Annotated in this window: 51 protein-coding genes, 1 tRNA gene and 7 pseudogenes (1 of these 59 cut by a window edge); 33 read left to right on the top strand and 26 right to left on the bottom strand. The window is 63.8% G+C overall.

The annotated features are described in order from the left end of the window. The 5 genes from IE126_RS01795 to IE126_RS01775 form a co-directional block, all read left to right on the top strand. Positions 1-878, top strand: part of the annotated coding region (locus tag IE126_RS01795) for a GcvT family protein (protein WP_189380026.1) (this coding region is incomplete at its 5' end). 1,524 nt of the annotated region lie to the left of the window's left edge; 878 of its 2,402 annotated nt are in view. Positions 879-956: 78 nt separating this feature from the next. After that, positions 957-3,407: a GcvT family protein gene (locus IE126_RS01790; RefSeq protein WP_189380025.1), complete on the top strand. Its 2,451-nt coding sequence runs from the start codon at positions 957-959 to the stop codon at positions 3,405-3,407. A 119-nt stretch (positions 3,408-3,526) separates the two neighbouring features. Then, the gene (locus tag IE126_RS01785) at positions 3,527-5,080 is read left to right on the top strand and encodes a trimethylamine methyltransferase family protein (protein WP_189380024.1); all 1,554 of its coding nucleotides are present in this window, start codon (positions 3,527-3,529) and stop codon (positions 5,078-5,080) included. A gap of 4 nt (positions 5,081-5,084) precedes the next feature. After that, positions 5,085-6,518, top strand: coding sequence for an aldehyde dehydrogenase family protein (locus tag IE126_RS01780; protein ID WP_189380023.1), 1,434 nt, complete (start codon positions 5,085-5,087; stop codon positions 6,516-6,518). Further along, positions 6,515-7,417 (top strand): NAD(P)-dependent oxidoreductase, encoded by a 903-nt coding sequence (locus tag IE126_RS01775; RefSeq protein ID WP_229825172.1) that lies wholly within the window; start codon positions 6,515-6,517, stop codon positions 7,415-7,417. The genes IE126_RS01780 and IE126_RS01775 overlap by 4 nt, the downstream gene beginning before the upstream one ends. A gap of 90 nt (positions 7,418-7,507) precedes the next feature. Here the strand turns inward: IE126_RS01775 and IE126_RS01770 are convergent, their stop codons facing one another. The 13 genes from IE126_RS01770 to pyrC form a co-directional block, all read right to left on the bottom strand. Then, positions 7,508-8,167 carry an SDR family NAD(P)-dependent oxidoreductase gene (locus IE126_RS01770; protein WP_229825171.1) on the bottom strand — a complete coding sequence of 220 codons (660 nt, stop codon included), beginning with the start codon at positions 8,165-8,167 and terminating at the stop codon, positions 7,508-7,510. A 124-nt stretch (positions 8,168-8,291) separates the two neighbouring features. Further along, on the bottom strand, positions 8,292-9,767 hold the full coding sequence (gene purF, locus IE126_RS01765; RefSeq protein WP_054303232.1) for an amidophosphoribosyltransferase: 1,476 nt from the start codon (positions 9,765-9,767) through the stop codon (positions 8,292-8,294). A 78-nt stretch (positions 9,768-9,845) separates the two neighbouring features. Beyond that, complete coding sequence (locus IE126_RS01760; RefSeq protein WP_054303231.1) at positions 9,846-10,442, bottom strand: CvpA family protein; 597 nt, start codon at positions 10,440-10,442, stop codon at positions 9,846-9,848. A 19-nt stretch (positions 10,443-10,461) separates the two neighbouring features. Continuing rightward, a complete protein-coding gene (gene radA / locus IE126_RS01755) occupies positions 10,462-11,817 on the bottom strand; it encodes a DNA repair protein RadA (protein WP_054303230.1) in 1,356 nt (451 codons plus the stop codon). Beyond that, positions 11,817-12,794, bottom strand: coding sequence for an LLM class flavin-dependent oxidoreductase (locus tag IE126_RS01750; protein WP_189380021.1), 978 nt, complete (start codon positions 12,792-12,794; stop codon positions 11,817-11,819). The genes radA and IE126_RS01750 overlap by 1 nt, the downstream gene beginning before the upstream one ends. Further along, on the bottom strand, positions 12,791-13,207 hold the full coding sequence (locus IE126_RS01745; RefSeq protein ID WP_054303266.1) for a paraquat-inducible protein A: 417 nt from the start codon (positions 13,205-13,207) through the stop codon (positions 12,791-12,793). The genes IE126_RS01750 and IE126_RS01745 overlap by 4 nt, the downstream gene beginning before the upstream one ends. Before the next feature lie 43 nt (positions 13,208-13,250). Next, positions 13,251-14,045: a DNA repair protein gene (locus IE126_RS01740; RefSeq protein WP_189380020.1), complete on the bottom strand. Its 795-nt coding sequence runs from the start codon at positions 14,043-14,045 to the stop codon at positions 13,251-13,253. 174 nt (positions 14,046-14,219) lie between these two features. Further along, positions 14,220-14,966 carry an ABC transporter ATP-binding protein gene (locus IE126_RS01735; protein WP_054303227.1) on the bottom strand — a complete coding sequence of 249 codons (747 nt, stop codon included), beginning with the start codon at positions 14,964-14,966 and terminating at the stop codon, positions 14,220-14,222. Beyond that, on the bottom strand, positions 14,963-15,733 hold the full coding sequence (locus IE126_RS01730) for an MlaE family ABC transporter permease (protein ID WP_407645595.1): 771 nt from the start codon (positions 15,731-15,733) through the stop codon (positions 14,963-14,965). Before IE126_RS01730 ends, IE126_RS01735 begins: the two co-directional genes overlap by 4 nt. A 5-nt stretch (positions 15,734-15,738) precedes the next feature. Continuing rightward, positions 15,739-16,800 carry an alanine racemase gene (gene alr / locus IE126_RS01725; RefSeq protein ID WP_189380019.1) on the bottom strand — a complete coding sequence of 354 codons (1,062 nt, stop codon included), beginning with the start codon at positions 16,798-16,800 and terminating at the stop codon, positions 15,739-15,741. Between the two features lie 132 nt (positions 16,801-16,932). Next, positions 16,933-18,420: a replicative DNA helicase gene (locus IE126_RS01720; protein WP_054303224.1), complete on the bottom strand. Its 1,488-nt coding sequence runs from the start codon at positions 18,418-18,420 to the stop codon at positions 16,933-16,935. Between the two features lie 300 nt (positions 18,421-18,720). Further along, the gene (locus IE126_RS01715) at positions 18,721-19,398 is read right to left on the bottom strand and encodes an orotate phosphoribosyltransferase (protein ID WP_189380018.1); all 678 of its coding nucleotides are present in this window, start codon (positions 19,396-19,398) and stop codon (positions 18,721-18,723) included. Between the two features lie 133 nt (positions 19,399-19,531). Further along, the gene (gene pyrC, locus IE126_RS01710) at positions 19,532-20,572 is read right to left on the bottom strand and encodes a dihydroorotase (RefSeq protein ID WP_189380017.1); all 1,041 of its coding nucleotides are present in this window, start codon (positions 20,570-20,572) and stop codon (positions 19,532-19,534) included. Between the two features lie 93 nt (positions 20,573-20,665). Between pyrC and IE126_RS01705 the strand changes: the two genes are divergently transcribed. Continuing rightward, the gene (locus IE126_RS01705; RefSeq protein WP_054303221.1) at positions 20,666-21,019 is read left to right on the top strand and encodes a GFA family protein; all 354 of its coding nucleotides are present in this window, start codon (positions 20,666-20,668) and stop codon (positions 21,017-21,019) included. After that, positions 21,016-21,408 (top strand): lysozyme inhibitor LprI family protein, encoded by a 393-nt coding sequence (locus tag IE126_RS01700; protein ID WP_054303220.1) that lies wholly within the window; start codon positions 21,016-21,018, stop codon positions 21,406-21,408. The genes IE126_RS01705 and IE126_RS01700 overlap by 4 nt, the downstream gene beginning before the upstream one ends. A gap of 15 nt (positions 21,409-21,423) precedes the next feature. On the opposite strand, the gene IE126_RS01695 is transcribed toward IE126_RS01700, so the two are convergent. From IE126_RS01695 to IE126_RS01680, 4 genes are all read right to left on the bottom strand, one after another. Next, a complete protein-coding gene (locus IE126_RS01695; protein WP_229825170.1) occupies positions 21,424-22,374 on the bottom strand; it encodes a phosphoadenosine phosphosulfate reductase in 951 nt (316 codons plus the stop codon). Between the two features lie 98 nt (positions 22,375-22,472). After that, positions 22,473-23,537 (bottom strand): glycosyltransferase family 2 protein, encoded by a 1,065-nt coding sequence (locus IE126_RS01690; RefSeq protein ID WP_189380016.1) that lies wholly within the window; start codon positions 23,535-23,537, stop codon positions 22,473-22,475. Next, positions 23,537-24,598: a glycosyltransferase family 2 protein gene (locus IE126_RS01685; RefSeq protein WP_054303218.1), complete on the bottom strand. Its 1,062-nt coding sequence runs from the start codon at positions 24,596-24,598 to the stop codon at positions 23,537-23,539. The genes IE126_RS01690 and IE126_RS01685 overlap by 1 nt, the downstream gene beginning before the upstream one ends. Before the next feature lie 11 nt (positions 24,599-24,609). After that, positions 24,610-26,937, bottom strand: coding sequence for a glycosyltransferase family 2 protein (locus IE126_RS01680; protein WP_189380015.1), 2,328 nt, complete (start codon positions 26,935-26,937; stop codon positions 24,610-24,612). 240 nt (positions 26,938-27,177) lie between these two features. Here IE126_RS01680 and IE126_RS01675 point away from each other — a divergent pair, with 240 nt between their 5' ends. Next, positions 27,178-29,409 (top strand): glycosyltransferase family 32 protein, encoded by a 2,232-nt coding sequence (locus tag IE126_RS01675; RefSeq protein WP_189380014.1) that lies wholly within the window; start codon positions 27,178-27,180, stop codon positions 29,407-29,409. On the opposite strand, the gene IE126_RS01670 is transcribed toward IE126_RS01675, so the two are convergent. Continuing rightward, the gene (locus IE126_RS01670) at positions 29,406-30,440 is read right to left on the bottom strand and encodes an AbrB family transcriptional regulator (protein ID WP_054303216.1); all 1,035 of its coding nucleotides are present in this window, start codon (positions 30,438-30,440) and stop codon (positions 29,406-29,408) included. The two genes, IE126_RS01675 and IE126_RS01670, sit on opposite strands and share 4 nt — an antisense overlap. Positions 30,441-30,583: 143 nt before the next feature. Here IE126_RS01670 and IE126_RS01665 point away from each other — a divergent pair, with 143 nt between their 5' ends. The 3 genes from IE126_RS01665 (at position 30,584) to IE126_RS01655 (ending at position 33,209) form a co-directional block, all read left to right on the top strand. Then, entirely contained in the window at positions 30,584-31,456 is an 873-nt protein-coding gene (locus IE126_RS01665; RefSeq protein WP_229825252.1) for an AAA family ATPase, read from the top strand. A gap of 75 nt (positions 31,457-31,531) precedes the next feature. Continuing rightward, positions 31,532-32,788: a vWA domain-containing protein gene (locus tag IE126_RS01660; RefSeq protein WP_189380012.1), complete on the top strand. Its 1,257-nt coding sequence runs from the start codon at positions 31,532-31,534 to the stop codon at positions 32,786-32,788. Position 32,789: 1 nt separating this feature from the next. Then, a complete protein-coding gene (locus IE126_RS01655) occupies positions 32,790-33,209 on the top strand; it encodes a bleomycin resistance protein (RefSeq protein WP_189380011.1) in 420 nt (139 codons plus the stop codon). A 155-nt stretch (positions 33,210-33,364) separates the two neighbouring features. Here IE126_RS01655 and IE126_RS01650 read toward each other — a convergent pair whose 3' ends face one another. After that, a complete protein-coding gene (locus IE126_RS01650; RefSeq protein ID WP_189380010.1) occupies positions 33,365-34,555 on the bottom strand; it encodes a cytochrome b/b6 domain-containing protein in 1,191 nt (396 codons plus the stop codon). 169 nt (positions 34,556-34,724) lie between these two features. On the opposite strand from IE126_RS01650, the gene fabD reads away from it, so the two are divergent. From fabD to IE126_RS26360, 5 genes and pseudogenes are all read left to right on the top strand, one after another. Then, the gene (gene fabD / locus IE126_RS01645; RefSeq protein ID WP_189380009.1) at positions 34,725-35,654 is read left to right on the top strand and encodes an ACP S-malonyltransferase; all 930 of its coding nucleotides are present in this window, start codon (positions 34,725-34,727) and stop codon (positions 35,652-35,654) included. A gap of 161 nt (positions 35,655-35,815) precedes the next feature. Beyond that, entirely contained in the window at positions 35,816-36,553 is a 738-nt protein-coding gene (gene fabG / locus IE126_RS01640) for a 3-oxoacyl-ACP reductase FabG (RefSeq protein ID WP_054303211.1), read from the top strand. Between the two features lie 190 nt (positions 36,554-36,743). Further along, positions 36,744-36,977 carry an acyl carrier protein gene (locus IE126_RS01635; RefSeq protein ID WP_054303210.1) on the top strand — a complete coding sequence of 78 codons (234 nt, stop codon included), beginning with the start codon at positions 36,744-36,746 and terminating at the stop codon, positions 36,975-36,977. A 186-nt stretch (positions 36,978-37,163) separates the two neighbouring features. Beyond that, positions 37,164-37,387, top strand: a pseudogene (locus tag IE126_RS01630) (IS3 family transposase); the annotation flags it as partial. Positions 37,388-37,552: 165 nt separating this feature from the next. Next, a complete protein-coding gene (locus IE126_RS26360; RefSeq protein ID WP_407645964.1) occupies positions 37,553-38,050 on the top strand; it encodes a phospholipase D-like domain-containing protein in 498 nt (165 codons plus the stop codon). Here IE126_RS26360 and IE126_RS25855 read toward each other — a convergent pair. After that, a pseudogene (locus IE126_RS25855) lies at positions 37,995-38,491 on the bottom strand (DUF2793 domain-containing protein); the annotation flags it as partial. The gene IE126_RS26360 and the pseudogene IE126_RS25855 sit on opposite strands and share 56 nt — an antisense overlap. A 105-nt stretch (positions 38,492-38,596) precedes the next feature. Here IE126_RS25855 and IE126_RS01615 point away from each other — a divergent pair. The 3 genes and pseudogenes from IE126_RS01615 to IE126_RS01605 form a co-directional block, all read left to right on the top strand. Beyond that, positions 38,597-38,827 (top strand): annotated as a pseudogene (locus tag IE126_RS01615) (tyrosine-type recombinase/integrase); the annotation flags it as partial. A gap of 90 nt (positions 38,828-38,917) precedes the next feature. Further along, positions 38,918-39,169: a type II toxin-antitoxin system RelE family toxin gene (locus IE126_RS01610; RefSeq protein ID WP_108130263.1), complete on the top strand. Its 252-nt coding sequence runs from the start codon at positions 38,918-38,920 to the stop codon at positions 39,167-39,169. An 11-nt stretch (positions 39,170-39,180) separates the two neighbouring features. Continuing rightward, positions 39,181-39,525, top strand: coding sequence for a helix-turn-helix transcriptional regulator (locus IE126_RS01605; protein ID WP_054303207.1), 345 nt, complete (start codon positions 39,181-39,183; stop codon positions 39,523-39,525). 653 nt (positions 39,526-40,178) lie between these two features. Here IE126_RS01605 and IE126_RS01600 read toward each other — a convergent pair. The 4 genes from IE126_RS01600 to IE126_RS01585 form a co-directional block, all read right to left on the bottom strand. After that, positions 40,179-40,433, bottom strand: a complete 255-nt coding sequence (locus IE126_RS01600; RefSeq protein ID WP_054303206.1) for a hypothetical protein — start codon at positions 40,431-40,433, stop codon at positions 40,179-40,181. 213 nt (positions 40,434-40,646) lie between these two features. After that, positions 40,647-43,151 carry a hypothetical protein gene (locus tag IE126_RS01595; protein ID WP_189380007.1) on the bottom strand — a complete coding sequence of 835 codons (2,505 nt, stop codon included), beginning with the start codon at positions 43,149-43,151 and terminating at the stop codon, positions 40,647-40,649. 119 nt (positions 43,152-43,270) lie between these two features. Continuing rightward, positions 43,271-43,642: a hypothetical protein gene (locus tag IE126_RS01590; protein ID WP_189380006.1), complete on the bottom strand. Its 372-nt coding sequence runs from the start codon at positions 43,640-43,642 to the stop codon at positions 43,271-43,273. After that, positions 43,629-43,871: a hypothetical protein gene (locus tag IE126_RS01585; RefSeq protein WP_189380005.1), complete on the bottom strand. Its 243-nt coding sequence runs from the start codon at positions 43,869-43,871 to the stop codon at positions 43,629-43,631. The genes IE126_RS01590 and IE126_RS01585 overlap by 14 nt, the downstream gene beginning before the upstream one ends. 298 nt (positions 43,872-44,169) lie before the next feature. Between IE126_RS01585 and IE126_RS01580 the strand changes: the two genes are divergently transcribed. The 12 genes and pseudogenes from IE126_RS01580 to IE126_RS25840 form a co-directional block, all read left to right on the top strand. Next, positions 44,170-44,397 (top strand): hypothetical protein, encoded by a 228-nt coding sequence (locus IE126_RS01580; protein ID WP_189380004.1) that lies wholly within the window; start codon positions 44,170-44,172, stop codon positions 44,395-44,397. A 211-nt stretch (positions 44,398-44,608) separates the two neighbouring features. Beyond that, positions 44,609-45,025, top strand: a complete 417-nt coding sequence (locus IE126_RS01575; protein WP_189380003.1) for a hypothetical protein — start codon at positions 44,609-44,611, stop codon at positions 45,023-45,025. Between the two features lie 76 nt (positions 45,026-45,101). After that, a complete protein-coding gene (locus tag IE126_RS01570; RefSeq protein ID WP_189380002.1) occupies positions 45,102-45,356 on the top strand; it encodes a FitA-like ribbon-helix-helix domain-containing protein in 255 nt (84 codons plus the stop codon). Further along, positions 45,353-45,775 carry a type II toxin-antitoxin system VapC family toxin gene (locus IE126_RS01565; protein ID WP_189380001.1) on the top strand — a complete coding sequence of 141 codons (423 nt, stop codon included), beginning with the start codon at positions 45,353-45,355 and terminating at the stop codon, positions 45,773-45,775. Before IE126_RS01570 ends, IE126_RS01565 begins: the two co-directional genes overlap by 4 nt. Positions 45,776-46,558: 783 nt before the next feature. Next, positions 46,559-46,777 (top strand): annotated as a pseudogene (locus tag IE126_RS26550) (DUF736 domain-containing protein); the annotation flags it as partial. Positions 46,778-46,780: 3 nt separating this feature from the next. Further along, positions 46,781-47,056: pseudogene (locus tag IE126_RS26545) on the top strand (DUF932 domain-containing protein); the annotation flags it as partial. Then, positions 47,055-47,403: pseudogene (locus IE126_RS01550) on the top strand (TrbI/VirB10 family protein); the annotation flags it as partial. The pseudogenes IE126_RS26545 and IE126_RS01550, both read left to right, overlap by 2 nt. Positions 47,404-47,405: 2 nt before the next feature. Further along, positions 47,406-47,627: a DUF2274 domain-containing protein gene (locus IE126_RS01545; protein WP_189380000.1), complete on the top strand. Its 222-nt coding sequence runs from the start codon at positions 47,406-47,408 to the stop codon at positions 47,625-47,627. A 141-nt stretch (positions 47,628-47,768) separates the two neighbouring features. Next, positions 47,769-48,053: a hypothetical protein gene (locus tag IE126_RS01540; RefSeq protein ID WP_189380357.1), complete on the top strand. Its 285-nt coding sequence runs from the start codon at positions 47,769-47,771 to the stop codon at positions 48,051-48,053. Between the two features lie 88 nt (positions 48,054-48,141). Further along, entirely contained in the window at positions 48,142-48,492 is a 351-nt protein-coding gene (locus IE126_RS01535; protein ID WP_229825165.1) for an HVO_A0114 family putative DNA-binding protein, read from the top strand. Then, positions 48,489-48,842: a recombinase family protein gene (locus tag IE126_RS25845; RefSeq protein WP_229825162.1), complete on the top strand. Its 354-nt coding sequence runs from the start codon at positions 48,489-48,491 to the stop codon at positions 48,840-48,842. Before IE126_RS01535 ends, IE126_RS25845 begins: the two co-directional genes overlap by 4 nt. A gap of 27 nt (positions 48,843-48,869) precedes the next feature. Continuing rightward, a pseudogene (locus IE126_RS25840) lies at positions 48,870-49,532 on the top strand (recombinase family protein); the annotation flags it as partial. Between the two features lie 576 nt (positions 49,533-50,108). Here IE126_RS25840 and IE126_RS01525 read toward each other — a convergent pair. After that, positions 50,109-50,198: transfer RNA gene (locus IE126_RS01525), tRNA-Ser, on the bottom strand. A 331-nt stretch (positions 50,199-50,529) separates the two neighbouring features. Beyond that, positions 50,530-54,384 carry a hypothetical protein gene (locus IE126_RS01520; RefSeq protein ID WP_189379998.1) on the bottom strand — a complete coding sequence of 1,285 codons (3,855 nt, stop codon included), beginning with the start codon at positions 54,382-54,384 and terminating at the stop codon, positions 50,530-50,532. Positions 54,385-54,689: 305 nt separating this feature from the next. On the opposite strand from IE126_RS01520, the gene IE126_RS25835 reads away from it, so the two are divergent. Next, positions 54,690-55,064 (top strand): hypothetical protein, encoded by a 375-nt coding sequence (locus IE126_RS25835; protein WP_229825160.1) that lies wholly within the window; start codon positions 54,690-54,692, stop codon positions 55,062-55,064. Then, positions 55,024-55,948: phage portal protein family protein (locus IE126_RS01510; RefSeq protein ID WP_189380329.1), on the top strand; the 925-nt coding region annotated here is incomplete at its 3' end. The genes IE126_RS25835 and IE126_RS01510, both read left to right, overlap by 41 nt.

The raw sequence follows: 55,948 nt of genomic DNA, 5'->3' as shown, positions 1-55,948 counted from the left end.
CGTCGGTCGGTCGGCTGGGGCTGGCCTATTTCGCCGATGACAAGGGCCGCATCGTGACCGAGATGTCAGTGGCGCGGCTGGCGGAAGACGAGCTTTGGCTCATCACCGCCGCCACGGCGCAGGCGCATGATCGCGAATGGCTGGAACGCCATCTCGAACCGGGGCTGCGCCTGACCGATGAAAGCGCCGATTGGGCGACGCAGATCCTGACCGGGCCGAATGCGCGCGCCATCCTTGCCGAAGTGGCCGATGCCGATCTCTCGCGCCCTTGGCTGACCTGGCAGAAGGCGGGGATCGCCGGGGCGGAGTGCCTGCTGATGCGGGTGAGCTTCGCCGGCGAGCTTGGCTGGGAAATCCATTCCCGCAACACCGATACGCCGCGCATCTGGGAGGCTGTCATGGCCGCCGGCCAAGGGCATGGGCTGAAACCCTTTGGCATGTTTGCGCTCAACAGCCTGCGGGTGGAAAAGGGCTATCGTGCCTGGAAAGGCGATCTTTCGACCGATTACACCCTGCTGCAAGGCGGGCTGGAGCGCTTCATCGACTGGTCGAAACCTGCGTTCAGGGGCAAGACGGCTCTGGAGGCGGAAAAGCAGGCGGGGGTCAGCAAGCGGTTTGCCACGCTGGTGATCGAGACCGGCGATTTCGACCCGCCCTATATGTCGACGATCTGGCATGAGGGTCAGGTGGTCGGCGAACTGACCAGTGGCTACTGGGGTCACCGCGTCGGCGCCTGCATCGGGCTGGGCATGATCCGCGCCGATCTGGCGCTGCCGGGCACCGATGTCGAGGTGGAAATCTTCGGCGAGAAGCTGAAAGCGCGGGTGCAGAAGGATGAACCGCTCTGGGATCCGGCAAATGCGCGGATCCGGGCGTGACGCAAATTTCTTGCAAAGAAATTTGCAAAAGTTTTCGGAAAACTTTTGCCCGCAGGTGGCGGGCGCAGGAGCGGTGACATGACGGAACTTCCGCAAAAGGCGCGGGCGGTGATCATCGGGGGCGGGGTCTCGGGTTGTTCGGTCGCCTATCATCTGGCGAAGGCCGGGTGGCGCGACATCGTGCTGCTGGAGCGCAAGCGGCTGACTTCAGGCACCACATGGCATGCGGCAGGGTTGATCGGGCAGTTGCGCGGTTCCGCCAACATGACGCGGCTGGCGAAATATTCGGCCGATCTTTACGTCCGGCTGGCGCAGGAAACCGGGGTGGAAACGGGGATGCGGCAGGTCGGCTCGATCTCGGTCGCGCTGACGAAGGAACGGCATGAGGAGTTGTTGCGTCAGGCCACGGTGGCGCGCATCTTCGACGTGGCGGTGCACGAGATTTCGCCCGCCGAGGTCAAGGCCATGTATCCGCATCTGAACACCGATGGCGTGGTGGGGGCGGTGCATCTGCCGCTGGACGGGCAATGCGACCCGGCCAATATTGCCATGGCGCTGGCCAAAGGCGCGCGGATGCAGGGCGCGACGATTGCCGAGAACGTCAAGGTTACCGGCGTGACCGAGGCGGCCGAGAATGGCCGCCGTCGCGTGACCGGCGTGTCCTGGCAACGGGGCGAGGCGCAGGGTCATATCGCTGCCGATGTCGTCATCAACTGCAGCGGCATGTGGGGGCGTGATCTGGCGGCCTCCAGCGGTGTCACGCTGCCCCTGCATGCCTGCGAGCATTTCTATCTGGTGACGGAAGGCATTGACGGCCTCGGCCATCTGCCGGTGCTGCGGGTGCCGGACGAATGCGCCTATTACAAATCCGATGCGGGCAAGATGATGGTCGGCGCGTTTGAGCCGAAGGCGAAACCCTGGGGCATGGGCGGCATCCGCGAGGATTTCGAATTTGACACCCTGCCAGAGGACTGGGACCATTTCGCGCCGATCCTTGAGATGGCGACCAATCGTATGCCGCTGTTTGAAACGGCGGGCATCCATACCTTCTTCAACGGGCCGGAAAGCTTTACCCCCGATGACCGCTATTATCTGGGGGAGGCGCCGGAACTGGGCGGCTACTGGATTGCGGCGGGCTATAACTCGGTCGGCATCGCCTCCTCCGGTGGGGCGGGCATGGCGCTGGCGCATTGGATCACCGAGGGCGAGGCGCCGTTTGACCTGTGGGAGGTGGACATCCGCCGCGCCCAGCCGTTCCAGAAGAACCGCCGCTATCTGAAAGAGCGGGTGAGCGAGACGCTGGGCCTGCTTTACGCCGATCACTTCCCCTATCGCCAGATGGCCACCGCGCGCGGGGTGCGGCGATCACCGCTGCACGAGCACCTGAAGGCGCGCGGCGCGGTCTTTGGCGAGGTCGCGGGATGGGAGCGGGCGAACTGGTTCGCGGCTGAGGGGCAGGAACGGGACTACCGCTATTCGTGGAAGCGGCAGAACTGGTTTGACAACCAGCGCACCGAACATATGGCGGTGCGGACCGGCGTCGGCCTTTTCGACATGACGAGCTTCGGCAAGATCCGGGTCGAGGGGCGTGATGCGGCGGCTTTCCTCAACCGGGTCTGCGCCAATCAGATCGACGTGGCGCCGGGGCGGATCGTCTATACCCAGATGCTGAATGAACGCGGCGGCATCGAAAGCGACCTGACGGTGACGCGGCTTTCGGAAACCGTCTTCCTGCTGGTGGTGCCGGGGGCGACGCTGCAACGCGATCTGGCCTGGCTGCGGCGGCATCTGGGCGAGGATTTCGCGGTCATCACCGATGTGACGGCGGGTGAGGCGGTGCTCTGCCTGATGGGGCCGCAAGCGCGGGCGGTGATGGAGCGGGTCAGCCCGAACGATTTTTCCAACGCCGCGCATCCCTTCGGCACTGCGCGCGAAATCGAGATCGGCATGGGCCTCGCCCGCGCGCATCGGGTGACTTATGTGGGCGAACTGGGCTGGGAGATCTATGTGCCGACCGATCAGGCCGCGCATGTCTTCGAGGCGCTGGAGGAAGCCGCGCCGGAGATGAAGCTGTGTGGCCTGCATACGCTCGACAGTTGCCGCATCGAAAAGGCGTTCCGCCACTTCGGCCACGATATCACCGACGAGGATCATGTGTTGGAAGCGGGCCTTGGCTTTGCAGTGCGGACCTCGAAACCCGGTTTCATCGGGCGCGAGGCGGTGCTGCGGAAAGAACAGGCCGGTCTTTCGCGCCGCATGGTTCAGTTTCGCCTGAAAGACCCCGAACCGTTGCTGTTCCATAACGAAGCCATCGTGCGGGATGGCCGGATCGTCGGGCCGGTGACCAGCGGCAACTATGGCCATGCGCTCGGTGGGGCCATCGGCATGGGCTATGTGCCCTGCGCGGGCGAGAGCGAGGCGGAGGTTCTGGCCTCGCGCTACGAGATCGAGGTGGCGGGGGTGCGGCATGCGGCCGAGGCCTCGCTGGTGCCGATGTATGATCCGAAGGCCGCGCGGGTGCGGATGTAGGGACGGACAGAAACCGGAGGGCTTTTTACCCCGCCGGACGGAACAAAAGCCGGGGGCTGTCTGCCCCCGGACCCCCCGAGGATATTTTTGCCAAGATGAAGGCAGGGCAGGAGCGTGCGATGAGTGAACCGGGCGAAGTTTGCGAACCGTCGCGGGCGCGGCGGTCAGGTGGGCGGGCGGCGCGGGTGGCGGTGCGGGCGGCGCCGCTGGCCGAGGCGCTGCGGCCGGTGCGGGCGGGGATGCCCGGCGGGCGTTACAGGCCGCTGAGCGAGGCAGGGGTTGCGAAGATCCATGCGCAGGCGCTGGAGGCGCTGGAGGTCATCGGGCTGGCCAATGCGCCCGCCAGCGGGGTCGAGATCCTGACCGGGGCCGGGGCGGTGCTGGGCGATGACGGGCGCATCCGTTTCCCGCGCGCGCTGGTCGAGGATATGCTGGCGGTCGCCGCGCGCGACCTGACGCTGTATGGCCGGGATGAGAAATACGACCTGCATCTGAGCGGCTCCAACGTGCATTTCGGCACGGCGGGGGCGGCGGTGCATATCGTCGATCCGGTGACTTTGGACTATCGCGAGTCGACGGCGCAGGATCTGTATGATGCCGCGCGGCTGGTACAGAACCTCGACAACATCCATTTCTACCAGCGCACCATGGTCTGCCGCGATGTGGTGGACAATTTCGACATGGATGTGAACACGCTCTATGGCTGTCTTGCGGGTACGCGCAAGCATGTCGGCACCTCGTTCAGCGACCCGAGCCATGTGGCGGGCTGTTTCGACCTGCTGCATATGGTGGCAGGCGGCGAGGAGGCGTGGCGCGCGCGGCCTTTTGTCAGCAATTCCAATTGCTTTGTCGTACCGCCGATGAAATTCGCCGAAGAAAGCTGCATGGTGATGGAGGATTGCGTGCGGCGGGGGATGCCGGTCCTGCTGCTGTCTGCCGGGCAGGCCGGGGCGACAGCGCCCGCCCCCATCGCGCTGGCCATCGTGCAGGCCATGGCGGAATGTCTGGCCGGGGTGGTCTATGTCAACGCCATCCAGAAGGGCGCGCCCGCGATCTTCGGCACCTGGCCCTTTGTCAGCGATCTGCGCACCGGCGCCATGTCGGGCGGTAGCGCAGAACAGGCGCTGCTGACAGCGGGCTGCGCGCAGATGCACCGCTTCTACAACCTTCCCGGCGGTGCCGCCTCGGGCATCACCGACAGCAAGCTACCCGACATGCAGGCGGGATGGGAACAGGGCATCACCAATACGCTGGCGGGCCTGTCCGGGCTGAACATGTGCTACGAATCGGTCGGGATGCATGCCTCGCTGCTGGGCTTCTGTCTGGAAAGCCTGATCATGGGGGATGACATTCTGGGGCAGGTCATGCGGCTGGTGCGCGGCATCGACGTGACCGAGGATTCCACCTCGATCGACGCGATGAAAGAGGCCTGTCTGGGCGGGCCGGGGCATTACCTCGGCTCTGGCCAGACGCTGAGTCTGATGCAGACAGAATATGTCTATCCGGTCGTCGGCAATCGCATGTCTCCGAAGGAATGGAACGAGGCAGGCAAGCCGGTGTTGCTCGACCGGGCGATTGCGCGCAAGAATGACATCCTCGCCAAGGCCGGTTGCCAGATCGCCCCAGAGGTTGATGCCGCCATCCGCGCTCGTTTCAACATCCATTTCCGGTGATGCCATGATCCCTGCGAACCTGCTGAAATTCTATATCGACGGTGCATGGGTCGACCCTCTGGGGGGCGAGCGTATCGGGGTGGAAAACCCGGCGACCGAAGAGATCGTGGCCGAGGTGGCGCTGGGCTCCGAGGCGGATGCCGACCGTGCCATTCTGGCCGCGCGCGCAGCTTTCGACAGCTATACCGCCACGCCGCTGGCGGATCGTATTGCTTTGGTTCGCCGCGTGCTGGAGGTCTACAACAGCCGCTACGAGGATTTCGCGCAGGCGATGAGCCTTGAGATGGGCGCGCCGATCGAATGGGCGCGCGGCGCGCAGGCCTGGGCGGGGCAGGTGCATATCGAAAGCACCATTACCGCCGCCGAGGAAATGGTCTGGGAATATTCGCGCGGCAATACGCGGATCATTTACGAAGGCATCGGGGTCTGCGCGCTGATCACGCCGTGGAACTGGCCGATGAACCAGATCGCCTGCAAGGTGGCGCCCGCGCTGATCGCCGGTTGCACCATGGTGCTGAAGCCCTCGGAAATCGCACCGCTGTCTGGCACGCTGTTTGCCGAGGTTTGCCACGAGGCGGGCGTGCCGAAGGGCGTGTTCAACATGGTGAACGGCAACGGCCCGGTGGTCGGTGCGCGGATGAGCAGCCACCCCGAGGTGGATATGGTCAGCTTCACGGGGTCCACGCGCGCGGGCACGGCTGTCGCGGCGGCGGCGGCGCCCACGGTGAAACGCGTGGCGCAGGAACTCGGCGGCAAATCGGCCAATATCATCCTGCCCGGCGCCGATCTGGCGGCGGCGGTCAGCGGTGGGGTCGAGGGCTGCTTTGGCAATACCGGACAAAGCTGCGACGCACCGACCCGGATGTTCGTGCCGCGCGTGCAGCATGACGCGGCGCTGGAGATCGCGGCGGGGGCGGCGGCGGCCGTTGTCGTCGGCGACCCGCGCGAGAGTGCCACCACGATGGGGCCGCTGGTCAGCCGTATGCAATTCGACAAGGTGCAGGCGCTGATCGAAAAGGGCATCGCCGAAGGCGCCACCCTGGTCTGCGGCGGGCCGGGGCGGCCCGAGGGTGTCAATCGCGGCTGGTTTGCCCGGCCGACGATCTTTGGCAATGTCACCAATGACATGACCATCGCGCGCGAGGAGATCTTTGGCCCGGTGCTGGCCATTCTGCCCTATGATACGGTCGATGAGGCCGTCGCCATGGCCAATGACACGCCCTATGGCCTTGCCGCCTATGTGCAGGGGCCCGAGGCCGAGGCGCGCGCCGTTGGGCGTCGGCTGCGGGCAGGGCAGGTGAGCCTCAATTACCCCGACTGGGACACCTTCGCCCCCTTCGGCGGCTACAAGCAATCGGGCAATGGCCGCGAATATGCGGGCTGGGGCATCCATGACTTCTGCGAGGTCAAGGCGCTGGTCGGATATGGAGAGGCATGATGCGCTACGGTTATGTCGGACTGGGCAATCTGGGCGGGCATCTTGCGGCCAGCCTGATCGGCGCGGGCTTCGATGTGACGGTCTACGACCGTAACCCGGCGCTGTCCGAACGCCACCGCGCGATGGGCGCGCGGGTGGCCACCTCGGCGGCGGAACTGGCGGCAGAGGTGGATCACGTTTTCACCTGCCTGCCCTCGCCGCAGATCAGCGAGACCGTGCTGGCGCAGATCCTGCCCGTGATGAAGCCCGGCGCGCACTGGATCGAGAATTCCACGCTCGGCCGCGACGATGTGCTGCGGCTGGGCCAGCTGGCGGCGGACCAGGGCGTCGCCATGCTGGAGGCGCCGGTCACCGGCGGCGTGCATCTGGCAGCGCGCGGCCAGATCACGGTTCTGGTGGGGGGCGAGCCTGCGCTTTACGAGACGCACAAGCCCGCGCTCGATGCCATCGGCGGGCAGCATTTCCACATGGGGCCGCTGGGCAGCGCGGCGGTGATCAAGGTCATCACCAATATGCTGGCTTTCATCCATCTGGTCGCCGATGGCGAGGCGCTGATGCTGGCCAAACGCGGCGGGCTGGACCTGAAAACCGCGTGGGAGGCGATCCGGGCCTCATCCGGCAACAGTTTCGTGCATGAGACCGAGGGCCAGCTGATCCTGAACGGCAGCTATGACATCGCCTTCACCATGGATCTGGCGCTGAAGGATCTGGGCTTTGCCATGGGCTTCGGCCGCGAATTTGGCGTGCCGCTGGATCTGGCCTCGCTGGTGAACCAGACCTTCCTGAAGGGCAAGGCCGCCTATGGCGGCAGCGCGCAATCGTCGCAGATCGTCAAGCTGCTGGAAGATCTGCTGGGCACCGGCCTGCGCGCCGAAGGCTTCCCGGCTCGGCTGGAATAGGCATTTTCTGTCTGAAAATATCCTCGGGGGAGTCGCCGCAGGCGACGGGGGCAGACAGCCCCCGCTCTGCGGTTTCCGAAGGCACTACGGTCAGATCAGCGCGACCAGACGCGCCGCCTCGGCCCGCACATCGGCCAGCGGGCCGCGGTCCTCGCCGGGGTGGAAACGCGCGCGGGTGGCGGTGGCCATCGGTGCGGGCGTTTCGATCAGCACGCGCGGCCCGACCTTGGCGGCCTCGGCCTGCCAGGACTGCGCCAGCGCGATCTGCGCTGCCTTGGTGGCACCATAAGCGCCGTAATACATCTCGCCGCCATGCGGATCGTCAAGGAACAGCGCCGTTGCCCGGTCGGAGCCGCGCAGCAGCGGCTCCATCATCGGAATCAGAACGCCGGTTGCCCGCACATTGGTGGCGATGGATTTGTCCCAGTCCTTCACATCAAGGAAGTTCGCCGGGGCCAGCGGGGCCGCATGGATGGCGGTATGGACCCAGAGATCGGCATGGCCCCAGCGGTCATAGACCGCGCGGCAGAGATGGGCCATGGCGTCGTCATTGGTGATGTCCATGGGGGCGAGGGTCAGTTCGCCCGCGCCGGGCTGGCGGTTGGCCTTCACCCGGTCATCCACCTCTTCCAGCCCGCCGGTGGTGCGGGCCACGGCGACGACATGCCAGCCCCGGCAGGCCAGTTCCTCGGCGATGGCGGCGCCGAGGCCGCGCGAGGCGCCGGTGACGATTGCGATGCGTTGGCTCATCGGGATGACCTCCAGCCGGGGGAATGCGTTTGCCCCCGGGGGTTTCACACCCCCGGACCCCCGTGGGATATTTGAGCCAAGATGAAAGGACAAGAGCGGCGGCTGCGACGCGGCCGCGCAGGGCCTATTCGGCGGCCTTCATCTCGAAGCCTTCGGCGATCTTGTCCGAGGGTGCGATGGGATATTCGCCCGAGAAGCAGGCGTCACAGAATTTCGGCGATTTCGGATCGCGGCCCGCGGCCTCGCCCGCCGCGCGATAAAGCCCGTCGAGCGAGATGAACTTCAGGCTGTCGACGCCGATCCAGTCGCGCATCTCGTCTTCCGTCATGGTGGCGGCAAGGAGCTTCGAACGCTCGGGCGTGTCGACACCGTAGAAGCACGGCCAGGCGGTCGGCGGCGAGGCGATGCGGAAATGCACCTCGGCGGCGCCTGCGTCGAGGATCATGTCCTTGATCTTGCGCGACGTGGTGCCGCGCACCACCGAATCGTCCACAAGGATCACCCGCTTGCCCCGGATCAGGGCGCGGTTCACGTTCAGCTTCAGCCGCACACCCATGTTGCGGATCGCGTCGGTCGGTTCGATGAAAGTGCGGCCCATATATTGGTTGCGGATGATCCCCATGGCGTAGGGGATGCCGGATTGCTGCGAATAGCCGATGGCGGCGGGGGTGCCGCTGTCCGGGACCGGGCAGACCAGATCGGCCTCGACCGGGGCTTCCTTGGCCAGCTCCACGCCGATCTGGCGGCGGGTTTCATAAACCGAGCGGCCTTGCAGGATCGAATCGGGGCGCGAGAAATACACCTGTTCGAAGATGCAGAAGCGCGAGGGGGCCTGATTGAAGGGGCGGGTGCTTTCGACCTTGTTGCCCTCGATCACCACCATCTCACCCGGCTCGATCTCGCGCACGAATTCGGCGCCGATGATGTCAAGCGCGCAGGTTTCGGACGAGAGGGCCCAGCCGCTGTCCCCGATCCGGCCCAGCACCAGCGGGCGCACGCCATGCGGGTCGCGCACCCCGATCAGCTTGGTCCGCGTCATGGCGACCACCGAGAAGGCGCCTTCCACCCGGCGCAGCGCATCCTTGATGCGTTCGGCGATGTTCTTCTGGATCGAGCGCGCCATCAGGTGAATGATGCATTCGCTGTCCGAGGAAGACTGGAAGATCGAGCCGCGCTCGATCAGTTCCTTGCGAAGCTGCGCGGCATTGGTCAGGTTGCCGTTATGCGCGATGGCCGCGCCGCCCATGGAAAATTCGCCAAAGAAGGGCTGCACATCGCGGATCGCGGTCGCGCCTTTCGACCCGGCGGTGGAATAGCGCACATGGCCGATGCCTATGGCGCCGGGCAGGGTGGCCATGACATCTGCGCGGGTGAAGTTATCGCGCACATAGCCGAAGCGACGGGCCGAGTTGAAGCCCTGTTCCGGGTCATAGGTGACGATGCCACCGGCCTCCTGCCCGCGATGTTGCAGGGCATGCAGGCCGAGCGCCACGAAATTCGCGGCATCGCTGACGCCGGTCACACCGAAGACGCCGCATTCTTCCTTGAGCTTGTCGCCGTCCTCGACGGGGTCGAAAGGGGTGCCGGGGATGGCGCGCATGGTGGCTCTCCGAATCCGAGGGGGGCTTTCGCGCCCCATGTAATGCGAAGGGGCGTGAGTGTCACGCCCCTTACACATTCAGTTGTTCGTCGCCGGGGCCTCTGGCGCGGCGGGTTCCGCCGGTGCCGCACAGATACTCACCAGCCCTTCGTATTTGCTGACGATCCAGCCCGGCGCGTCCGAGGGGATCTGATCGTCGATATTGCCCTGGAACGAGGCAAAGACCTTGGCCGAGCGCGAGTTGTCGACCATGGGGATGGAATTGGAGGCCACCGCGCGGTCGTAGACGATGAAGGCGATGGCGACCAGCACGACACCCCGCACCACGCCGAACAGGAAACCGAGTCCCTGGTCAAGGCCGCCCAGCATCGTCTGGTTCACCCAGCCCGACAGCAGCGGCGTGAAGATTGCGGCGACCACAAGGCCCACGGCGAAGACGGCGGCGAAGGCGGCGATGACCGAAAGTTCGCAGCTGTCCGCCAGCATCTGGCCGACGACCGGCAGTTCCTTGACCAGCGGTTGTGCCTCGGCGGCAAACAGATAGGCCAGCAGCGCCGCGCCAATCCAGCCAAGGATGGCCATGGCCTCGCGGATCAGGCCGCGCGAATAGGCGAGGATCGCCGACAGCACGATGACCCCGGCCACCACGCCGTCAATGATGGTGAAACCTTCCATTCCCGTCTCCCCTCGGGGCTTATCCCGCCCCGAACATTTCGCCGACAAGCGCCGTCAGATCGGCCATCTCGCGCAGGCGCATTCCCTCGGCCTGCCCGGATTTCGACCGGGCGGGCAGTGTCGCCTGTGAAAAACCAAGTTTCGCCGCTTCTTTCAACCTGTTTTCGGTCTGGCCCACCGGGCGCAGGGCACCTGACAGCGAGATTTCCCCGAAAAGCACCATGTCGGGCGGAATTGCCACATCCTCGCGCGCGCTCAGAAGCGCTGCGGCCACGGCCATATCGGCGGCGGGTTCTGTGACGCGCATGCCGCCCGCGACGTTGAGAAACACATCCAGCCCGGCGAAGGGGATGCCGCAGCGCGCCTCCAGCACCGCGAGGATCGTGGAAAGCCGCCCCGAATCAAGCCCGACCACCGTGCGGCGCGGCGTGCCGAGGTTGGAGGGCGCGACCAGTGCCTGAATTTCGGTCAGCACCGGGCGTGTGCCCTCGATCCCGGCGAAAACGGCGGAACCGGGGGTGGCGGCCTCGCGGTCTGACAGGAACAGGGCCGAGGGGTTCAGCACCTCGGTCAGCCCGTCGCCTGCCATTTCGAACACACCAATTTCATCGGCGGGACCAAAGCGGTTCTTCACCGCGCGCAGGATGCGGAACTGGTGGCCGCGCTCGCCCTCGAAGTAAAGCACGGTGTCGACCATGTGTTCCAGCACACGGGGACCGGCGATGGCGCCTTCCTTCGTCACATGGCCCACGATCACCACCGCCGTGCCGCGGCGTTTGGCGAAGTTTACCAACTCATGCGCGGCGGCACGGACCTGGCTGACAGATCCGGGGGCGCTTTCGACATTATCGAGCCACATGGTCTGGATCGAATCGATGATCGCCAGTGCAGGGCGTTCGGTATCCAGCGTGGTCAGGATGTCGCGCAGGTTGGTTTCGGCACCAAGGCCGACAGGCGCCTGTTGCAGGCCAAGGCGTTGCGCCCGCATGCGCACCTGCGCCGCCGCTTCCTCGCCTGAGATATACAGGCATTTCAGACCCTTGCGGGCGAAACTGGCGGCGGCTTGCAGAAGCAGTGTCGATTTGCCGATGCCCGGATCGCCACCGACCAGAATGGCCGAGGCGGGGACAAGGCCGCCGCCCAGCACGCGATCCAGCTCGCCAATGCCGCTTTGGGCGCGGGGCGGCGGGGCCTCCTCGGTCGCCAGATCGGTCAGGGGGATGGTGCGGCCGCGCGCCGTGGGTTTTGGCCCGGCGGAGAGGGCCGCTTCCTCGGCGATGGAGTTCCACGCCCCGCAGGCGTCGCATTTGCCCGCCCATTTGGTATAGGCCGCCCCGCAGGCGGAACAGACGTAGCTGACCGTTGCCTTCGCCATCAGAACCACGCCTCGGCGGTCAGGGTCAGCGAGCGCTTGCGCGTCTCGAAATCCCAGGTGTCGGTGACGAGGATCAGCTCATCCGCCTGCGTGGCGGCCACGATCCCCTCCAGCCCCGCGCGCACCTGATCCGGCGTGCCGACGGCATGGCTGCTGAGCATGGCCGCCACATGCGCCTCTTCGCGCGGCGTCCAGTCCAGATCGCCGGGCGGCATCTGATAGCGGCGGTTGTTGCGGATCAGGCCCAGAAAGCCCTTCTGCATCGTGGTGAACAGATGCCGCGCCTCGGTTTCGGTTTCCGCACAGACCACATTGGCAGCAACGATGGCGTGCGGCGTCTTCAGCCGGTCCGAGGGTTTGAAATGCGCGCGGTAAAGATGCAGCGCCTCGTGCAGCGCGGCGGGGGCGAAATGCGAGGCGAAAGCATAGGGCAGGCCGAGTTCGGCGGCCAGCATGGCGCCGAAATGCGACGAGCCGAGGATGATGGTCTGCACTTCGGTCCCCGCGGCGGGCACGGCGGTGATGCCCAGGTTGTTTTCGGCGGCGAACCAGCCCATCAGCTCCACCACATCCTGCGGGAAATGATCGGCCCCGTGCGGGTCGCGGCGCAGCGCGCGGATCAGCGTCGCGCCATCGGTGCCCGGCGCGCGGCCAAGGCCAAGGTCGATCCGGCCGGGGAACAGCTGCGCCAGCGTGCCGAATTGTTCGGCCACCACATAGGGCGCGTGATTGGGCAGCATGACGCCCCCGGCCCCAATGCGGATGCGCGAGGTCGCGGCGCCGACATGGGCGATAACCACAGGGGTCGCAGCCGAGGCGACGCCGACCATATTGTGGTGCTCTGCCACCCAATAACGATCAAACCCGAGCGACTCGACATGCGCCGCGATTCCCGCCGCATTGCGCAATGCCTGTGCAGGCCCCTGATCCTCGCGCACACGGGTCAGATCAAGCAGCGACAGCGGGGGACGGGTCATTTCGGGCTCCGTAGAAACAGCGAGATCAGGATGAGGGCGGTGAACAGATAAAGTCCCCATGCCACCTCGACGGTGGCAAGCCCTACGCCCTTCACGATCACGACATAAAGCGCGATCAGGAACACATCGGCCATGGCCAGCTTTCCCAGCACGGCCAGTGCCGGTTCGGCGCGCACGTCCAGCAGGCCGAAATCGCGAAGGGCCCGCCCGAGAACCTTCATCATGGGCGCGAAGACCGCACAGAAAGTGACCACAAGTGCCAGAACCGCATCGCTTTTCCACAGCGATTGCAGGCCGGAAATGACCGAGATTTCCGAAAGGCCGAAGACCGGCAACAGGCCGGCCCGCAGAAGGGGCGCGAACCACGACACCGGAAACAGCAGGGCAAGGGCAAGGTTGAGGGCGCGCGACATGGCCGCGACCATGGGGGCAAATGCAACCCGCCGCAAGATGCGGTCAGTGCAGCCCGTCGCTCTTCGGCCCGTCGGTCTTGCCGTTGTGCAGCGCCAGCGGCACCACATTCGCCTCGCGCGGTTCGTCGAAATCATAGCCGAGAGAGGGCAGCACCTCGCGCAGATCGGCCTCCAGCCGGCGAATCTGGGTATGGTTGCGGCGTTCCTCGGCCTCCACATCGGTCAGCCAGCGCTTCAGCTCATCGCAGGTCATGCGCGCCAGCTTGATGCGTTCGGACAGCAGGTCGGCATCGGACTGCCGCGCCTTCAGGAATTCGCGGGCACGGTTCACCTTGTCGTCGGAATAGGCGCGGGCCAGATCGCGCGACTGGAAGGACATCTGCGCCGCCAGTTCCAGAAGTTCGGGTTCAACTTGGCGCAGATCGGGGTGCTTGCGCAGCAGTTCCATCCGCTGTCGCATGGATTCGAACTCGTTCGACAGGCTGAACACGCCCGTCCGGTCGGCAGCATGGGCAAGGCTGTAGGCGCGCTTCACATCCTCCATCCCGATCTGGAAAGAGCGGTGGCTCTTCTCCAGCCGCAGCATCCGGGTATTGGCCGGGATGAAGAAGCAGATGCAGAGCATCAGTAGGGTCAGCGCCAGTTGCACCCACATGCCGGCATCGGGCAGGGGCACATCTCCCCATGCCAGTGTCATGCTCGGCCATGGCATCTGTCCAAGCGCCGCCAGCAGGCTTGAGAGGCAGAGGAAAGCGGTAACCGAGACGATGGCCCCGAAGGCGAGGGATTGCGCAACGCCCTGGGCCTGCCGGACCAGAGGACCGTGACTGTCGAACATGCGAAACCCCCGTTAACGAATTTGTTCCAGAATTCCGCTCAATGCCTCAAAGGCAACACATTTTCGCCATGATTGCGGAAAACGCCTGAAAAATCCAGTGGATCGCATGTATTGTTTCCATGCCGGAAACGTGCGCCGCAACCTGGGCGGGAAATTTGCCGGAGGAGTGCTGGCTCAGCGCAGCGATTCGATGGGGCCTTCGGCGCGACCATGGATGAACTGCTGGACGTAAGGGTCTGGCGTCGCATCCATTTCCGAAACCGGCCCGGTCCACCGCACCTTGCCGCCATGCAGCATCGCCACATTGTCGGCGATGGCCCGGACCGAAGACATATCGTGTGTGATCGTCATGGCGGTCGCACCCATCTCGGTCACGATCTCGCGGATCAGATCATTGATGACACCCGACATGATCGGGTCCAGCCCGGTGGTTGGCTCGTCGAAGAAGATAATCTCCGGCTCGGCTGCGATGGCGCGGGCAAGGCTGACACGCTTCTGCATGCCGCCCGAAAGCTCGGCGGGGTAGAGGTCGGCCACATGCGGACCAAGCCCGACGCGGCGCAGCTTTTCAATGGCGATCTCGCGCGCCTCGGTCTTGGAGCGTTTCAGCGTGCCGCGCAGCAGGCGGAAGGCGACATTTTCCCAGATGCGCATGCTGTCGAACAGCGCGCCGCCCTGAAACAACATGCCGAACCGCGCGAGAAAGGCATCGCGGTCGCCCCGCGTCACATCCTGCCCGTCCAGCGTAATCTGCCCCGCATCCGGCGTCACCAGCCCGAGAATGCATTTCAGCAGCACCGACTTGCCGGTGCCCGAGCCACCGATGATGACCATGGAGGTGCCGCTGGCAATGGTCAGATCCACGCCGCGCAACACCTTGTTGCTGCCGAAGGTCTTGTGGACGCCGGAAAGCTCGATCATGAGAAGAACAGCTCCGTCAGCAGGTAGTTTGCCGCGAAGATCAGCACCGAGGCAGACACCACGGCGGCCTTGGTCGCAGCCCCCACACCCTGTGCGCCACGACCCGAATGCATGCCGTGATAGCAGCCCATCAGCGCCACCAGAAACCCGAAGGCCGCGCCCTTGATCAGGCCCGAGGACACGTCCCAGACCTCAAGGAAATCCATGGTGTTCTTCAGATAGGCAGCCGAATTGAAATGCAGCCGGTTCACCCCGACCAGCCAGCCGCCCATGATGCCGATGGCATCGCCCACGCCCACCAGCACCGGCACCGCCAGCGTGGCCGCGACGACGCGCGGCACGGCAAGGTATTTCAGCGGGTTGGTGGACAGGGTGACCAGCGCGTCGATCTGTTCCGTCACCTTCATCGTGCCGATTTCCGCCGCGATGGAGGAGGCGACGCGCGCCGCCACCATCAGACCGCCCAGCACCGGCCCCAGCTCGCGCACCATGCCGATGGCCACGATGGCGGGCACCACCGCCTCGGCGCTGAAGCGCGCGCCCCCGGCATAGATCTGCAAGGCCAGCGCGCCGCCGGTGAAAAGGGCGGTCAGGCCGACCACGGGCAGGGAAAACCAGCCGATCTGCATCAGCGCATGAAAGAACTCGCGCGGATACCATGGCGGGCGGAAGATGTGGCTGACCACCTGCGCGGCAAAGATCGCCACCCGGCCCAGATGCGCCAGCAGGCCCAGCGTCACGCGCCCCAGCGCGGCAACCGGCGACAGAAGGCTCACACCTGCCCCCGCGTGGTGGTCGTTGCGTAGCGGCGGGTATAGCGGTGCCCGAGCGATGTCAGCACTTCATAGCCGATGGTCCCGGCAATATCGGCCAGATCATCCACCCCCTGCATCGGTCCCAGCAGGTCCAGCGTGCGGGGGATGTCGCGCAGATGGCTGACATCGACGGTGATGAGGTCCATCGAAACACGGCCGACGATGGGGCAGGGCACCTCACCATCCCACAGCGTCGCAGCATTGGAGTAGCGCCGGGTCAGCCCGTCGGCATAGCCAGCGGCAACGGTGGCGATCAGCCGCGGCTCCTCGGCAGTATAGCCGCAGGAATAGCCCACGACCTCGCCCGCCGCGACTTCGCGGATCTGGATGACCGGCAGGGCCAGCGCCACCACAGGCTGCGCGCTTTCCCACGGCCGCCCGCCATAGAGGCCCACACCGGGGCGGGTCAGTTCGAAATGGTAATCCGCCCCCAGCAGGATGCCGCCGGTCGCCGCAAGGCTGCGTGGCACGCCGATCCCGTCGGTCATGGCGTGAAATTCGGCCAGTTGCGCCTCGTTCAGCGGATGGCCCGGCTCGTCGGCGCAGGCCAGATGGCTCATCACCAGTTCCGGGCCCTGTTCCAGCACCAGCGCTGCCACCGCCTCCCATTCCGGGGCTTCCAGCCCCAGACGGTTCATCCCGGTATCGAGCTGCACCCCGAACGGATGGCCGGGCAGGCTTTCCAGATGCCGGGTGATCTGTTCCACCGAATTGAGCATTGGCGTCAGGTCCAAGTCATGCACCATCTCGGTGTCGCCCGCCATATGGCCGGATAGTACACAGATCTGCGGGCCGGGGCCAAGCGCCTGCCGCACGGCGGCGCCTTCCTCGGCCACCGCCACGAAGAAGCGCCGCGCCCCGGCCTCGGCCAGCGCACGCACAACGCGTTTGGCGCCAAGCCCATAGGCATCGGCTTTCACCACCGCAGCAGTCTGGGTGGTCGGGTCACTCATCCGGTCCAGCGCGCGCCAGTTGGCGGCGATGGCATCAAGGTCAATGGTCAGGGTCGCGGTAGCCATGAAGCGGTTTTGACAGGGCGGGCGGGAAGGTCAAGGGGAAATGGCGGCCGCCCGGCGCACCAGATCCGTTCCAGCGGATTTGCAAATTTCCCTGAGGAAATCTGCGGCCGCGCAAGGCGGCGGGCCTGAGCCTCAGAACCCCTCGTCGCCACGCGGCTCCCAGTGCTTCTCCAGATTGCCGAAGCGGGTAAAACGGCCCTCGAAACTCAGTTCCACCGTGCCGATCGGCCCGTGACGCTGCTTGCCGATGATGACCTCGGCCTTGCCATGACATTTCGACATCATGTCCTGCCAGGCGGCCATCTTCTCAAGCTCGTGATCTGCGGGCTTCTCGCGTTCACGATAATATTCCTCGCGGAACACGAACATCACCACATCGGCATCCTGTTCGATGGAGCCGGATTCGCGCAGGTCGCTCAATTGCGGGCGCTTGTCCTCGCGGCTTTCCACCTGACGCGAAAGCTGTGACAGGGCAATCACCGGGATGTTCAGCTCTTTCGCAATGGCCTTCAGACCTTGCGTGATCTCGCTGACCTCCTGCACCCGGTTCGCCTCGGAGCCTTTGGACGAGCCTTTCAGAAGCTGAAGGTAGTCGATCATCAGAACATCCAGCCCGTGTGTCCGCTTCAGGCGGCGGGCGCGGGCGGCGACCTGGCTGATCGGCAGGGCGGGCGTGTCGTCGATGTACAGGGGGCAGGCTTCCAGCTCTTTCGCGGCGTCGACGAATTTGCGGAACTCGAATTCCTCCATGTCGCCCCGGCGGATCTTTTCCGACGGCACTTCCGAGGCTTCCGAGAGAATCCGCGCAGCCAACTGCTCGGCGCTCATCTCGAGGCTGAAGAAACCCACGACGCCACCGTCAACCGCGCCTTCCTGGCCATCGGTCTTGCGGCCCCGGCGATAGGCTTTGGCCACGTTGAAGGCGATGTTGGTCGCCAGCGAGGTTTTCCCCATCGAGGGGCGCCCGGCGAGGATGATCAGGTCGCTTTCATGCAGGCCGCCCAGCTTCTTGTCGAGGTCGATCAGGCCGGTGGAAATGCCCGCCAGACCGCCGCCGCGCTGATAGGCGGCATTGGCGCTGTTCACCGCCTCGGTCACCGCCTTCAGGAAGGACTGGAAGCCGCGTTCGGCCACACCCTGTTCGCCCAGCTTGTACAGCCGCTGTTCCGCTTCGGTGATCTGTTCGCGCGGTTCCGAGGACAGATCGACTTTGGCCGCCTTGGCGGAAATGTCGCGGCCCAGACCGATCAGTTCGCGCCGCACCGCAAGGTCATAGATCATCTGCGCATAGTCGCGTGCGGCAAAGGCGCTGATCGCGGCACCGGCAAGGCGCACGAGATAGGCGGGGCCACCCAACTCCTTCAGACCCGCATCATCTTCCAGAAACGCTTTCAGCGTCACCGGCGAGGCCAGCGCATTTTTCTGGATGCGGGCAGCCGCGATTTCAAAGATGCGGGCATGGACCGGATCATAGAAATGTTCCGATTTCACCAGACTGGCGATGCGGTCATAGACATCGTTGTTGGTCAGGATCGCGCCCAGAAGCTGTTGTTCGGCTTCGATGTTGTGCGGAAGCGTGTCTTCGGTCTCGGCCGATTTGACTGCCGTGATCTCGTTCATGAACCCCGTGCCCCGGCCCTCTGGCCTGTCGTTTCTTCTGTGCGGCGCGTGCCCCGGTCCCCGCGCCCGGCCCCTGCGATAGCCTGTCGGAAGGCCGTGGGGCAAGGCGCATAAGTGGCGGGATAAGCCTGTGGACGGATTCGGCCCGCCGACGCCCCCTAGTGGGGCGCCAGCCTGATCCTACCACATGATGCGGTGCGAGGGGCGGAAAAACCGCAAGCCGCGCGATTCGGCGCCGGTTTTATCCCCGATCTGCCCACAGGCGGTGGTCCCGCCTCGGCGTGGTTCCGCCGATGCGGCTCAGCCCTTGCGCGCTTCCTGCCAGGCGCGCGGATCGTTGAGGAACTCCTCCACCCCGGCCAGCGTCTCGGCGTCGAAACTGCCCTGCGCACGCGCCTCGGCCAGCATGTCCCACCAGGTGCAGAGATAGCTCAGCCTTACGCCATGTTCGGCCAGCCGCTCCTCGGTTTCCCTGAAGATGCCGTAGTAGAAGATCACCGAGGTCCAGCCGCATGTCGCGCCGGTTTCGCGGATCGCATCGACGAAGGACAGTTTCGATCCGCCATCGGTGGTCAGATCCTCGACCAGCAGGACGCGCTGGCCCTCGGTCATCGCGCCCTCGATGCGGGCATTGCGGCCATAGCCCTTGGGCTTCTTCCGCACATAGGTCATCGGCAGCGCCAGACGTTCGGCCACCAGCGCGGCAAAGGGGATGCCAGCGGTTTCACCACCCGCCACATTGTCGAAAGCCTCGAACCCGGCGTCGCGCATCACGGTGACGGCCATGAAATCCATCAGCATCGACCGGATGCGCGAATAGGAGATCAGTTTGCGACAGTCGATATAGGTGGGCGAAGGCAGGCCGGAGGCCAGCGTGAAAGGCTCGCGTGCGTTGAAATGCACCGCGCCGATTTCCAGGAAGGCGCGGGCGGTGAGGCGGGCGATTTCTTCTTTCGGGGGGAAGGCGGCGGGGATCATGGCGGTCCTTTCGGCGGGAGGGCGGGGTGGCTGCGGCTTAGCCGAGCCTGCGCCGAAAGAAAAGACCGCCGGTCGGTCTGCGCGCCGTCAGGAAACAGGCGCCGAACCCGGCCCGGCGCCTGTCGGGCTTGCGTCAGGCGACACCCCAGAACAGCGGGAAGCCCGGATCGAAGACCGTGACCGGCCCTGCCTCGGTGATGATCTTCGACGGATAGGCATGGGCGGTTTCGTGCTTCACCAGCCGGATCGTGCCCGGATTGACCGGCAGGCGGTAGAAGGCCGGGCCGTTCCGCGAGGTGAAAGCCTCCAGCCGGTCCAGCGCACCCTCTTCCTCGAACACATGGGCGAGGATCGACATGGTATTGGTCGCCGTAAAACATCCGGCGCAGCCACAGGCATGTTCCTTCAGCGCATCGACATGCGGCGCGCTGTCGGTGCCAAGGAAGAAGCAGCCCTCGCCACTGGTGGCTGCTGCACGCAGCGCCAGCCGATGCTTTTCGCGCTTGGCCACCGGCAGGCAGTAGTAATGCGGCTTGATCCCGCCCACGAGGATGTGGTTGCGGTTGATGATCAGGTGATGGGTGGTGATGGTCGCGCCCAGATCAGGGCCGCCCGCGCGGGCATAGGCCACGCCTTCCTCGGTGGTGATATGTTCCATCACCACGCGCAGACCGGGTGTTGCACGGCGCAGCGGGTCCAGCACCGTGTCGATGAACACCGCCTCGCGGTCGAAGATGTCGACCTCTGCCGTCGTCACCTCGCCATGGACGCAAAGCGGCAGGCCGATCTCGGCCATGGTTTCCAGCACCGCGCGAACATTCTTAAAGTTGCGCACGCCGCCATGGCTGTTGGTGGTGGCCCCGGCGGGGTAGAGCTTCACCGCCTTCACCAGTCCGCTTGCCGCTGCCGCACGCACGTCGGCGGCCTCGGTGTCTTCCGTGAGGTAGAGCGTCATCAGCGGCTCGAACGCGGCGCCTTCTGGCAGGGCGGCGAGGATCCGGTCGCGGTAGGCGGCGGCCTGCGCGCCGGTTACCACCGGCGGTACGAGGTTCGGCATGATGATCGCGCGGCCGAAATGGCGGGCGGTTTCGGGCAGCACGCCTTGCAGCATCGCGCCATCGCGCAGGTGCAGGTGCCAGTCATCGGGGCGGCGGAGGGTGAGGCTCTGGGTCATGTCTTCGCGCTACCGCAAGCGGCGCCGATTTTCCAGTGGATTCGGGGCCGCCGCCGGGCCTAGAGTCGGGCAGCAGCGGATGAGGAGATTGCGATGCGTTACGAAGGGGGCTGCCAGTGCGGCGCGGTGCGGTATCATGTCGAGGCGAGCCTTGACCAGCCGGTGACCTGCAACTGCTCGCGGTGTCAGAAACTGGGTTCAGTGCTGGTCTTTGCCCCGGCTGCGAATTTCGTGCTGGAGCGGGGTGGCGACAATCTGGCTGAATACCAGTTCAACAAGCATGTCATCCATCACCTGTTCTGCAAGACCTGCGGCATCCAGAGCTTTTCGACCGGCAAGGGCCCGGACGGGGCGGAAATGGTGGCGGTGAATGTCAATTGCCTGGACGGGGTGGACCCGCGTGAACTTGCGGCGCGTGCCTATGCCTATGACGGAAAGGCCGTATGAGCATGAAACTCTCCGCTTTACTGGTGCTGCTGGCGGTGCCCGCCAGTGCGCAGGAAGTCGATTGTGCCAATCCGACCTTCCAGATGGAAATGACCTATTGCGCGGAACAGGACTGGAACCGCGCCGATGCCGAGTTGAATGCGGCCTATAAAGAGGCGCGCGCCCGGATGCAGGCGCTGGATGCCGGCCTGCCCGCAGATCAGCGCGGGGCGGCCGAATATCTGAAACAGGCGCAGCGCGCCTGGATCGAGTTTCGCGATGCCGCCTGCGCGGCCGAAGGCTATACGATGCACGGCGGCTCGGCGGAGCCAATGGTCATCTATTCCTGCCGCGCGCGACTGACCGAACAGCGCAGCGCCGATCTGCGGGCGCTGGCCGAAACGCTCTGAACCGCGCCGGGGCGGTCAGTCCGCCCCGTCCGCCAGCCGGGCCTCCAGCGTGGCGACATGCCGCCGGAAGCGCGGGGCGTTCATCCGTTCTGCGACAGACCGGCAGATCGCCAGCGACCGCCGGGTCTGACCACGGGTTTCGGTCTGGTGCAGCAGGGCCTTCAGATACGGCCCGTGTTCGCGGCGCTTGCGCCATTCGCGGGCGAACAGGGCCGGGGTCAGCCGCCCTTCACCCGCCGCGTCGATCAGGCCGGGCAGGATGCCAGTGGTGATCAGGCTGTCCTGCACCCGATCCCCAAGCCAGGGCGTGCGGAGCTTTTGCACGAAAGGCTTGGTGAACAGCGCCGCATGCATCGAATCCTCAAGGCTGTGCGGATCGTGGATGACGAAAACCTCGCCGGTGCCCTCGATCATGTCGGGGGCATAGCCATAGCGTGAGGTGAAATCGAGCCGCCGCTTCGCCAGGTCACGGCGGTCCCAGGGCGCGATGGACGGGTCCAGCGTGGCGCGCGGGTTGATCGTCAGCACGGTTGCGCCGGGGGCACAGACCGAGAAGGCGCAGGCCGCGTAGCCGCCCATCCCGGCGCCATAGAACACCACGCGGTCGAAATCCTCGAAGAAGGCGTCGTCGACCAGCCGGTCGAAATAGCGCCAGACCGCCGGGTCGCGATACCAGGTGTCGCCGTCGGCGATGACACAAAGATGCGACCAGCCGTTGCGCGCCACCGCCTGACAGCCCTCTGGCATCTGCTCGGGACGCGCGCGGATCGATTCGAGCGTCTCGAACGTGACCAGCAGCGTCGGCCCCTCATCGGCGAAGAAGGCGAAATGCCGGGTGCCCAGCGGTTCGAAATAGCCCTCTTCCTCGGTGATTTCCTCCAGACGCGCCATCCATGCGGCGTGACTGGTCGCGGCCGAAGCGTCGTAACGGGCACTGCGGTCTGTCGCGGTCACTGTCATAGCCATGGAGTCCAATCACAAGAATTCAGGTCATTCCACTTATTATGCCAATGTCGCGTGGCCAAAGCGGGCAGACAAGTGGGCAGCCAAGTGACATCTTGCCTCTAAGTGGAAACAGACCGTTTTTCAGATCCGCCCGCAACCTCCGGCGCCGCGCGGGCATGGCGCAGGATCTGCATGGCTTCCGCACGGCTCAGCACCCGGCTGGGCGGGGCCAGCAGCAACCGTCCGAACAGCGCCCGCCACGGCTCCTGTTCCATCAGTGTGATGAAACGACCGCGCCGCCAGTCGCGCGCCTGCGCATCAAGACCGGCCAGCACGGCATCACCCAGCAGTGTGTCACGCAGGTCCCGGCTGTCGAGGGCAAGGACCGACCGATCTTCGACCGCGCAGAAATTCCGTTCGATCCAGTAGCCCATATCAAACGGCTCTGCCGCGCGGTTGGCGCGGCCCCGGTCGCATTTCACCAGATAATCTGCCATGCTTCCAAGGGCATAGTGGTTCAGTTGCGCGAGGGTGTAATTGTCCTGTCCGAAGTCGGAAAAGACCCGCCCGGTGGCAAAGGCCGGGGGCAGCGGCCGTCCCGCGCCATCAAACCAGCGTGCCGACGCCAGCCGCTCGCGATCCGGCGCGCGCGGGCGATGCACCCCCATCTTGCGATAGGTTCCGTCGTTGCGAAACAGCGTCTTGAACATCGCGGCCCGCCAGGGCCAGTGCAGCACCGCAGGTGCCGCGTGGGTAAAGCTTTCGGTGACCCGGCCCTCCAGCGGTCCGATCACGCCGCAATTGCCGAACATCCGCCAGGTGAGCGGGATCGCAGTGGCCTCGGGCAGGGCCGCCAGCAGCGCAGACAGGGTGCGGTCACCCGTGTGGATGTTCACGAATTCATCGACATCGAGAAACATCACCCAATCCGCCTGCGCCTTCAGCGGGTGACGATCCGCCGCTTTCAGCGCCGCCCATTGCGGGCCTTCCTCCCAGGGGCCGGGATTGCGCACATGGGTCAGCCAGCCCAGCGCGTGCAGCCGGTCGAGCATCGCATCCGTGCCGTCCTCGCAATCATTGGAAAACACCAGAAAGTCGGTGAAGCCCACAGCCCGGTGATGGGCGAGCCATTCCAGAAGGAAGGCGCCCTCGTTCTTCACCGAGGTGACGGCCAGCGCGCGCATCAGGCGGCGTCAGCCTCGTCCTCGTCGCCGACATCGGCGTCGCCGTCATAGGCCTTGCCCTCGACCTCTGCCGCATCGCCGGCGGCCATGCGGGCGCGGTGGCCTTCGATCCGGCCGATCATCTGGCCGAAGTCGGGATCGGCGTGCAGTTCGGCGATCTTGTTTTCGTGCCAGCGGACGGCCCGGTTGTGCAGCGTGTTGAGCCGCTGGTCGGACAGCAGATCGGCCATCCACTTCTCCACCGCCTCGTCATAGCGGCGGATCAGGTCGCAGGCTTCCTCGTTGGTGTCATTGCGCACCCAATAGCCGAATTCCATCTTGTCATTGACGTGGTTCACCTTGCCGCGCGCCGATTTGACCAGAAAACTGTCCATCGAGCGCAACTGGTAATGGTTCACCTGCGCCCTGGAGTAATCGGCCTGCACATGCAGGATCGACTTGCCCTGCTCGACCGGGATGCCGCCCGGAACCTCACGGCGCAGTTCGCGGCCCAGATCGTGTTTCACCACCGGCGTGTGGACGCCCAGCCGCCGCATGTGCTGCACCACATCGCCCCGGAACAGGGTTTTCGGGAAGGCGTATTCGATGGCCTTCGGTCCGGTCGTCGCATTGGCCTGCGTGAATTGCGGGGTGATGCGGCCGGGCCTGAACTCTTTCTGCCCGCCGGTGCCAAAGGTCCGCCAGGGCACGCAGATCGCCTCCACCTCGGGCGTCGCCGCTGCCACCAGATCGCGGGCAGAGCCGTCTCCGATACGCGAGGCCAGAAACTCGTCCGCGTCGCAGACATAGATCCAGTCCGCGGTCTTCACAGCATCATATTGCAGCGCCTGACGCAGGGCACGGCGCTGGATCGACTGGCCGGGCCGGTAGCGTGTGGGATGACCCTGGCACAGGCCCATTTTCGACAGGCGCTTGATCATCTGCGCCGTCGTGTCCTCGCAATCGTTGTGACAGATCACCAGATTGTCGAACCCGAGCACCTTGTGATGCGCCACCCATTCCACGAGAAAAGCCCCTTCGTTCTTCATCGTGGTGATGAGCGTGTAGACATCGTTACCCATATACTCTCCTGTCAATGCTCGGCTTCGCCGTGGTGTTCCACGGTGAAGAAATAGTCGGCGGGCAGGTCGCGTTCGTGCAGGTCGGGCGGGATGACGCCCGGTCCGGCAGCAAAGACGGCCGATCCGAAATGATGCTGCAAGCGGCAGAGCCGCTCCATCCGCGGGCCGGTCAGTTCGGCGTAAAAGGCGCGGTAGTTTTCCGTCTGCATCAGGGCGGTGATCTTCTCGCGGTGGCAGGCGACGGAATGATCATGCGCGGCGCGGATCTCGGGGTCGGACAGCAGACGGTCATATTCGGCCCGCGCCGCCGGGATCATCCGCTGGATCGAGGTGTCGCGGTCGAGATTGTGGTTCATGCGGAACCAGTAGTTCAGCCCCTGATCGCGGTCGACATGGTTCACCCGGCCCCGGTCGCGCTTGACCAGAAAGCTTTCGGCGCTGCGCACGGCATAATGGTTCAGCTGCACCCAGTCATAGCCATAGGTGTCGGTGGTGGAGCGCCAGGCATTGCGGTAGGCCTCGTGCGGCATGGGCCGACCCGAGCCGTTCAGCCAGCGCACTTCGGACCACAGGTCGGGTTTCAGTCCCTTGGGACGGTGGACGCCCAGCTTCTTGTAGATGTCGATATTGCGGAACAGGGTCTTGAAGCCCCAGGCCTGATGCGGTTTGCGGATCAGTTCGGGCGCGCAACGGTCGAACTGCTCGATCAGAAAGCGGTCTTCATAGCGATGCACCTCGGCATTGCCGAACAGCCGCCATGTGAGCGAGATCATGTTGGCTTCGCCCATGGCGTGATACAGCGCCTTCAGCGTGCCGTCACCGATCTTGATGTCGATGAATTCATCGACATCCATGCAGATGCCCCAGCCGCAATCCTGCATCACCGGCTCTTTCTCGGCGGCTTGCAGCGCGGCATGTTGCGGCTTCAGCTCGCCCCCCGGCACATAGGGGTTGATGCGGTGCTGCACGATGCCCTTGGCGGTCAGCAGTTCCAGCATCGTATCGGTACCGTCGGTGCAATCATTGGTGTAGATCAGGAAATCATCCACCCCGATGGCACGGTGATAAGCCAGCCATTCCAGAATGAAGGGCCCCTCGTTCTTCATCGTGGTGACGATGGCGGTGCGCCCCCCTTCGACGGCACGGGCCGGGGCGGGGCGGGCTTTCGACACCGGCGCACGCACGGGGGCATGACCCAGCGGGCCTTCGGCCAGCGCCAGCAACGCCTCATCCTCTATCAGCGAGGTCTTGGGGGCCAGCGCACCAGACGGCGCACCCGGCACGCGGATGGCCATGGCCCGCCAGAAATGCGCGATGCCGCCTTCTTCCGGCTTGGCATAGCTGACGCGCACCATGCGCCAGCTGTTCTCCAGCCCGGCCTGTGCCGGGGCCACACCCCAGCGGGCGAGACCGCGCCGCTGGTCGAACTGACGGCAGATGTGATCGCCAAAGCGCGCCTCGCGGTTCGCGCGCACCCGCCACGGGTAGATACGGTGCCCGATCAGCAGGATCACCCCATTCTTCGACCGGGTACAAAGCTCGAACGCGGTTGGCGTGCCGGGGGGCGGAGGGGCGAGGATGTCGGTCACATCCAGGGTCAGCACCGCCCGCGCCGCCGCCAGAAACCGCCATTTGACAGCCTCGTAGAGGATGCCCTCGCCCAGCGGGCTGCGCCAGGGGTCCGGCGCGGGCTGTTCCATCCGGTCCTTGCCCGGCGCATCGGGGGCGAGGAACAAATGGTTTTCCGGCCCCAGATCGGGCTTGCCCAGCGGCACCGGGCAGTCAAGCAGCAACACTGTCACCGGCACGTCCCCCAGCGCGGCACGCAATTGCGTGGCTAACCCCTCGGGGTCGGCGTCGGGCAGCCGGTTGACGATCAGCGCGGCTTGCAGCCCGTGATGGCGGTGATGATAGATCAGCCCCTCGGCCAGTTGCGCGGCGCTTTCCTCCAGCCGGAAACCGAAGATCGTGTTGAGGTCGCGGAACAGGTCATGCTCCGCCGGGGAAGGGGACAGGGCAAGCCGGTCGCCTCCGGTCAGCGCCAGATCGGCGCCGCCCGCCGGATCGCGCCGGGCTGCGATCAGCGCCGATCCCGACAGCGCCCGGATTTCCAGCGGCAGCGCGCAGCCTTCCGCCCCGTCAGGCAGGAAGCGCGCGGTATCGGTGCCATGGCCCAGAAAGACGCGGAAATGATCGCCCAGATCGACGGCATCCAGCACCAGCGGCAACCCCTCCAGCCCTGTCGCATGCGCGGCCAGTTGCCGGCGCAGCACCACCGCGCCGGGCCCCTTGGCCCGCCTGCGGCGCAGCGGCCGCGGTTCTGTCTGGTCTTTCGGCATAAGCCGCCTGTCCTTCGCCTCGCGTCGTCGTGTCGCGACTTCAGGTTAGGCTAGCATAATGGCCACAGTCGGGCAAAGCTGCGGCAGGGGAATTTTATGGGTTCTATTGGCAAATCAGCGGAACTTGGTCACACTGTTGACGAAAAAACTACAATAATCCCCGAAGTATCGGGGCGGGCAGCAAGAAAATCGCGGTTTGATCCTGCAGACGGGCCGGATTTTGTGACGAAGGGTAAGGGCATGGCACGAGTGCGCGAGGTCGGAACGCTGTGGATCGGGGGCAGCCTGAGCTGGATGGAGCAGCTTTGCCTGAAATCCTTCGTCGATCAGGGCCAGAAGATCACGCTCTTCTCTTATGACGACATCCCGAATGTGCCCGAAGGCGTGATCCGCCGCGACGGGCGCGAGATCATTGATACCGACAATTTCATCAAATATGAAGGCAAGGACAGCTATGCGCTGTTCGCCGACCTGTTCCGCCTGCACATGATGAAGAAATGTCCGGGCATGATCTGGGTCGATACTGATGTCTATTGCTGGCGTCCGCTCGACTATGACAGCGATTATGTCTTCGGGCTGGAGCTGCGCGAGGTCAGCCAGGGCAGCCCGCGCATCAACAATGCCGTGCTGGGTCTGCCCGCCGACAGCGCGATGCTGGACGAGATGCTGGACTTCACCTCGGATCAGCATGCGATCCCCGAATTCCTGAAACCCCGTGTCAAGGCGGAATACCGGGCGCTGGCCGCCGCAGGCACGCCGCTGCATGTCAGCCAGCAGAAATGGGGGGTCTGGGGCCCAACCATGGTGTCCTATTTCGCCCGCAAGCTGGGGCTGACCGATCTGGCCCAGCCTGTTGACGCCTTCTATCCGGTGACCTTTCCCGAACGGCTGGACGTGATCCGCGCCGCGCGCCGCGTGCATCCGAAGATCACCGAAAATACCACCGGCATGCATCTCTGGGCCTCGAACAAGCGCGAACTTTCGCTGCGCCACAATGGCGTGCCCAGCAAGGGCAGTTTCATTTATGAACTGATGGAAAAGCACGGGCTGCGGGCCGAGGACGCGCCGCTGCGCGCGCGCGGCTGGCGGCTGCTGGATGGCGAACTGGTCGAGAGTGTCGATCTTGAGACGGTGGAGACTTTCACCGATATCGGTGGCCGCTCGCGCCCGCTGGCCTATGAGATCTGGAAGCGCTGGGGCGCCGCTGTGCAGATCGTCGATGTCGATGCGCATGGTCAGTTCCCCGACCAGCCAAGCCGGGCCATCGCGGAATACCGCGACTATCTGATCGGGCTGGGCATGCCGGAAGACCGCGTGACCATCGCCCGCACGCTGGAAGACGTGCAGCCCGCGGATGTCATTGCCCATCTTCCGGGCTTTGAAAAAGAGGGCAAGCTGAAGGATTTCCTGCCGGTCTTCGGTCGTGTCCTGAAACCCGGTTCCCGCATGTTCACCGATATTCGCGGCGGCTCCGGCGGCTTTGGCGTGCTGCGCCCCATGGGCACCAACGAGGTGCTGTCAGAGCGTGAAAGCGACGGGGTGAAGGTGGCGCGGGTGCTGTTCCGCGCAGGTGATGCGCTTCAGCTCGCAACCGCTGTCCCGGCGCCCGAACCGGGCTGGTCCGAAATCGCCCGCGATCTGGCGGGCAAGGATGGCTTTTTCCGCGAAAGCGACAGCCACTCTTTCCTCTATATCCCGCGCGGCAGCGATACGCTGGTGGTGACCTTCGACAATCTCGACATCGCGATGGAAAAGCGCGAGGACCGGCGGCCCTGGGGCTTTTCCTTCATAGAGAAACAGGGCTGGTCGATGCTGGGCGTCATGGCGAACGGCTGGACCTGGTATCGTGACCCATGGGTCTGGGATCAGTTCGACGATCTCGCCACCTCGGATTTCTTCGACCAGTTCAGGCGCGTGGTGTTCTATGGCGCCTCGATGGGCGGCTATGCCGCCTGTGCCTTCGTCGCGGCCTGTCCGGGCGCCGATGTGGTGGCGATCAGCCCGCAATCGACGCTGGACCGTTCCATCGTGCCCTGGGAAACCCGCTACAAGGCGGCGTGGGACCGCGATTTCAGCGGCCATTACGGCGATGCGGCAGAGGTATCGAAGGCGGCGGGTAAGGTATTCATCCTCTATGACCCTTACGAGCCGCTGGATTCCGGTCATGTCGACCGCTTTACCCATGACAATGTGCTGAAACTGCGCGCGCCGCTCCTCGGGCACCGGCTGGGGTCCAGCCTGCAACAGATGGGCGTGCTGTCGCCGATCACTCTTGGCGCGCTGAATGGCACGCTGACCGAACTGGAGTTCTACCGGCTGATCCGCGCCCGCAAGGCCTCGACCCGCTATCAGAAAGAGCTGTTCAAGCGGGTGGTCGGCAAGGGGCGCAAGGATCTTGCGCGCAAGCTTGGCCGTTATGTGCTGACGCGTGGTGACAACCGCTATATCCGCAAGGAACTGGCGTTGCTTTAACGCCGCGCCATCCAGCGGGCGATCAGCGGTGCTGCGGTGATCACAAGGAAGATCCGGGTCAGGTGGTGGGCCACAACGAAGGCCACATCCGCCCCGGTCATCAGTGCGATCACCGCCATTTCCGCCTGTCCGCCGGGCAGGAAGCTCAGCGCCACTTCCAGCGCCGGACGGCCGGACAGCAGTGCCGCCGCCTCGATGAAGCCCAGTGACAGGATGGCCAGCAACAGCGCATAGCCAAGGCCCGCCGTCACGTCATGACGCAATTCGCGCGGGGTGATGCCCGCGTATTTCGACCCGACCGCGATGCCGATGAAGAACTGCGCGGCCCAGATCATCTCGGCCGGCGGGCGGCCCTGGATGACGCCGGCAAGGCTCAGGCAGGCTGTCAGGATCAGGGGCCCAAGGATCGAGGCACCGAACATCCCGATGCGCTCGGCGATCTTCCAGCCCGCGATGCCGGAAAAGACCATCAGCGCAATCTGCGACAGCGGCACTTCCGACGCGGGCCGCCCCGGTGCCTGCGACAGATCCACATCATACAGCAGCGCCAGCAGGAAGGGTGTGGCGGTCACGATCACCAGAACCCGTGTCGCATGGATCAGCGACATGCTGCGCACATTGCCGCCGGCCTCCTCGCCGAAGATCAGCATATCCTGCAAGCCACCGGGCATGGCGGAATAGAAGGCGGTCGGATGGTCATAGCCCATGACCCGCCGGAAGAACGGATAGCCCACCAGCCCGATCAGCCCCACGAATAATGGCACCAGCGCCAGCGTCGCCCCCATGCGTGGCAGATCATGCAGCAGGGCGGGCGTCACGGTCGATCCGATGGCAACCCCCAGCCAGGTGCGCAGGGCCGTGCCCAGTACCCCCATCCCCTGCAACGGCGCCCCGGCCAGCGCCGCCAGCAGGCAGCCAAGCATCGGTCCCAGCAGCAATGGCAGCGGCAGGGACAGCAGAACAAAGGCCGCCGCCCCAAGGGCCGCAGCAGCAAGGGTGACAAGTCGGGGACGGGTGATCATCGCGCGCATGATGATCCCCGCTTACGCCCCCTGTCCAAAGGTCGCAAGACCCGCCTTCACCCTTGACCCTCTGCCGCCACGCCGCCAGCATGGCGCAAAAGAGGGGGGAGCCTGTGAGCGGAATTCCGACGTCGATCGACGGGGTGGAGCAGATGCTCGCCGCCCAGGGCTATGTGGCGGCGCGCGCGCTGTCGACGGTGACCTTCCTGTCGCTGAAACTGGGGCGCCCGCTGTTTCTGGAAGGCGAGGCCGGGGTGGGCAAGACCGAAATCGCCAAGGTCATCGCCAGGGCGCTGGACCGTCGGCTGATCCGCCTGCAATGCTACGAGGGGCTGGATGCCGCCTCGGCGGTGGCCGAATGGAACTTCGCCGCCCAGATGGTCGCCATCCGCACCGCAGAGGCGGCGGGGGACACCGACCGCGACGCGCTGAAATCCGAACTTTTCACCGAAGACTATCTGATCGAACGGCCGCTGCTGGCCGCCATGCGCCCGCAGCCCGGCGGCGCCCCCGTGCTGCTGATCGACGAGCTTGACCGCACCGACGAACCCTTCGAGGCCTATCTGCTGGAGGCGCTGTCGGATTTTCAGGTCACGATCCCCGAGCTCGGCACCATCCGGGCGCCCGAACCGCCCATCGTCATCCTCACTTCCAACCGCACGCGCGAGGTGCATGACGCGCTGAAACGCCGATGCCTTTATCATTGGGTCGATTACCCGACGGCGGATCGTGAAATGCAGATCCTCGCCGCGCGCTGCCCCGAGGCGCAGGAAACGCTCAGCCGCGAAATCGTGGCCTTCGTGCAGCGACTGCGCACCGAAGACCTGTTCAAGAAACCCGGCGTTGCCGAAACGATCGACTGGGCGAAATGCCTGCTGGCGCTGGATGTGATCAGCCTGACCCCCGAGGTCATCGCCGACACGCTGGGCGCCATCCTGAAATATCAGGACGACATCCAGAAAATCCAGGGCTCCGAAGCCAAGCGCCTGCTCGATGAAATCCGCAAGGAAACGGTGCCCGCATGACGGCCCGCTCATTTCCCGCTTTCATCTTGGCAAAAATATCCCGGGGGTCCGGGGGCAGCGCCCCCGGCGCATCGTATGGCCAGCTACGCTGAACTCACCCTGCCGGAAGACGGCAAGATCAGCCGCAACATCCTGTGGTTCGCCCGCGCCCTGCGCAAGGCCGGGCTGCCCATCGGCTCGGGCCGGGTGATCGACGCCATCCGCGCGGTAGAGGCGGTGGGCTTTACCGAACGGCGTGATTTCTACTGGACGCTGCATGCCTGTTTCGTCAACCGCCCCGAACATCGTGCGGTCTTCGATCAGGTGTTCCGGCTCTACTGGCGCGACCCGCGTTACATGGAACAGATGATGTCCCTCATGCTGCCCGCCATTCGCGGCGTGCAGGAGGAGAGGCTGGCACAGGCTGCCGAGAAACGTGCGGCCGAGGCGCTGCTGGACGGTGCCAACCGCGATCTGCCCGAGGCGGAAAGCCCCCAAGGCGAGGAACAGGTGGAAATCGACGCCTCCGCCACCATGGCGCGCGAAGAACGGCTGAAGACTCTGGACTTCGAGCAGATGTCGGTGGCCGAGATCGCCGAGGCAAAGCGCATGCTTGCCCGCCTCGGCCTGCCGGTGCAGCCCTTGCCGTCGCGTCGTCAGACTGCGGCCCCGCTGGGGCAGGCCATCGACCCACGCGCCACATTGCGGCTGGCGATGCGCCGGGGCGGCGAGATCACGCGGCTGGCCCGCCGCGACCCGGCGCTGCGCTGGCCCAATCTGGTGGTGCTGTGCGACATTTCCGGCTCCATGTCGCAATATAGCCGGATGGTGCTGCATTTTCTGCATGCGGTGGCCAATCGCAAGGGTCAGGGCTGGGCGCGGGTGCATGGCTTCACCTTCGGCACGCGACTGACCAATATCACCCGCCATCTTGCGACCCGCGATGTCGATGCGGCGCTGGCCGCGGCAGGGCGCGAGGCGCAGGACTGGTCAGGGGGCACCCGCATCGGTGCCTGTCTCCATACCTTCAACCGCGACTGGTCGCGCCGGGTTCTGGGGCAGGGGGCGGTGGTGCTTCTGATCACCGACGGGCTGGATCGCGACGACAGCGGCCAGCTTGCGCGCGAAACGCAGCGGCTGCATCTGTCCGCGCGGCGGCTGATCTGGCTCAACCCCCTGCTGCGCTGGGAGGGCTTTGCCCCGCGCGCCACAGGCATTCGCGCGATGCTGCCCCATGTCGATGCCTTCCGCGCCGGGCATTCCATTGCCTCGCTGGAGGCGCTGGCCGCCGTCATATCGGACAGTGCAGATACCGGCGAGAAGGCGCGGCTGATGCGCGCACTGGCGCGCTGAGATGGCGGTGATCGTCCCCGAGCTTTCGGTCACCGACTGGCGTGCTTCCCGCGTCTTCTATACCGGATTGCTGGGCTTCTCGGTCCTTTACGAGCGGCCTGAAGAGGGTTTTTGCTACCTCGGGCGCGAGGGGGCGGAGCTGATGCTTGACCAGATCGGGCTGGGCCGTGATTTCGACCCCGGTCTTGGTGAAGCCCCGCGCCCGCTGGGCCGTGGCGTCAATCTGCAAATCGAGGTCAGCGCCATCGCCCCCTTGCTGCATGCGCTGGCAGGGGCGGGCCACCCGCTGATCCTGCCGCCCGAAGACCGCTGGTATCGCCGGGATGACGAGGAACTCGGCAACCGGCAATTCGTTGTGGCCGACCCCGACGGCTATCTGTTGCGGTTTCACGAAGATCTGGGTGTCCGCAAGCGGTGCTGACGGATCAGGGGGCTGTCTGCCCCCTCGCCCCTGCGGGGCTCACCCCCGAGGATATTTTTTACCAAGATGAAGGTGCGGGGTTTCATCTTGGTCCAAATATCCTCCGGGGGTGAATTGCCGAAGGCAAGAGGGGGCGGAAAGCCCCCTGCGCCGATTTATTCGGGGCGCCGCGCGGTGAGGGTCGCGGTAACCTCGACCACGAAGCCCACGGTGGCCTCGTCGCCATAGCTCGCCCCCATGCCGAAGGCGCGGCGGTCGAGCGTGGTGGCGCCGGTCATTGTGGCGGTATTGTCCGCTGTGGTCAGCGTGAAGGGCAGGGTGACCGGCACGGTGGCGCCGCGCAGGGTCAGGGTGCCTTTCGCCTCATAGCCTGTATCGGCGGGCAGAATATCGGCGTCGAAGGTCGCGGTCGGGTGGGTTGCGGTATCGAAGAACTCCGGCCCTTTCGCCTGATCGGTGACCGAACCGAGCGTCAGCTTGGTCAGGTCTATGGCGACTGTGACATGTCCGTTCACGCCATTGACCGGGGTTTCGTCGAAGGTGATCGTGGCATGCCAGTCCGGCAACTGGCCGCTGACCTCTGCTCCCATCTGGCGCACCGTGAAGCCAAGGCTCCCGCTTTGGACCTGCCAGTTCCCTGCGGTTGCAGCGGGGGTGGGAGCGATGGCGGCGCGCGCCGGTTCATCGCCGCCGGTGGCGAAGATCAGGGCAAGCGTGCCGACGGCCGCATAGACCAGCCCGGCGGCGAATGCGGGCGCGCGCGGGGCGCTTCCCTTGCCTGCCGACGTGCCCCGCAACATCCGGGACAGGGTATGGTCGCGGTCGATCAGCGCGTGTTTCAGCGCGCCTGCAACATGCAGCAGCACCGAACCGATCAGCAGCTTGGAGAACAGCCCGTGCAGCGCCCCCGCCGCCTCGGCCACGCCCTGCGATTTCGGCACGAAGGGCAGGCCCTGGCCGAAGGGCCAGAAGATCGGGGCGAAGCCGTCCAGCGCCGCGTGATGCACCCAGCCGCTGAGCGGCATGGCGATCATGGCGACGTAAAGCGACCAGTGGATCAGGGTGGCGATCCATGTTTCCAGCCGCCGCTCGGGGTGCAGCGGTGCCGGATGCGGCTGGGTCAGTGCCCAGAGGATGCGGGCCAGCGCGGTGAAGAACGCAGCCACGCCCAGCGTCTTGTGCAGCGAATAGACCAGCGCCTTGGCTGCGACGGCGGCAGAGGTGTCGGCGGGCATGTCCTCGGCGTAAAGGCCAAGGCCGATGGCGGTCAGGATCAGCGCTGCGGTCAGCCAGTGCAGCAGGCGGGCGGCGCTGCCATAGCTTTGCGGGGTGTTGCGGGTGCTCATGCTCTCTCCGGTCTTTCGGTTTTTGGTGGTCTAGCACGCATGCTGCAGTGCGGAAATGCGAGGGCGGGCACAGGCTCTGTGCATCCGCGAAGGGTTGCGCGGCTGTGCGCAGCAGCGATTGCATGGCCCGCCCGCACGCGGTAAGCCGGTAAAAACGCTTGGAGGAACCATGTCCCGCGCATTCGTATTCCCCGGTCAGGGGGCGCAGACCATCGGAATGGGCCGTGCCCTGGCCGAAGCTTACCCCGCCGCGAAAGCCGTCTTTGACGAGGTGGACGAGGCTTTGGGCGAAAAGCTGTCCACGCTGATCTCGGAAGGCGATATCGCCGAACTGACGCTGACGCAGAACGCCCAGCCCGCGCTGATGGCAACGTCGATCGCCGCCCTGCGCGCGCTGGAAACCGAAGGCATCGGGATCGAGACGGCGGATTTCGTGGCGGGCCACAGCCTTGGCGAATATTCGGCGCTCTGCGCGGCGAAATCGCTGGCGTTGTCGGATACCGCGCGGCTGCTGCGCATCCGGGGGCAGGCGATGCAGGAGGCGGTGCCGGTGGGCGTGGGCGCGATGGCCGCGCTGCTGGGTCTTGATTTCGAGGCGGCGACCGAGGTTGCGGTGGAGGCTGCGCAGGGCGAGATCTGTCAGGCCGCCAATGACAATGATCCGGCGCAGGTGGTGGTTTCGGGTCACAAGGCGGCGGTGGAGCGCGCGGTAGAGATCGCCAAGGCCAGGGGCGCCAGGCGGGCGCTGATGCTGCCGGTCAGCGCGCCTTTTCACTGCGCGCTGATGCAGCCCGCTGCGCATGTGATGGCCGAGGCGCTGGCAGCCGTGGTGGTGGACAATCCGGTGGTGCCAGTGGTGGTGAACGTCCGCGCCGAGGCGGTGATGGAGGCCGACCGCATCCGCGACCTGCTGGTGGCGCAGGTGACGGGCTCTGTCCGCTGGCGCGAAAGCGTGCTGTGGATGGATGCTGCGGGGGTGACCGAATACTGGGAAATCGGCGCGGGCAAGGCGCTGTCGGGCATGATCAAGCGCATCGTCAAGGGCGCGGAAACCCGTGCCGTGGGTGCGCCCGAGGATGTGCTGGCGGCGAAGGGCTGAGCCGGGACCAAAATTCTTGAACAAGAATTTTGGGCGCTGACCGGCGCGGTTTTCGTGGGGCGGGGGCTGTGGACGGGGGCTGTCTGCCCCCGCGGCCTTCGGCCTTCCCCCGAGGATATTTGGCCCAGGGTAAAAGCCGGGCCGGGAAAAGGATGGAAACAATGTTCGATCTGGGTGGCAAGAATGCGCTGGTGACCGGGGCTTCCGGGGGCATCGGCGGCGAGATTGCCCGCGCACTGCATGCGGCGGGGGCGACTGTCACGCTGTCGGGGACGCGCCTCGCGCCGCTGGAGGCGCTGGCGGCGGAACTGGGGGAGCGGGTCTTTGTCGAGACCTGTGATCTTTCGGATGCGGCCAGTGTCGAGGCGCTGCCGAAGGCCGCTGCCGCGAAGATGGGCTCTGTCGATGTGCTGGTGAACAATGCCGGGATTACCCGTGACAATCTGTTCATGCGGATGTCGGATGACGAATGGCAGTCGGTGCTGGATGTGAACCTGACCTCGACCTTCCGGCTGTGCCGGGGTGTACTGCGCGGCATGATGAAGGCGCGCTGGGGGCGGATCGTGAATATCAGTTCGGTCGTTGGCGCCACCGGCAATCCGGGGCAGGGCAATTATGCCGCTTCCAAGGCCGGGATGGTCGGCATGTCCAAATCGCTGGCGGCCGAAGTGGCGAGCCGGGGAATCACCGTCAATTGTGTGGCGCCGGGTTTCATCACCACCGCGATGACCGAAAAGCTGAATGACGAGCAGAAGGCGCGCATCCTGACGCAGGTGCCCGCCGGGCGCATGGGCGAAGCGGGCGAGATTGCCGCTGCCGTGCTTTATCTGGCGAGCCCGGAAGCGGGTTACGTCACCGGAACCACCTTGCATGTCAACGGCGGCATGGCGATGATCTGACGCGGGGCGCGGCGGCACGGGCGCGCGGGAAAGCGTTTGCCAAGTGCCGGTGCGCTTGCTATAGCCGCGAACGGAACCACCAGTGCCGGAAGGCTCTGGTGCCCTGCCTGACGCGGGGAAAACAGCCAAGGGCCTGGCCCGCGGCAGGGACACCAGACCGGGGGCCACCCCGCAACGATGAGGAAGTGACATGAGCGATATCGCCGATCGCGTGAAGAAGATCGTCGTCGAGCATCTCGGCGTCGAAGAGGACAAGGTGACCGAGAACGCCTCGTTCATCGACGATCTGGGCGCGGACAGCCTCGACACCGTCGAGCTGGTCATGGCCTTCGAAGAGGCCTTCGGCATCGAGATTCCGGATGACGCCGCCGAAACGATTCAGACTTTCGGCGATGCCGTGAAGTTCATCTCGGGCGCTGTCTGAGGCAGGCGTTGCCAGAGGCCATGGCCTCGGTTTTTCGAAAGGGCTCCCTTTGGGGGCCCTTTTGCATTTGGTCATGCGGTGTAGCGAAAGGGTTGCCTCTGGCTCGCCGTGTTCGCCGTCGCACAAGATCCTGCCGGCACAGGTTCCGGCAGGATCTTGCCGCGCAAGGCGGCAGCGGGCAGCAGCGAAGTTCGTGAGGAGATGCACAGGATCGCCGAGAAGCGCCGTCGCTTCAGCTACCGGCGCGTGGGTTGCACGCTGGGGCGCTAGGGCATGATCATGAACGAAAGACGCTCTATCGCATCTACCGGGAAGAGGGCCTGTCTGTGCGCCGCCGTCGTGGTCGCAAGCGGGCGCGAGGCAGCCGAACGCCAATGCCGGTCCTGCTGCGGCCAGACCCGCGCAGGTCGTGGCGCTGTTGTCACCGTCGAGGATCGAAGCACTCGCAGATCGTGTTCGCGGTTCGATGCCAATCGAACGAGAAGGAAGCCTGCATCAGCTCGTGAACACGCTGGCTGCTCGCAAAGTGCTCGATCTCTTGATCACCGCCTGGAAGCAGACGGAAATATCAGGCGATGTGCTGGCCGGGATCTTGGTCGGTGCAGTCTTCGCCCACCAACAAGCGCAGCGCGAAAACCGTGTCGAGCTCGTTTGGACGGGCCCGACGACACCATTCGTCGCCACTCGCCACTCGCTGCACGGAGCAGTTACTCTTGGATCTCATCGGTCACGCGCAAAGTGACCTCTTTCTCGTCAGCTTCGTTGCATACGACGTCTCCTCGGTGGTCGATGCATTGAATGCTGCATGCAGTCGCGGCATCGACATCCGAATTCTGTTGGAAACCTCTACGAGCCATGGCGGGAGCCTGTCCCTCGATCCTATTGCTATGATGCGGCGCTGTGTTCCCTCGGCAGCGCTGTATGTCTGGACCGACCGGCCGGCACCCTTCGCCGAAGGAGGGGTTCACGCGAAAGTGGCCGTCGCCGACGGCAGTTCGGCCTTTTTGATCAGCGCCAAACCTCGTCCACCACGCGCACCCAGACGGATAATCCGTTCGGCGGTGCGGCGATGAACAAGGTCAGCACGCCGCCCGTCGCTATGGCGAAACTCATCCCCGTGTCGGTCAGGGTCAGCGCCCCGGTGCCGTCGTTTGCGACCAGTTGCCAACGGGTGTACGTCCCGCGCTGGAAGCCGATGCCAATGCAGTGAATGGCTGCGCGAGCGCCAGGGTGGTGGCCAGTGCGGCCGTCGATCCGTACAGGCCGAAGAAGCCCATTCCGGTTGCCTGTAATGTCGTCAGCGAAATCCGCGTGACGAAGGTCCAGCCGCCGAGGCCCGCCGCACTGCCGCGCCAGCAGGCCCAGCCTGCGGAGCGCTGGTCGGCCACCGAGTCCACCACTGCGGCCGACGTCAGACGCCAGCGCCGCATTGAGGCCGCCAGGTTCGTAGCGGCGAGCGTCGGGTGTGAGACTGTGCCGACCGAGGTGATCGGCATGCCTTCGGTGGTGATGCCGTTGGCTTCCGGACTCCGGATGCTGGGCCGGACTCCAAGCGGGGTCCAGCGGCTAACGCGGTGTCCGGTCGGAAGGCCCGCGTTCATTGGTGTTTGTACGGGGCTCGGGTGTATGCCCGGATCATGCGCGACTTGGTTCCTTCGATCGGGCTCGAGCCCAGTGCCTATGGTACGCATTCGATGCGGCGAACGAAGGTTGCGCAGATCTACAAGAAGACCGGAAATCTGCGCGCCGTGCAGCTGCTCTTGGGCCACACAAAGATGGACAGCACGGTACGGTATCTGGGTGTCGATCTGGAGGATGCGCTGACGCTATCGGAGGGGATTGATCTTTGACCTTTGCCTGGCCGGCGTCTGCCGGCCAGGCATGTCGCGCAGGGCGACATTGCACTTGACTTTCGCCGAAATGTCGCCTAAAGCTACATCATGAAGCAGATCAGCTACACCAAAGCCGCGATCAAGGCCTTGCGGCGGATGCCCTCGAATACCGCTGCGCTGATCCGCGCCAAGATCGAAGCTTATGCGCAGGACCCAAGCGCGCAGGCCAATAACGTGAAGCCCTTGAAAGGCCGTGAGGGTATCCGGCTGAGGGTAGGGGATTGGCGGGTGATCATGGATGATCAGGGCAATGTTCTGGCCGTTCTCGATATCGGGCCGCGGGGCGGCGTCTACGACTGAAAGGGTTTGACATGAACGAGATGGTGACGATCCCGCGCGAAGAATATGACCGCCTGCGGGCCGCTGCGGAGGATCTGGCCGACCTGCAAAGCTATGACCGCGCCAGGGCGCGTCTCGCGGCGGGAGAGGACGAATTGATACCGGCAGAGTATGCGAACCGCCTTCTGAATGGCGAAAGCGCCCTGCGCGTCTACCGTGATCTGCGCGGCCTGACCCAAGCGGCGCTGGCCGAAAAATCGGGCGTGAAGCGGGTCACCGTGGCCGAGATCGAGACCGGCCGAAAGCAGGGCTCGGTCGCAACATTGCGCGCCTTGGCCGATGCGCTTGGCGTGAGTCTGGATGATCTGACAGAGTAACGTCGGCCATAGCTGCCACTCTGCTGACCGAGATGTTGCAATGCGCCACTCACCAAAGCCGCCTTTCGAGATGTGCTGCAGCAAAACATGAGACCGACATTGTTTTGATTTGAACAAACTCGACATTCGGGGTGAGCTGATCTGCTTTCAAATACGGAACTGCAACGAGGTATGCGTGGCACGTCCGGTGCATCAGGCCATCTGCTGATCGTCCACTGGAGCCCTTGACGAAGATGCCATTTCGTCGAGAAGGCACTGATATTCTTGGCTCAACTCAGACATCTTCCCTGTTGGTCCCAGCGAAGATGAACAATGCCGATTCTGAGGTCTGGCTGGCGGATGTGTTGACATGCGCGCGAATGCAGTCTCCTGACGCGCTAACAGACTCTGACCTTGGAATAGACAGCCACCAAGGTGCTGCAAAGCCGCAAGACGGGACCCTGCTTGATGGCTCCATTGATCGGCATGTGCCAGTCCGGACACCGCAATGGCAGCGCTGGATCAGTGGGCCTGCGGCATACCTTCCCCCGATTGCAAAAGGCCAGCCATCGCCAGTCTCGGCGCGTCGAGATAGAACATCACCTTGACGTGAAACTTCCCCGGCACGACGCGCGCCTGTCGTCGGCATGCCGGGAGCGCCCCGTCCTTAACACTCAGAAAAGGCCGCTGACTTCGGCGGTCTGCTTGCGCTTGTCATAGGCGCAGACCACGACGCGGTCGGCCGTTGCGCCCTGTTCTGGCCCGACCATGACGGCAAATGCGTAGGATTCCGAACCGTAGGGATCAACGTTGATGGTGTTCACCGTGATCATCCCGCCAACGGCGTTCAGGCAGGCCTGCCGGACGGCGACCTCAAGCTCTGCCCAGGCGTCATCGCTGGACGCCTGGGCTTGTTGCGCGGCGGTCATCAAGGTAGCCGTAAGGCAGGCAGCGCGTGCCACATCTCTGTGCCGTCCGATAATTCCGGTCATGGGTAGTATCCTTCTTTTCAATGGTTGAAGTCTTTTCTGCCCGCAATCCACAGGTGGAGGCCGGAGGGGCGCCCTTCCTTGAGACGGGATATGGATGGAATTGCGCCTGAACCGGGCCGCAGCATTGGGCGGCCCGGTCCGGGCATCAGATCAGTTGAAGGTCCAGATGGTGCCGGTTTCGTTGGCCATGGTGACCTTGCCTTCCGAAGAAATAAAGATGTCACTCGGCATCCCCGTCGGTTCGGGCGGATAGGCGTAAAGAACCTCGCCCGCCGCATCCAGACCCATCAGCTGGCCGCCGGTGGTCATCACGACCTCGGCCGTATCGGCATAGCGGATGCTGGGGTCATTGTTGACACACCAGACAAATCCGTTGTCGGCCTCTGTGTAGATGCAAAGATTGCCGTCGGCCTGGAAGGTCATGTAATAGCCATCCATCGCAAAGCGCTGTTCGCGGGTGACGACGCCTGCAATGCCTTCCCTGAGCGTTTCGGGGGCAGGTTCAGGCCCCGCAACCGGCTCTGCTGCAGGCTCAGGGGGTGCTTCGGGCGTTTCTTCCGGCAACTCGGTCTGAACATCGGTCGCCGCCGGCGCATTCTGGCCGCTGTTGTCGACGCGGGCAGGAGTGTCGAAAGACCAGACAATACCATTTTTGTTTACCAAAGAGACCTCACCCTTCGGCGAGATGCTGATATCGCTTGGGATGCCGGTCGGCTCGGGCGGGTAGGCGTACAGAATCTCGCCACGCCAGGTCATAGCCACCAATTCGCCTATGTCGTTCATCACGACTGCATTCGTATCGTCAAAGCGGGCGTTGGGGTCATTGCTGACACACCAGACCAAGCGGTTGCCCTCCACAGTGCGAATGCAAAGATTGCCGTCCTTCTCGACCTCTATGGCGTATTCGCCTGCCTCAATGCGTTGATTTCGGCGAATTCCACCCATAAGGCCGCCTAGGAATGGGTGAAGGTCGAAATCGTCATGAGAGGCAGGCCCTGCGAGATGTTCAGACATCAGATAGTTTACGCCCGCCGCCGCCCGCGCCGCCGCCAGCGCGGTCTCACCGATATCGTCAATCGGGTTGGAACCGTCGGCACGCTCGGTGGACGGCAGGTCAGCGACGGTTGCGTCTGCCACCTGCACATCCGCGGTGGCGGCGGCAAAGGCGGAATCGCCGGTCATCGCCACGTCATAGGTGCAGTCGCGCAGCAGGTTGATCTCGATCACGCCGTTTTGCAGGCAGGTGGTCGCGGCGCTGGTGCGGGTTTCTTCGGGCAGTTCGGCCATGACAACGGGCGCGGGCGGCGGGGCCGACGGCGCGGGCGGGCGGTGACGGAACAGGTTTTCTTCGGCCGTCACGCGCCAGGATTCGCCAAAGCGGTTGATCTCGGCCTGCGAAGCGGGCTGGGCGATTACCTCGCCGCTGCGCAGCGTCATGTCATTGGCGGGATCACCGTCCTGAAGACCAGACAGGCCGAATGCGTTCGGCTGCTTTGGCATTGGAACGATCCCCACGGAGGCAAAAGACCCGCCGGGCATGAATGCGAACCCCATAAAGCGCATGTTGTCCTCAATCGGAAGAGGATGGCCTGGCGGATAACGATCGATACTCACCCATTCCCAGGGATCCTGGGCGGTGGGGGGCGAGGATTGAATGATGCCCCCTTGCGGAAGTTTGTAAAAACGGGGGCCGTTTTCTATCTCGCTACTGGTCAGTTCAACCTCAACTCCGTTCACCACCACCAATGTGCCGCCGTCATAGACCTCGACCACGTCGCCATCTACATGGGCCGCGAAAGCGATGGCGACGGAGACTGCCGGATCCCCTGTCGAAGGTTCGGTGCGTATCTGCGACATGAACTGGCGGTCGGCTGATGACGTGGCAATGAAATCACCTGGCACCTGAAAATCATAGCTGAGCCCGTCAAGAGAACGAATATGAACGTCGCCATAGGCCAGAATCTGAACACCCTCTGACCCCGCCCTAAGCGCAGGTTCAGGGGTGGCTGTCGCCGGTGCCGCGATCACGCTGCCGTTCAGCACGACTTCCGCCGCGCGCAACTTGTTGCCTGCGGGGCAATCGTCAACCTGTGTTATGACGACACGGTTCTGGCCGGTCCGCAGGAACTGCGCCAGATCCATGGTGACGTTCTGGTCATAGGCCACGAAATTGTTGACGCCATTGGGCATGTCCGGCGTGCCGCTCGGGTAAGCCTCGTTGAAGATGGTGATGCGCGAGCCGTCATCCATACCGGTAAAGCCGATCGAAAAATCCGAGACCTGCGCGCCTTGGGGGACAGTCACCACCGTGTCGAAGAACACATAGTCAAAGGCCTGCAAGCAGGTCCCCTCGGCCAGACGCGAGATCTCGTCGCCGTTATGGCCCTTGAACGCAATGATCTGCGGATCGGGTGCAGGCTCCCAGCCGGGGGCGTTGGCGTCGGGGATCGGCGGGGCATAGACAAAGGCCAGCGGATCCCCGTTGGCCGGGGAGGATACGCCGGGCACGGTCACGATCTCGCTCGTCCTGTTCATGCGCCAGTCTGCACGGGTGACATCCTGCGCTAGCGCATTTGTGGCGAAGGCGGCGAATATGGCCGTTGCGGGTAACACAATGTTGCGCCCTGCGCCTATGCCTTTGAATGAATGCCGCAAGTAGCTCTCCTTAATTGAAATCTCGCATATCAAGACGGTGCAGGCTGGCCTTTCTGTCAATACGGATTCACGGCAAAATCGGGGCTTGATATCTGATAACAATCGGGAAGTTGTAATCATCACAAAGCTGGGTCGCCCATTTCTGACGGCCTTCGTACAGTGCTTTCGCGATGATGACGCGCGGGCTGACGGCCGCGGTGATGATCATCCTTCATCACCTGAGCGGTCGGGGCGCCGAGGGCGAGGCAGTCCCGCGACTTCACCAGCGTTCCCGCCAAGGTGATCTCCAGCGAGGTTGCGGTGACGCTGGTGATGATGACGCTCCGAAAAGGCGTCTTGCCCGTCAGGTCGCGCCAGATGCGGGATTCATCGAGACGGCTGACCATCGGGGCGATGACCGCGACATAGACGATCACCAGCGGTATGGCGGCTGCCCAGACTCGCAACTCCTTCTTGGTGGCATGCGCGATGCGCGCTTTAACCCCGGCCATCGTCACCTCCCTTACCTTCGGCGCGCCGTTCTACGGCGGCGAGAACCACCTTGGCGGCCCCCATGCCCAGCAGGCCGGTGGCAAAGGTCGCGGTATCGGTGCCTCCTGCGCCAAGCTCTCCGACGTTGCCCTCGATGATCGCCAGCACCACCGGCGACATATACCGGGCGAAGATCGCGCCGGTGATCGCGGCGGGAATGCCATCGCGAAGCCTGCGCCTCTCGCTCATCCACCAGCGCATGAGGCCACCGGCGGCGCCAGCGACATAGGCCCGGCCCGCCTCGCCGCCGAACCATCGCTACAGTCACGGACAAGGCGCAGCAGCTTTATGCCTGGCTGAAAGCGGCGGCGGGGGCGGGAGGCGAAGCGGCTGGCGTCACCACCGGCACGCCCATGGGTGTGGGGGATATCCAGATGCCCCCGACCGAAAACGCCCCGCGCACGTCTCCGAAGCCGCAAAGCAAGCCAGCGGGCTTCGACACCGATATCTCGGGCGCGTCAGCAAGGCTCATATCCTTGAGGCTGTCGTGGTCGGGGTAAGCCTCGAAGCCGCCGAGCGCATCAAGGACAAGAAGAAGATGGAAATGGCGGAAAAGGCCGAGCAGCTTCTGGCCGGAACCGGCTGGCTTCCGCTCCCGCTGCGCACCGAGCCGCCCGCATGGCTGGCCGACGAGCAGCCGCAGGCTCTCGCCATGGCCGAACCCGAGAACGCCGGGACCATAGAGGACGAGCCTTTCCCCGTCGCGGCGGAATGAATGGCGGGCCGGGATCGCGCAGGCGGTCCCGGCCTTCCACCCGAAAAATCCCGGCCGCGCGGCTTCCCCGCGCGGCCGGACCTCGACAGTTCAATAATGGTCAAGCCCCACAGGCTCGACAGGACAGGCAAGCATTGGCACCATGCCGGGAGGCAGTCGTCGGAACCATGACGGCACGAAAGGCGGTGCGACAAGTAGAAGGTGAAGGATCATGGTCGCGGTAATGTTCATGAGCGTTGCGCTGGTCGCGCTTGTCTGCGTTCTCGCCTACACGCTCGCCATATACGCGCTGCCCTTTTTCGTCGGACTGGCCGCTGCGCAGTTCGCCTATCAGACCGGCTCCGGGCTGGTCGGCGCGGGATTGGTCGGCCTATTCTCCGCTGGCGCCGCCTTCGGCATCCTGGCCGTGCTGTTCGAGACGATCCGCTCGCCCGTCATCCGTCTGATCGTGGCGCTTGTCTTCGCCGCGCCCGCCGCCGTCGCAGGCTATGCGCTGGTCTATGGCATCACCAAGGAAGCCGTCCCGTCCGAAATCTGGCGGCAAATCTTCTGCATCGTCGGCGGCGGTTTCGTCGGCCTGTCCGCCCTTGCGCGACTGGCGGCGGGCGTCGACCAACCGGCCCGATAACGGGTGCATCTTGTCGGTCGATAGCACATTCTCTATATTGATAGCACAGCCATCACTTGACCGGAGACGCCATCAGATGCCCGCCGTCACCATTCGCAACCTTTCCGACGAGGCCCACCGCGCCCTCAAGGTGCGCGCGATCCATCATGGCCGCAGCGCCGAAGCCGAAATGCGCGACATTCTGGAAGCGGCGGTGCGCCCCGCCGAACGCCTGCGCCTCGGTTCCGCCCTGTCGGCGTTGAGCCGCAAGGCCGGGCTGACCAATGCCGATTTCGAGGCGCTGGAACAGACCCGCGACAAGACTCCCGCCTCGCCGATGAGATTTGAATGATCGTTCTGGATACGAACGTCGTCTCCGAGGCGATGAAGCCCGAGCCGGACCCCGCCGTGCGCGACTGGCTGGACGAGCAGGTTGCCGAAACGCTTTACATATCCAGCGTGACTGTCGCGGAGTTGCTATTCGGCATCGGCGCTATGCCGGAAGGCCGGCGCAAGCAGAAGCTCGCCACGACGCTCGACGGGATGCTTCCGCTGTTCGAGGGCAGAATCCTCGCCTTCGATACCGATGCCGCCCGCCGCTATGCCGACCTTGCCGTTGCAGCCCGCAAGGCGGGCAAGGGCTTTCCCACGCCGGACGGCTATATCGCAGCTACCGCAGCCGCCCATGGTTTCGCGGTGGCGACACACGATGCCAGCGCCTTCAACGCGGCAGGCGTTCCCGTAATCGACCCTTGGACGGCACAGCACTGAACATCAGGACGCTTCGCCTTCTCTGATAAAGATGTGGGAAAGGTGATGGCGTTGCCCTACGGGCCGGGCTTTCGGCCGCGCCGGAACCACGCCGAGGGCGCGTTTCCGCCATTCGGCTTCAATCCCATAACGCGGAGGACGGCAGCGGCCATTTCGCGGGAAGACCCATCCGGTTGAGCGGGGCAGTTCGGGGGCCGGTCTCGGTCGCCACGGCAGGCCCATGAGGTTGGGCTTTCCCTCCGCTTCAACCGGCAGGCGGATCGAGGCCGGGAAGCTCGGACCATCCGCTTGCAGAGCCACGGCGCAACGCCCCGCAAGCGATCTTCCGGCCACACCGGACACGGCAGCGCCCGCGAAGGTCAGACGAGGCCACACCCGCAGACCCTCGCTGGCGATGGATGAACGGCCTTGCCGGTCGGGTCAGGGAAGACCGCAGCCCGTGAACCCGCGCAGTTCCGTCCCCGATCTCGGCGCGGCGCAGGACGGCCGCCATCGCCGTATTCCACCTGATTTCCTGTTACGGGCGCTCCATTCGCGGCCTCGATTTGGCATGGTCAGACCGAAGACCGCCGCCGCTGAAGCGGCGTCTCGCTCGTCTTCCCGCAACGCCCGTCACCAGCTTTTTTCCGCCGCCTTCGGCTTTGCAGCGCGAAACAAAAAAGCCGTCGCCGGCCGCCTTCCACTTCGTTCCAGCCCCAAGGGGTGCGGGGCCGACCGTCCCCGGTCTCACGACCGCCATCGAGGTCGCAATGGTGCGGCCCGATAGGAAAAAGGAATACGACAATGGCGACCATCGGCACCTTCACCAAGAACGAGAACGGCGCGGGCTTCACCGGCGCGGTCAAGACCCTGACCCTCAACGTCAAGGCCAAGTTCACCGCCACCGAGGGCGATAGCGAGCGCGGCCCCGACTTCCGAATCTTCGCCGGCGCCACCGAGTTCGGCGCGGCCTGGAAGAAGATCGCCCGCGAGACGCAGCGCGAATATCTCAGCGTCAAGCTGGACGATACCATGTGGAAGGTGCCGGGCGTTCTGGATTGGGCGACCATGACGCACAACCCATTCGTGGACGTGACCAAGGACACGACCACTCTTTACGCCAGCGACCGCGACGTTTTCCTGTTTCTGGTGGACGATACGCACCCCATCGAAGCCGGACGCCTGCCGAACGGCGACCCCGACCTCTATTTCCGGGGCTTCTATTGCTGGAATAGCGAAGTGGGGAGCAAGACGCTCGGCATCGCCTCTTTCTATCTCCGGGCGGTTTGCATGAACCGCAACCCGCATCATCGGCCAATACGACGACGGCGTGACCTTCGGCCAGCGCCGTGTCCTCTTGGTGTGGAATCGCCTTATCCTGCCGGGCGGCCGCTCTATCGTGCTGGAGCGCCTGCCGGGCGCGGACGCCAGCGGCTACGCCGGCCTTGAGGATGGTGTTGATTACCACTGGTGGGATCTGATGAAAGCCGCCGGGCTGTCCACGCTGCTCGCGGTCGGCACCGAGCTGGCGACCAGCGACGAGGACCGGCTGATCCGCGCCATCCGCGCCGACGCTGACCATTCGGCCGGGCTTCCCGGTCAGGGTCATCGTCACCCGCGACCTCGTATTCGAGAACGCCGGAGGCTGACCATGACCAAGCTGAAACTCGGTCCCATCGTGGAGGACAAGCCGGTGAAAGTCACGGTGGAGCTGCCTGGGCCGCTCCACCGCGATCTTGTCGTCTATGCCGAGGTGCTGGCCCGCGAGTCCGGCCAGCCCGTCGCCGATCCCGTCAAGCTCATCGTGCCGATGCTGGAGCGATTCATCGCCACGGATCGCGGCTTCGCAAAGGCTCGCCGCTCGGCCGGCTGACCTGTCGGCGGCATCCCCGCAAGGGGGGTGCCGCCTGCGCATCCCCCTTGCGGCACGCTACAGACCGCCGATCTCCCTCCATGCTTCGCCTAATTCCGGGGCTTCCAGCAGCCCGGAATCCAGCGAACCACGGAGGATTTCATGTGCGCCAAGCCCCGCTTTCCGCTACGCGGCCGCCCGCGACAGCCGGTGCCGAAAACGCTTCCCGACGATCTCTATGACTATGACGACGATCCCGCGCCGCGCATCAGCCCGCCGCGCGGAAGCCCGTCCCATGTCTTCGATGTGGAGAAGCTGCCCGTCATAGACGACTGGCCCGATGAAGTGCCGATCACCGAGGCCGAGATTCAGGTGTTCGAGCGGTCGTTCGCCGATGTTTTCGATGAAATGTTCGGCTCGCTCGATCTTCCCGAGGACTTGAAATAGTTATCGAAGTATGATAACGATAAGCCTTGAAAGAAAATCGAGCTACGCCATGTCAACGCTGAAGATCGGCATTGCCGATCCCGAGGAAATGAAGGCCCGCACCATGCGGATTGCGCGCGGCGAGGAAAAACCCGCGCCCGGCGATCCGACCGTCTGGTTCGCGTCCACAATGTCGTTCGCCAAGTTCCTTTCGCCCGGCAATTGCGACTTGCTCCGCATCATCCATGAGCAGGAGCCGGAATCGCTGGAGGAACTGGCGCAGATCACCGGCCGCGCGAAATCCAACCTTTCCCGAACCCTCAAGGCCATGGCCGGCTACGGCCTGGTCCGCATGGAGAAAGGCAAGGGCCTCAAGCTGGTCCCCAAGGTCATCCATGACCGTGTGGAGCTGTTTCTGCCCTTGTTCGACCGCCGCAAAAAGAAAGGAACCCGCAAATGAACGCACAATCGCCCACCGTCGCCTTGCGGGCCGCCCTCTATCTGCGCGTTTCGACCCCGCGTCAGGCCGAGCATGACGTGTCGATCCCCGATCAGCGCAAGCAGGGCGAAGCGTGGTGCGCCTCGCGCGGTTATCAGCTTGTCGAAACCTTCGTGGAGCCGGGCAACACCGCCACCAACGATCGCCGGCCCGAGTTTCAGCGTATGATTGAGGCCGGCACCTCCAAGCCCGCACCGTTCGACGTGGTGCTGGTCCACAGCTTCTCGCGCTTCTTCCGCGACGCCTTCGACATGGAATACTACTACCGGAAGCTCGCCAAGAACGGAGTCCGGCTCGTTTCGATCACCTAGGAACTTGGGGACGATCCGATCCATGACATGATGCGCCGGATCATGGCGCTGTTCGACGAATACCAGTCCAAGGAGAACGCCAAGCACGTCACGCGCGCCTTGAAGGAGAATGCGCGCCAAGGCTTCTGGAACGGCGCGCTTCCGCCTGTCGGCTATCGCATCGCTGCCGCAGAACAACGTGGCGCGAAGACCAAGAAGAAGCTGGAAATCGACCCGCTGCACGCCGACACGATCCGGCTCATCTACCGTCTCGCCCTTGAGGGCGAGGGCGACAGCGGCCAGATGGGCGTCAAGGCCATCGTCACATATCTCAATCGCAAGGGCATTTTCACCCGCGACGGCGGGCGTTGGGGCATCGGGCAGGTTCACCGTGTCCTCACGCGGCGCACCTATATCGGCGAGCACGAGTGGGGAAAGCGGAGCAAGCACGGCGACCCGCAATCGCCCGACAACATCGTCATCGTCCCGGTTCCGCCGATCATCGAGCGGGAGACGTTCGACGCGGTGCAGAAGCTCCTACAGGCCCGCAACCCCAAGACCGAGCTTCCCGCCTGCGTCGTGATCGGGCCGACGCTGCTGACCGGCATCTGCTTTTGCGAGAAGTGCGGCGGGGCCATGACCATCCGCACCGGCAAGAGCGGCCGCTATCGCTACTATGCCTGCTCGATGAAGGCGCGGCAGGGCGAAACCGGCTGCAAGGGCCGGGCGATCCCCATGGACAAGCTCGACAACATGGTGGTCAGTCATATCGAGGAACGGCTGCTCGATCCCGACCGGCTGGAGAAGCTGCTTGGCAGCGTTCTCGGCCGTCGCTCCGATCAGGCTGAGCGCCGCCGCCAGCACATCGCCGAATTGCAGCGCCGGGCGGCCGAATCGGAATTGCGCCTCAAGCGTCTCTACGACGCCATTGAGGCCGGCGTCGCCGATCTGGACGACCCGGCGCTTGCCGAGCGCATCGCCGGCCTCAAGGTGATCCGCGATCAGGCGAAGGTCGATGCCGACCGGGCGCAGGCGCTGCTCGAAAGCCCCGGCCATAGTTCCATCAGCCCCGTCATGATCCAAGGTTTCGCCCGCCGAGCGCGCGAGCGCATCCGGGGCACGGAAGGCGGCTATCGGCGGGATCATCTGCGCGCCTTGGCGCAGCGCGTCGAGGTCGCCGACGACGCAATTCGCATCATGGGATCAAAGACGGAGCTGCTAAGGACGCTTATTGCTGGCGAAGGGCGGCTATCGGCGGCGATTGGCGTGCCCAGAGGCGGACTGAAATGGCGGAACAGGTGGGATTCGAACCCACGGGGCCATCTCTGGCCCGACCGATTTCAAGTCGGTTGCCTTAGACCACTCGGCCACTGTTCCGGGTGTTTTCCTAGCGGGTTGTGGTGGGTTTGCCAAGGGTGATTGGCGGGGTGTTGCAGGTGTAGCGCGACAAAAATAAATGGCCAAAACGACAAAATTAAGGGGCCAGCAGCTGAAGGTAGAGCTATGCTCCAAGTGCATATCTCGACACTCAATTCGCCCCCTTTCTCAGGTTATGCGCGGCGTTGAAGATGGCCTATCGACGGTCTCTCGATATGCTGCCCGGACTCTGCAGCTGCAGTGTGGATTTCTGCCATTCGATGAAGGTGAACCAATTGTAACCTCTCAAGTCCGCGCTTTACATAAAATCTGCCGGGGTCGTTGCGGGAAGTCACTCAAACCGCTGTTCCCATTCCTCGTCTTCTTGTCTCTCACGCGCCCGTTCACTTTCGATTTCCTTTGTCAGTCGATCTGATACTGTCCGAGCAGCTCGGGCTATCTCTTCCCGCTTGTACTGGGTCAGTTCTGCGATGGCATCTGCTCTCGGCTGCATGACATCTGCACGACTCCCGGACCACGAAGACGGGCTAACACGATCCGCATAGGCGTGAAGGACGACCTCAGGCTCAGGCGCTGCTTCAAGAAACTCAACAGCGACCGTACTCATGGATGTGCCGCCCCTGTTCCCATCAAATTTCTCCCAAAGTTCGATGCCAGAAGAAACCAGTCCCCAGATAGCAGGAGGATCTCGCTGCTGGCACCACGCAATTAGGTTGGCCACACTGATCTTAGCGAGTGGGCTGCGCCGTATTCCTCCTTTTTTAGTAAAATAGATGCGTCGGTGATGCTGATCATCCGTCCCCTGAAAGACACGATTTAAGAAGGCTTCCGGCATAAGCCCCGCTGTCGTCTCAATGGCTTCCTCGAATGAATGAATGAAGCCGTATTTCTCGTCTATGTGAGAGAAAATAGCATCCACCCACTCAGTCTTTTCAGCGTCATTGCCATCGAAACTAAGTGCGGACTTTATTACACATTCCATACTGTAGTCTTTGCTGCCCCCGGGATCTTCGTGATCCCCCAACAGTAATTTAGCCGCCGCTTTCAAACCAAGTTTTCTTAATTCTGGTCCCAAAGCATCTTCCAAGGGATCTTTCCCGTGCAATTTCATACTCAAGGCTTCGAGCAGCGTGTCGCTGCCGTTTGCCTTGGTTAGTAGTTTTCTCGCAAGCTCCAACAATCGTTCGGACGGTAGGTGTGCATAGTTGTCCTGCCAGAGGATAGGTCCGAACATCCGAGGTTGTGTGCCTTCTTCGTCAAGCAGCGCCGCACATCTATTTAGATCGGCCTCCGTGAAGTCATCACGTGGATGCAGGCCCACCAGAACATTCTGCAGCTTCGAATGTTCCGCACATTCATCTAGTAGCTCTCTCGACAGTTGAGTGTCATGGATAGCAACCCCCTCGATGAAGCCTCCAATGACCGAAAAGTCATGGTTCGAATCGGATGACCTAGCGAGGTGTTCGAGTAAATCTCTCCAACACTCACGATGGTTGAGGGCTCCCTTCGCAAGGCCGACCCCGAAGGCCTTGCGATAACTCATATGTTCACTAGAGAAAATCTCGGAACCCAATTCTTCAAGTTGATGTTCTGACGCTGCGAAGCTCGCGCCTAAGTCCGAAGCCTTGGCTACTAGCCGCTCGAAAGCATTGCTATATTTTTGGTCGCTGCTATCGTCGAAATCATCATCAAGCGTCCAGCAGTCATGCCTTTTATCCAGAACATATGTTTTGATCTTTGCGATCAGGTTACGAGGCTCCAAGTCCCGGTTTAAATCGGCGAGGCATTGAGGAAGCGGCTCGGGCTCAAGTTCGTCCTTCTGCCTAGTATGATCGAAATAGATTACAGACCGGACGGCTTTCCAACCTTCAACCCATGACTGGTGATCATTGATTTTTCTTGCTGCTTCGATCAACTGGTCACGTATTGCCTCATCGCGCCACAACCCACGAAACTTGTTGGCCAGAGCTAACCGTGCTCGGCCTTTGAGGTCATTGTCATCTGAATTTGCAAGTCGCACAGCCAGACCAATAAAGGCATTGCGCCACTCGACAAGTTGATCATGATCTGGTCGATAACCGTAGTCCCTTGGACGCGCCCCGAACTCATTGAGCCCGCGGCTAGTCCAAGGGGGGCCATCCAGTGCGCTTGAGAGCAATTTGCTTCCCAAAGAACGCCGCGCCAAATCATGAGCACTCAAGCACTTCTCAACAATGGCAAGGCGCTGTTGCAATGAAGCGTGCGTGCCGGATAGATAGGGTTGGAAGAACTCTGCAATCTTGTTCCTGACGGCATCATAGTTGTTGTTTTCGTCTTCATGGTCTGCAATGTGGAGCAAAAGCGACATGCAGCGATCAAACGCATTTGGTTCATATGCCAAGGAGCGAAGCAGATTGAGGATAGTGGTTCTTCGAGGGTTATATTTCGGCTCTAGGCCCCGGAAATCTGGAACCATAAGCTCGGCTTCGATCCGGTCTAGCAGCATATCTGGCGCGACGGGGCCGACATAACCGAGTATTTTCGATCCGTTGTCATCAAGGTCCAAGATACTCCCTAAGAGGCTGTCAGGCTGGAGCCATGATTTGACAATTTTCTCTGCCACAGGATGATCGTGCATAAGGCCAAGCCTGTGTGCGAACGACACAAGAAGCCGACTGTTCCCGGGCGCTTCAAACGTCGATCTCAGAGTGTCAACAGGAATGCTTTCAAGCGCCGAACCAGCAAGCCTGTTGGCAACAGCATGCGGAAGGATTGCCCTCCAATGCGCTCTCTTTTGCACTACATGGCGCTCTGCAAGCTTCGTCACAGTTCGATACAATTGCGCCCTCGAGTGGCCTGAAAGTGTGCCCATGATATCCAACTCATTCTGACCGACCTCGGGATCAGACACTGAGAAGGAATATACTAGAGCAAGTGTTTCGGCCTGTTCGCGCAGATCGCCATCTTGCCCTTTCCGCTGTTGGAAAATTCGGTCAAACAAGTCGGCGGCTGTTAGCTGAGCAAGGCTTTCGCCGTGTTCAACCTGCTCTGCGATGGCCAAGGCTACTCTGGCATTTCCATCAGCAAATTCAGCTACCTTTCGTGCGTTTCCCTGGCCGATTTCTGGAAACCGTCGCAACAATAGCTCCTCGGCAACGTCTGGTCCGTGAGCTTCGATGTGAATGACCTCTGTGGTCTGTGGCTTGTCGTCCCTGATATCATATTCAACTGTGATCAGGCTGACATCACCACTTCCAGCCGACACCTTGCTTGCTAATGCAGAGTGCAGATCGGAACGGCAGTTATCGAGGACCATCACCGCCCGACGCCCTTCAGCAATCAGCCGATCCAGCATCGCGGATGCTGAAGGGTCTGGGGCCTCTCCGGTGTCGACGTAGACGGCAATCGTTCTGTCGAGAGGGTCGCTTCCCACGTTTTCTTCGAAGAGTGCTTGAACAATCCTTGTCTTTCCGACACCGGAAAGTCCCGTGACGCGGATTGCCTTGTTCGATGTGCGTATGAGACGACGCATTGGTTCGATGGCGTCTTCGATTGAAAACTTTTGGTCACGTTCCGTCGGCAGGTGGACAATAACACCCGGGGCCGAGATGAGCGTGTCCTGTGACCCTTTCGGTGGGTTGCTCCAGGCTCCATATGGTTGCCAACCTGAATAGCCTTGGCCGAGTTTGCCTTTCACCCAGAGTAGAACCGATGCGTGCTGTCGTATCCACTGAGCCAGTTTCGAGCGGTCAAAGAAGTCCAAGTGGATCTGGTCTTTGTTCGGATCACTTGCGACAGCTGCCCGCATCGCATCAAGGCGATCCTTCTTCATGGGCGGTGAGCAATCGTCAGCAAGGCTCACCATGATATAGCTGCCGCCGATCTTCGCTTGGTTTGAGATGGCTGCATTGAGTTTGCCATCCTTCTGCATCTCTTTTGAGATTGCAGATTTTGGCATCGTGTCCTTCTTGGATTGGAGGATCGTGTTTGGGCGACTGAGGAAGCCTGTGTCCAGTTCGGGAGTATTTACTTGCACATGGATGTCAATGCCCTCGTCAGGCGCCTTGATCGAGCCCGACCAACTGACACCTGCTGGACTATGCCCATGTGTAGCAATCTCTGCTTCGGCCAACCTTGCAATCAACTCTTCCAGAAGAGCGTCAGACAGCCGAAGCAAGTCATCCTTTTCGATATCGAAAATCGCCATCGCAACACCTTAGCGCACTATATTCCCCATCAATATGGCCGAACGCTCAATACTTGGGAACATCGCGGCCGCAAGCATGTAGCTATGTCTCCACTTGACTTGCCACGACATCAATGTCGACGTTTTCAACGTTTACTATGTCGGCTATCCGCCCTTCTGGGCACCAGGCGTTTCGCCGATCACCCGAGCCGCTGCAGTGCCCCGACAGCCTTGACCAGATCGACCGCCTTCAGCAGGTCAGCCTCCGCCCCGACGGCGATTCCGCGTGGGCGATCAAGTTCAGCGAGGAATGGTACCGGCTGCAGATGCCGCCGCTGAAGGCGGCCTTCGAGGATGATCACATTGCGCTGATCGCCGACAGCGAGCATGTCTCCGACCTGCGCATGGTGAAGCTGATCCGGGGCATCCCCCGCGTGCCCCCCGTCCGCGAGGGCGAGAAGGGCAGGAAGCGCCATGGCGACTATGCCATCGCGCTGGCGCTGGCGTATTTTGCCAGCCGCATGCGCTGGGTCGAATACGGCTATGTGCCGGTGCCGGTCCATGACCAGAGGGTCGGCCACAACGGCGGTCCCGCAATGTTCGGGAGCGAAGAGGAGGGCTGGTGGCGCGGGCCGCTCGGCTTCGCGGGAGTATCTGACCATGGCCCGCAATCTGATCCTGACCGACCGCTGGGGCTATGAAGTGGATCGCGCCAGCCTGACCCGCGATGTCGGGGCGCCCAGCCTGTCGGGCGCGCGCTCGCCGCTGACCTCCTATCCGGGCGACGGGCTGAACCCGCTGCGGCTGGCGCAGATCCTGCGCGCGGCGGATCACGGCGATCCGGTGCGCTATATGGAACTGGCCGAGGTGATCGAGGAACGCGACCCGCATTATCTGGGTGTGATCGGCACCCGGAAGCGGTCGGTCTCGCAGCTCGACATCACGGTCGAGGCGGCCTCGGACGATGCCCATGACGGCAAGCTGGCGGATATGGTCCGCGACTGGGTCAAGCGCGACGAGCTGCAGCAGGAGCTGTTCCATATCCTCGACTGCCTGTCGAAGGGCTATTCCGCCACGGCGATCATCTGGGATCATTCCGAGGGGCAGTATCTGCCGAAGGAGCCGGCCTGGCGCGATCCCCGGATCATCCGGTTTGCCCGTCACGATCTGGCGCGGCCGCTGATGCTGGATGACAGCGGGCGCGAGGTGCCGCTGCCTGCCTTCCGCTTCGTCTTTGCCGATATCCCGGCCAAATCCGGCATCCTGCTGCGCGCCGGTCTGGCGCGGGTTGCGATGTGGGGCTGGATGTTCAAGGCCTTCACCGGGCGGGACTGGGCGATCTTCACCCAGACCTATGGCCAGCCGCTGCGGGTCGGCAAATGGCAGCCGGGGGCCAGCGAGCAGGACAAGGCCACGCTGTTCCGGGCTCGACGCGCGCCGGGACTGGATGGCGGATCAGCAGGACCGGCTGGCGGCGATCACCCGCGAGACCGGGCTGATCGGGGCCAGCAATGCCGAACGGCTGCGGACCAATGCGCTGGCCGAGGCCGAGGTCGAGATCCGCAAGCGCAAGATGGGCCTTCTC

The sequence above is a fragment of the Gemmobacter nanjingensis genome (assembly GCF_014652195.1).
GTDB classification, from domain to species: domain Bacteria; phylum Pseudomonadota; class Alphaproteobacteria; order Rhodobacterales; family Rhodobacteraceae; genus Gemmobacter; species Gemmobacter caeni.
This window is presented reverse-complemented; position numbering and strand designations above follow the sequence as displayed.

What these genes read in the sequence shown, in the direction of transcription:
- IE126_RS01790 (WP_189380025.1), top strand. Translation starts at nt 957, where the DNA reads ATGACGGAACTTCCGCAAAAGGCGCGGGCGGTGATCATCGGGGGCGGG.
- IE126_RS01785 (WP_189380024.1), top strand. Translation starts at nt 3,527, where the DNA reads ATGAGTGAACCGGGCGAAGTTTGCGAACCGTCGCGGGCGCGGCGGTCA.
- IE126_RS01780 (WP_189380023.1), top strand. Translation starts at nt 5,085, where the DNA reads ATGATCCCTGCGAACCTGCTGAAATTCTATATCGACGGTGCATGGGTC.
- IE126_RS01775 (WP_229825172.1), top strand. Translation starts at nt 6,515, where the DNA reads ATGATGCGCTACGGTTATGTCGGACTGGGCAATCTGGGCGGGCATCTT.
- IE126_RS01770 (WP_229825171.1), bottom strand. Translation starts at nt 8,167, where the DNA reads ATGAGCCAACGCATCGCAATCGTCACCGGCGCCTCGCGCGGCCTCGGC.
- purF (WP_054303232.1), bottom strand. Translation starts at nt 9,767, where the DNA reads ATGCGCGCCATCCCCGGCACCCCTTTCGACCCCGTCGAGGACGGCGAC.
- IE126_RS01760 (WP_054303231.1), bottom strand. Translation starts at nt 10,442, where the DNA reads ATGGAAGGTTTCACCATCATTGACGGCGTGGTGGCCGGGGTCATCGTG.
- radA (WP_054303230.1), bottom strand. Translation starts at nt 11,817, where the DNA reads ATGGCGAAGGCAACGGTCAGCTACGTCTGTTCCGCCTGCGGGGCGGCC.
- IE126_RS01750 (WP_189380021.1), bottom strand. Translation starts at nt 12,794, where the DNA reads ATGACCCGTCCCCCGCTGTCGCTGCTTGATCTGACCCGTGTGCGCGAG.
- IE126_RS01745 (WP_054303266.1), bottom strand. Translation starts at nt 13,207, where the DNA reads ATGTCGCGCGCCCTCAACCTTGCCCTTGCCCTGCTGTTTCCGGTGTCG.
- IE126_RS01740 (WP_189380020.1), bottom strand. Translation starts at nt 14,045, where the DNA reads ATGTTCGACAGTCACGGTCCTCTGGTCCGGCAGGCCCAGGGCGTTGCG.
- IE126_RS01735 (WP_054303227.1), bottom strand. Translation starts at nt 14,966, where the DNA reads ATGATCGAGCTTTCCGGCGTCCACAAGACCTTCGGCAGCAACAAGGTG.
- alr (WP_189380019.1), bottom strand. Translation starts at nt 16,800, where the DNA reads ATGGCTACCGCGACCCTGACCATTGACCTTGATGCCATCGCCGCCAAC.
- IE126_RS01720 (WP_054303224.1), bottom strand. Translation starts at nt 18,420, where the DNA reads ATGAACGAGATCACGGCAGTCAAATCGGCCGAGACCGAAGACACGCTT.
- IE126_RS01715 (WP_189380018.1), bottom strand. Translation starts at nt 19,398, where the DNA reads ATGATCCCCGCCGCCTTCCCCCCGAAAGAAGAAATCGCCCGCCTCACC.
- pyrC (WP_189380017.1), bottom strand. Translation starts at nt 20,572, where the DNA reads ATGACCCAGAGCCTCACCCTCCGCCGCCCCGATGACTGGCACCTGCAC.
- IE126_RS01705 (WP_054303221.1), top strand. Translation starts at nt 20,666, where the DNA reads ATGCGTTACGAAGGGGGCTGCCAGTGCGGCGCGGTGCGGTATCATGTC.
- IE126_RS01700 (WP_054303220.1), top strand. Translation starts at nt 21,016, where the DNA reads ATGAGCATGAAACTCTCCGCTTTACTGGTGCTGCTGGCGGTGCCCGCC.
- IE126_RS01695 (WP_229825170.1), bottom strand. Translation starts at nt 22,374, where the DNA reads ATGGCTATGACAGTGACCGCGACAGACCGCAGTGCCCGTTACGACGCT.
- IE126_RS01690 (WP_189380016.1), bottom strand. Translation starts at nt 23,537, where the DNA reads ATGCGCGCGCTGGCCGTCACCTCGGTGAAGAACGAGGGCGCCTTCCTT.
- IE126_RS01685 (WP_054303218.1), bottom strand. Translation starts at nt 24,598, where the DNA reads ATGGGTAACGATGTCTACACGCTCATCACCACGATGAAGAACGAAGGG.
- IE126_RS01680 (WP_189380015.1), bottom strand. Translation starts at nt 26,937, where the DNA reads ATGCCGAAAGACCAGACAGAACCGCGGCCGCTGCGCCGCAGGCGGGCC.
- IE126_RS01675 (WP_189380014.1), top strand. Translation starts at nt 27,178, where the DNA reads ATGGCACGAGTGCGCGAGGTCGGAACGCTGTGGATCGGGGGCAGCCTG.
- IE126_RS01670 (WP_054303216.1), bottom strand. Translation starts at nt 30,440, where the DNA reads ATGCGCGCGATGATCACCCGTCCCCGACTTGTCACCCTTGCTGCTGCG.
- IE126_RS01665 (WP_229825252.1), top strand. Translation starts at nt 30,584, where the DNA reads ATGCTCGCCGCCCAGGGCTATGTGGCGGCGCGCGCGCTGTCGACGGTG.
- IE126_RS01660 (WP_189380012.1), top strand. Translation starts at nt 31,532, where the DNA reads ATGGCCAGCTACGCTGAACTCACCCTGCCGGAAGACGGCAAGATCAGC.
- IE126_RS01655 (WP_189380011.1), top strand. Translation starts at nt 32,790, where the DNA reads ATGGCGGTGATCGTCCCCGAGCTTTCGGTCACCGACTGGCGTGCTTCC.
- IE126_RS01650 (WP_189380010.1), bottom strand. Translation starts at nt 34,555, where the DNA reads ATGAGCACCCGCAACACCCCGCAAAGCTATGGCAGCGCCGCCCGCCTG.
- fabD (WP_189380009.1), top strand. Translation starts at nt 34,725, where the DNA reads ATGTCCCGCGCATTCGTATTCCCCGGTCAGGGGGCGCAGACCATCGGA.
- fabG (WP_054303211.1), top strand. Translation starts at nt 35,816, where the DNA reads ATGTTCGATCTGGGTGGCAAGAATGCGCTGGTGACCGGGGCTTCCGGG.
- IE126_RS01635 (WP_054303210.1), top strand. Translation starts at nt 36,744, where the DNA reads ATGAGCGATATCGCCGATCGCGTGAAGAAGATCGTCGTCGAGCATCTC.
- IE126_RS26360 (WP_407645964.1), top strand. Translation starts at nt 37,553, where the DNA reads ATGTGCTGGCCGGGATCTTGGTCGGTGCAGTCTTCGCCCACCAACAAG.
- IE126_RS01610 (WP_108130263.1), top strand. Translation starts at nt 38,918, where the DNA reads ATGAAGCAGATCAGCTACACCAAAGCCGCGATCAAGGCCTTGCGGCGG.
- IE126_RS01605 (WP_054303207.1), top strand. Translation starts at nt 39,181, where the DNA reads ATGAACGAGATGGTGACGATCCCGCGCGAAGAATATGACCGCCTGCGG.
- IE126_RS01600 (WP_054303206.1), bottom strand. Translation starts at nt 40,433, where the DNA reads ATGACCGCCGCGCAACAAGCCCAGGCGTCCAGCGATGACGCCTGGGCA.
- IE126_RS01590 (WP_189380006.1), bottom strand. Translation starts at nt 43,642, where the DNA reads ATGGCCGGGGTTAAAGCGCGCATCGCGCATGCCACCAAGAAGGAGTTG.
- IE126_RS01585 (WP_189380005.1), bottom strand. Translation starts at nt 43,871, where the DNA reads ATGAGCGAGAGGCGCAGGCTTCGCGATGGCATTCCCGCCGCGATCACC.
- IE126_RS01575 (WP_189380003.1), top strand. Translation starts at nt 44,609, where the DNA reads ATGGTCGCGGTAATGTTCATGAGCGTTGCGCTGGTCGCGCTTGTCTGC.
- IE126_RS01570 (WP_189380002.1), top strand. Translation starts at nt 45,102, where the DNA reads ATGCCCGCCGTCACCATTCGCAACCTTTCCGACGAGGCCCACCGCGCC.
- IE126_RS01565 (WP_189380001.1), top strand. Translation starts at nt 45,353, where the DNA reads ATGATCGTTCTGGATACGAACGTCGTCTCCGAGGCGATGAAGCCCGAG.
- IE126_RS01545 (WP_189380000.1), top strand. Translation starts at nt 47,406, where the DNA reads ATGACCAAGCTGAAACTCGGTCCCATCGTGGAGGACAAGCCGGTGAAA.
- IE126_RS01540 (WP_189380357.1), top strand. Translation starts at nt 47,769, where the DNA reads ATGTGCGCCAAGCCCCGCTTTCCGCTACGCGGCCGCCCGCGACAGCCG.
- IE126_RS01535 (WP_229825165.1), top strand. Translation starts at nt 48,142, where the DNA reads ATGAAGGCCCGCACCATGCGGATTGCGCGCGGCGAGGAAAAACCCGCG.
- IE126_RS25845 (WP_229825162.1), top strand. Translation starts at nt 48,489, where the DNA reads ATGAACGCACAATCGCCCACCGTCGCCTTGCGGGCCGCCCTCTATCTG.
- IE126_RS01520 (WP_189379998.1), bottom strand. Translation starts at nt 54,384, where the DNA reads ATGGCGATTTTCGATATCGAAAAGGATGACTTGCTTCGGCTGTCTGAC.
- IE126_RS25835 (WP_229825160.1), top strand. Translation starts at nt 54,690, where the DNA reads ATGCCGCCGCTGAAGGCGGCCTTCGAGGATGATCACATTGCGCTGATC.